This is a genomic window from Croceitalea sp. MTPC5 (assembly GCF_036985505.1).
Lineage (GTDB): Bacteria > Bacteroidota > Bacteroidia > Flavobacteriales > Flavobacteriaceae > Croceitalea.
Genome location: NZ_BTGQ01000002.1, coordinates 980,415 through 1,038,085, shown reverse-complemented (window position 1 = coordinate 1,038,085; position 57,671 = coordinate 980,415). Strand labels below are relative to the sequence as shown.

The 57,671-nt window shown below is 41.1% G+C and carries 51 protein-coding genes (2 of these 51 cut by a window edge); 24 read left to right on the top strand and 27 right to left on the bottom strand.

The window, feature by feature from the left end:
* The 3 genes from AACM45_RS09875 to AACM45_RS09865 form a co-directional block, all read right to left on the bottom strand.
* A protein-coding gene (locus AACM45_RS09875) for a Gfo/Idh/MocA family protein (protein ID WP_339142373.1) crosses the window boundary here: on the bottom strand, window positions 1–262 show its start. The gene continues 1,163 nt to the left of window position 1, outside the view; the window shows 262 of its 1,425 coding nt (coding positions 1–262); it begins with the start codon at window positions 260–262; its stop codon lies off the left edge, out of view.
* Between the two features lie 80 nt (window positions 263–342).
* Window positions 343–1,002: an HD domain-containing protein gene (locus AACM45_RS09870; RefSeq protein ID WP_339142372.1), complete on the bottom strand. Its 660-nt coding sequence runs from the start codon at window positions 1,000–1,002 to the stop codon at window positions 343–345.
* 5 nt (window positions 1,003–1,007) lie between these two features.
* Complete coding sequence (locus AACM45_RS09865; RefSeq protein ID WP_339142371.1) at window positions 1,008–1,733, bottom strand: lysophospholipid acyltransferase family protein; 726 nt, start codon at window positions 1,731–1,733, stop codon at window positions 1,008–1,010.
* A gap of 142 nt (window positions 1,734–1,875) precedes the next feature.
* Here AACM45_RS09865 and AACM45_RS09860 point away from each other — a divergent pair, with 142 nt between their 5' ends.
* Window positions 1,876–4,143, top strand: coding sequence for a GH92 family glycosyl hydrolase (locus AACM45_RS09860; protein ID WP_339142370.1), 2,268 nt, complete (start codon window positions 1,876–1,878; stop codon window positions 4,141–4,143).
* A gap of 52 nt (window positions 4,144–4,195) precedes the next feature.
* Here AACM45_RS09860 and AACM45_RS09855 read toward each other — a convergent pair whose 3' ends face one another.
* Complete coding sequence (locus AACM45_RS09855; protein WP_339142369.1) at window positions 4,196–4,606, bottom strand: BrxA/BrxB family bacilliredoxin; 411 nt, start codon at window positions 4,604–4,606, stop codon at window positions 4,196–4,198.
* A gap of 124 nt (window positions 4,607–4,730) precedes the next feature.
* On the opposite strand from AACM45_RS09855, the gene AACM45_RS09850 reads away from it, so the two are divergent.
* From AACM45_RS09850 to AACM45_RS09835, 4 genes are all read left to right on the top strand, one after another.
* On the top strand, window positions 4,731–5,471 hold the full coding sequence (locus AACM45_RS09850) for a TerB family tellurite resistance protein (RefSeq protein ID WP_339142368.1): 741 nt from the start codon (window positions 4,731–4,733) through the stop codon (window positions 5,469–5,471).
* Between the two features lie 116 nt (window positions 5,472–5,587).
* Entirely contained in the window at window positions 5,588–6,172 is a 585-nt protein-coding gene (locus tag AACM45_RS09845) for a HupE/UreJ family protein (RefSeq protein ID WP_339142367.1), read from the top strand.
* An 80-nt stretch (window positions 6,173–6,252) separates the two neighbouring features.
* Complete coding sequence (locus tag AACM45_RS09840; protein WP_339142366.1) at window positions 6,253–6,690, top strand: deoxycytidylate deaminase; 438 nt, start codon at window positions 6,253–6,255, stop codon at window positions 6,688–6,690.
* Window positions 6,691–6,706: 16 nt separating this feature from the next.
* The gene (locus tag AACM45_RS09835; protein WP_339142365.1) at window positions 6,707–8,332 is read left to right on the top strand and encodes a S41 family peptidase; all 1,626 of its coding nucleotides are present in this window, start codon (window positions 6,707–6,709) and stop codon (window positions 8,330–8,332) included.
* Here the strand turns inward: AACM45_RS09835 and AACM45_RS09830 are convergent, their stop codons facing one another.
* Both AACM45_RS09830 and AACM45_RS09825 read right to left on the bottom strand, forming a co-directional pair.
* Window positions 8,333–8,536 (bottom strand): hypothetical protein, encoded by a 204-nt coding sequence (locus tag AACM45_RS09830; RefSeq protein WP_339142364.1) that lies wholly within the window; start codon window positions 8,534–8,536, stop codon window positions 8,333–8,335.
* An 18-nt stretch (window positions 8,537–8,554) separates the two neighbouring features.
* Window positions 8,555–9,127 (bottom strand): MarC family protein, encoded by a 573-nt coding sequence (locus AACM45_RS09825; protein ID WP_339142362.1) that lies wholly within the window; start codon window positions 9,125–9,127, stop codon window positions 8,555–8,557.
* Between the two features lie 97 nt (window positions 9,128–9,224).
* Between AACM45_RS09825 and AACM45_RS09820 the strand changes: the two genes are divergently transcribed.
* Window positions 9,225–9,797 carry a DUF3109 family protein gene (locus tag AACM45_RS09820; RefSeq protein WP_339142361.1) on the top strand — a complete coding sequence of 191 codons (573 nt, stop codon included), beginning with the start codon at window positions 9,225–9,227 and terminating at the stop codon, window positions 9,795–9,797.
* On the opposite strand, the gene AACM45_RS09815 is transcribed toward AACM45_RS09820, so the two are convergent.
* Window positions 9,790–11,760, bottom strand: coding sequence for a tetratricopeptide repeat-containing sensor histidine kinase (locus AACM45_RS09815; protein ID WP_339142360.1), 1,971 nt, complete (start codon window positions 11,758–11,760; stop codon window positions 9,790–9,792). The genes AACM45_RS09820 and AACM45_RS09815 overlap by 8 nt on opposite strands.
* 9 nt (window positions 11,761–11,769) lie before the next feature.
* Window positions 11,770–12,504: a LytR/AlgR family response regulator transcription factor gene (locus AACM45_RS09810; protein WP_339142359.1), complete on the bottom strand. Its 735-nt coding sequence runs from the start codon at window positions 12,502–12,504 to the stop codon at window positions 11,770–11,772.
* Window positions 12,505–13,338: 834 nt separating this feature from the next.
* Between AACM45_RS09810 and AACM45_RS09805 the strand changes: the two genes are divergently transcribed.
* Together AACM45_RS09805 and AACM45_RS09800 are read left to right on the top strand one after the other, a co-directional pair.
* Window positions 13,339–14,325: a ribonucleotide-diphosphate reductase subunit beta gene (locus AACM45_RS09805; RefSeq protein ID WP_339142358.1), complete on the top strand. Its 987-nt coding sequence runs from the start codon at window positions 13,339–13,341 to the stop codon at window positions 14,323–14,325.
* A gap of 159 nt (window positions 14,326–14,484) precedes the next feature.
* A complete protein-coding gene (locus AACM45_RS09800) occupies window positions 14,485–16,962 on the top strand; it encodes a ribonucleoside-diphosphate reductase subunit alpha (RefSeq protein WP_339142357.1) in 2,478 nt (825 codons plus the stop codon).
* 199 nt (window positions 16,963–17,161) lie between these two features.
* Here AACM45_RS09800 and AACM45_RS09795 read toward each other — a convergent pair whose 3' ends face one another.
* Together AACM45_RS09795 and AACM45_RS09790 are read right to left on the bottom strand one after the other, a co-directional pair.
* A complete protein-coding gene (locus AACM45_RS09795; RefSeq protein WP_339142356.1) occupies window positions 17,162–18,604 on the bottom strand; it encodes a sensor histidine kinase in 1,443 nt (480 codons plus the stop codon).
* Between the two features lie 183 nt (window positions 18,605–18,787).
* Complete coding sequence (locus AACM45_RS09790) at window positions 18,788–19,183, bottom strand: response regulator (RefSeq protein ID WP_339142355.1); 396 nt, start codon at window positions 19,181–19,183, stop codon at window positions 18,788–18,790.
* Window positions 19,184–19,691: 508 nt separating this feature from the next.
* Between AACM45_RS09790 and AACM45_RS09785 the strand changes: the two genes are divergently transcribed.
* On the top strand, window positions 19,692–20,771 hold the full coding sequence (locus tag AACM45_RS09785) for a methyltransferase domain-containing protein (RefSeq protein ID WP_339142354.1): 1,080 nt from the start codon (window positions 19,692–19,694) through the stop codon (window positions 20,769–20,771).
* A 167-nt stretch (window positions 20,772–20,938) separates the two neighbouring features.
* On the opposite strand, the gene AACM45_RS09780 is transcribed toward AACM45_RS09785, so the two are convergent.
* Both AACM45_RS09780 and AACM45_RS09775 read right to left on the bottom strand, forming a co-directional pair.
* Complete coding sequence (locus AACM45_RS09780; RefSeq protein ID WP_339142353.1) at window positions 20,939–21,592, bottom strand: gluconate 2-dehydrogenase subunit 3 family protein; 654 nt, start codon at window positions 21,590–21,592, stop codon at window positions 20,939–20,941.
* A complete protein-coding gene (locus AACM45_RS09775) occupies window positions 21,592–23,310 on the bottom strand; it encodes a GMC family oxidoreductase (protein ID WP_339142352.1) in 1,719 nt (572 codons plus the stop codon). The genes AACM45_RS09780 and AACM45_RS09775 overlap by 1 nt, the downstream gene beginning before the upstream one ends.
* Window positions 23,311–23,454: 144 nt before the next feature.
* Between AACM45_RS09775 and AACM45_RS09770 the strand changes: the two genes are divergently transcribed.
* From AACM45_RS09770 to AACM45_RS09750, 5 genes are read left to right on the top strand one after another with little or no spacing between them, the layout of a single operon-like run.
* Window positions 23,455–24,453, top strand: a complete 999-nt coding sequence (locus AACM45_RS09770; protein WP_339142351.1) for a sugar phosphate isomerase/epimerase family protein — start codon at window positions 23,455–23,457, stop codon at window positions 24,451–24,453.
* A 24-nt stretch (window positions 24,454–24,477) separates the two neighbouring features.
* A complete protein-coding gene (locus tag AACM45_RS09765) occupies window positions 24,478–24,921 on the top strand; it encodes a DinB family protein (protein ID WP_339142350.1) in 444 nt (147 codons plus the stop codon).
* 14 nt (window positions 24,922–24,935) lie between these two features.
* On the top strand, window positions 24,936–26,192 hold the full coding sequence (locus AACM45_RS09760) for an MFS transporter (protein ID WP_339142349.1): 1,257 nt from the start codon (window positions 24,936–24,938) through the stop codon (window positions 26,190–26,192).
* A gap of 28 nt (window positions 26,193–26,220) precedes the next feature.
* On the top strand, window positions 26,221–27,444 hold the full coding sequence (locus AACM45_RS09755; RefSeq protein ID WP_339142347.1) for an MFS transporter: 1,224 nt from the start codon (window positions 26,221–26,223) through the stop codon (window positions 27,442–27,444).
* A 39-nt stretch (window positions 27,445–27,483) separates the two neighbouring features.
* Window positions 27,484–28,620, top strand: a complete 1,137-nt coding sequence (locus tag AACM45_RS09750) for a Gfo/Idh/MocA family protein (protein ID WP_339142346.1) — start codon at window positions 27,484–27,486, stop codon at window positions 28,618–28,620.
* A gap of 59 nt (window positions 28,621–28,679) precedes the next feature.
* Here AACM45_RS09750 and AACM45_RS09745 read toward each other — a convergent pair whose 3' ends face one another.
* Both AACM45_RS09745 and AACM45_RS09740 read right to left on the bottom strand, forming a co-directional pair.
* Window positions 28,680–29,138, bottom strand: coding sequence for an ASCH domain-containing protein (locus tag AACM45_RS09745; RefSeq protein ID WP_339142344.1), 459 nt, complete (start codon window positions 29,136–29,138; stop codon window positions 28,680–28,682).
* A gap of 15 nt (window positions 29,139–29,153) precedes the next feature.
* Window positions 29,154–30,857: a GMC family oxidoreductase gene (locus AACM45_RS09740; protein ID WP_339142343.1), complete on the bottom strand. Its 1,704-nt coding sequence runs from the start codon at window positions 30,855–30,857 to the stop codon at window positions 29,154–29,156.
* A gap of 140 nt (window positions 30,858–30,997) precedes the next feature.
* On the opposite strand from AACM45_RS09740, the gene AACM45_RS09735 reads away from it, so the two are divergent.
* The 6 genes from AACM45_RS09735 (at window position 30,998) to nadD (ending at window position 35,886) form a co-directional block, all read left to right on the top strand.
* Window positions 30,998–32,050, top strand: a complete 1,053-nt coding sequence (locus AACM45_RS09735; RefSeq protein WP_339142342.1) for a sugar phosphate isomerase/epimerase family protein — start codon at window positions 30,998–31,000, stop codon at window positions 32,048–32,050.
* Window positions 32,047–32,790 carry a 3-keto-disaccharide hydrolase gene (locus tag AACM45_RS09730; RefSeq protein ID WP_339142340.1) on the top strand — a complete coding sequence of 248 codons (744 nt, stop codon included), beginning with the start codon at window positions 32,047–32,049 and terminating at the stop codon, window positions 32,788–32,790. The genes AACM45_RS09735 and AACM45_RS09730 overlap by 4 nt, the downstream gene beginning before the upstream one ends.
* Window positions 32,791–32,902: 112 nt before the next feature.
* Window positions 32,903–33,709, top strand: coding sequence for a 3-keto-disaccharide hydrolase (locus AACM45_RS09725; RefSeq protein ID WP_339142338.1), 807 nt, complete (start codon window positions 32,903–32,905; stop codon window positions 33,707–33,709).
* Between the two features lie 51 nt (window positions 33,710–33,760).
* Window positions 33,761–34,618 (top strand): YicC/YloC family endoribonuclease, encoded by an 858-nt coding sequence (locus AACM45_RS09720; RefSeq protein ID WP_339142337.1) that lies wholly within the window; start codon window positions 33,761–33,763, stop codon window positions 34,616–34,618.
* Window positions 34,619–34,702: 84 nt separating this feature from the next.
* On the top strand, window positions 34,703–35,296 hold the full coding sequence (gene gmk, locus AACM45_RS09715; protein ID WP_339142336.1) for a guanylate kinase: 594 nt from the start codon (window positions 34,703–34,705) through the stop codon (window positions 35,294–35,296).
* A 5-nt stretch (window positions 35,297–35,301) separates the two neighbouring features.
* A complete protein-coding gene (gene nadD / locus AACM45_RS09710; protein WP_339142335.1) occupies window positions 35,302–35,886 on the top strand; it encodes a nicotinate (nicotinamide) nucleotide adenylyltransferase in 585 nt (194 codons plus the stop codon).
* A gap of 15 nt (window positions 35,887–35,901) precedes the next feature.
* Here the strand turns inward: nadD and AACM45_RS09705 are convergent, their stop codons facing one another.
* From AACM45_RS09705 to yiaA, 3 genes are all read right to left on the bottom strand, one after another.
* Window positions 35,902–36,462: a GDYXXLXY domain-containing protein gene (locus AACM45_RS09705; RefSeq protein ID WP_339142334.1), complete on the bottom strand. Its 561-nt coding sequence runs from the start codon at window positions 36,460–36,462 to the stop codon at window positions 35,902–35,904.
* Window positions 36,455–37,753, bottom strand: coding sequence for a DUF2157 domain-containing protein (locus tag AACM45_RS09700; protein WP_339142333.1), 1,299 nt, complete (start codon window positions 37,751–37,753; stop codon window positions 36,455–36,457). Before AACM45_RS09700 ends, AACM45_RS09705 begins: the two co-directional genes overlap by 8 nt.
* A gap of 107 nt (window positions 37,754–37,860) precedes the next feature.
* Window positions 37,861–38,334 carry an inner membrane protein YiaA gene (gene yiaA / locus AACM45_RS09695; RefSeq protein ID WP_339142332.1) on the bottom strand — a complete coding sequence of 158 codons (474 nt, stop codon included), beginning with the start codon at window positions 38,332–38,334 and terminating at the stop codon, window positions 37,861–37,863.
* A gap of 154 nt (window positions 38,335–38,488) precedes the next feature.
* Between yiaA and AACM45_RS09690 the strand changes: the two genes are divergently transcribed.
* Window positions 38,489–39,955 (top strand): hypothetical protein, encoded by a 1,467-nt coding sequence (locus AACM45_RS09690; protein ID WP_339142331.1) that lies wholly within the window; start codon window positions 38,489–38,491, stop codon window positions 39,953–39,955.
* On the opposite strand, the gene AACM45_RS09685 is transcribed toward AACM45_RS09690, so the two are convergent.
* Window positions 39,952–40,662 (bottom strand): DUF6503 family protein, encoded by a 711-nt coding sequence (locus AACM45_RS09685; RefSeq protein ID WP_339142330.1) that lies wholly within the window; start codon window positions 40,660–40,662, stop codon window positions 39,952–39,954. The genes AACM45_RS09690 and AACM45_RS09685 overlap by 4 nt on opposite strands.
* 6 nt (window positions 40,663–40,668) lie before the next feature.
* Window positions 40,669–42,945, bottom strand: a complete 2,277-nt coding sequence (locus AACM45_RS09680; protein ID WP_339142397.1) for an inorganic phosphate transporter — start codon at window positions 42,943–42,945, stop codon at window positions 40,669–40,671.
* A 143-nt stretch (window positions 42,946–43,088) separates the two neighbouring features.
* Between AACM45_RS09680 and dgt the strand changes: the two genes are divergently transcribed.
* Complete coding sequence (dgt, locus tag AACM45_RS09675; protein ID WP_339142329.1) at window positions 43,089–44,447, top strand: dGTP triphosphohydrolase; 1,359 nt, start codon at window positions 43,089–43,091, stop codon at window positions 44,445–44,447.
* Here the strand turns inward: dgt and AACM45_RS09670 are convergent.
* Both AACM45_RS09670 and AACM45_RS09665 read right to left on the bottom strand, forming a co-directional pair.
* The gene (locus AACM45_RS09670) at window positions 44,444–45,517 is read right to left on the bottom strand and encodes a DUF3078 domain-containing protein (RefSeq protein ID WP_339142328.1); all 1,074 of its coding nucleotides are present in this window, start codon (window positions 45,515–45,517) and stop codon (window positions 44,444–44,446) included. The genes dgt and AACM45_RS09670 overlap by 4 nt on opposite strands.
* Entirely contained in the window at window positions 45,501–47,261 is a 1,761-nt protein-coding gene (locus AACM45_RS09665) for a 1-deoxy-D-xylulose-5-phosphate synthase (protein ID WP_339142327.1), read from the bottom strand. Before AACM45_RS09665 ends, AACM45_RS09670 begins: the two co-directional genes overlap by 17 nt.
* Before the next feature lie 85 nt (window positions 47,262–47,346).
* On the opposite strand from AACM45_RS09665, the gene AACM45_RS09660 reads away from it, so the two are divergent.
* Window positions 47,347–47,796: a nucleoside deaminase gene (locus AACM45_RS09660; RefSeq protein ID WP_339142326.1), complete on the top strand. Its 450-nt coding sequence runs from the start codon at window positions 47,347–47,349 to the stop codon at window positions 47,794–47,796.
* 207 nt (window positions 47,797–48,003) lie between these two features.
* On the opposite strand, the gene AACM45_RS09655 is transcribed toward AACM45_RS09660, so the two are convergent.
* The 4 genes from AACM45_RS09655 to aspS form a co-directional block, all read right to left on the bottom strand.
* On the bottom strand, window positions 48,004–48,198 hold the full coding sequence (locus AACM45_RS09655) for a cold-shock protein (protein ID WP_339142325.1): 195 nt from the start codon (window positions 48,196–48,198) through the stop codon (window positions 48,004–48,006).
* Window positions 48,199–48,267: 69 nt separating this feature from the next.
* Window positions 48,268–48,525 (bottom strand): hypothetical protein, encoded by a 258-nt coding sequence (locus AACM45_RS09650; protein WP_339142324.1) that lies wholly within the window; start codon window positions 48,523–48,525, stop codon window positions 48,268–48,270.
* Between the two features lie 2 nt (window positions 48,526–48,527).
* Window positions 48,528–50,309, bottom strand: a complete 1,782-nt coding sequence (locus tag AACM45_RS09645; RefSeq protein ID WP_339142396.1) for a chloride channel protein — start codon at window positions 50,307–50,309, stop codon at window positions 48,528–48,530.
* A gap of 197 nt (window positions 50,310–50,506) precedes the next feature.
* A complete protein-coding gene (gene aspS, locus AACM45_RS09640) occupies window positions 50,507–52,255 on the bottom strand; it encodes an aspartate--tRNA ligase (protein WP_339142323.1) in 1,749 nt (582 codons plus the stop codon).
* A gap of 293 nt (window positions 52,256–52,548) precedes the next feature.
* Here aspS and AACM45_RS09635 point away from each other — a divergent pair, with 293 nt between their 5' ends.
* Complete coding sequence (locus AACM45_RS09635) at window positions 52,549–52,899, top strand: toxin-antitoxin system YwqK family antitoxin (RefSeq protein WP_339142322.1); 351 nt, start codon at window positions 52,549–52,551, stop codon at window positions 52,897–52,899.
* 72 nt (window positions 52,900–52,971) lie between these two features.
* On the opposite strand, the gene AACM45_RS09630 is transcribed toward AACM45_RS09635, so the two are convergent.
* Window positions 52,972–56,478 (bottom strand): efflux RND transporter permease subunit, encoded by a 3,507-nt coding sequence (locus tag AACM45_RS09630; RefSeq protein WP_339142321.1) that lies wholly within the window; start codon window positions 56,476–56,478, stop codon window positions 52,972–52,974.
* A 4-nt stretch (window positions 56,479–56,482) separates the two neighbouring features.
* Window positions 56,483–57,671 carry the 3' portion of an efflux RND transporter periplasmic adaptor subunit gene (locus tag AACM45_RS09625; RefSeq protein WP_339142320.1) on the bottom strand. The gene runs 2 nt beyond the window's last position, so 1,189 of the gene's 1,191 nt are visible here — the last part of the coding sequence; the start codon is cut by the window's right edge — 1 of its three bases falls inside, at window position 57,671; the stop codon is at window positions 56,483–56,485.

Here is a 57,671-nt window from a genome sequence, read left to right as displayed (position 1 = left end):
CTTTAAAACGCTTGACGTCAGGGTATGTATCGTAGGAATCTTTTGCCCTGCGATCATCTACATCACAGAATGCCACAAACTTGACTTTTCCAGTTGCGGCCAGACCTCGAATGACACCACTTCCCCTTCCACCGACACCAAAAGCGCCGACGTAGAGCGTATCGCTTGGGGGGGTGTGGTTTTTTCCTAAAACAAAACTGGGTACGATACTAAAGGCAGCAGTGGAAGCAGCCGCATTTTTAATGAATTTTCTTCTTTGCATTCCAATGGTATTTTGTTGATGCCTTGAAGATAGCGAACTTGATTCAACTTTTCAAGCCTGCCCCAGCCTTTTAAACCGCATCAGCGATTGCCCTGCCATTCCCCATAGAACTGCGCTAAAAAATCGAGCATATACTGGTGTCGCTGGGTTGCTATCTTTTTTCCGGTAATGGTATTCATCTGGTCTTTGAGCAGCAGCAATTTTTCATAAAAATGGTTGATGGTCGGTGCCGAGGAATTTTTATATGCTTCTTTCGTCATGTTTGGTACAGGGGGTATTTCAGGGTTATACAAGGGCCTATTTTTAAATCCCCCATAATTGAAGGCCCGGGCAATACCAATGGCTCCAATGGCATCGAGCCTGTCTGCATCTTGAACTACCCGAAGTTCTTTTGAGTCAAATCTTCTGGTCTTTCCCTCCAATGAATTTTTGAAAGATAGGTTTTCGATGATTCGTACGACATGCGTAACTGTCTTTTTGGCAACTTTGGCACCTGTAAGATAATCCCTTGCGATTTTAGGGCCAACGGTCTCATCGCCATTATGAAACTTAGGATCCGCAATATCATGTAATAGTGCCGCCAAACTGACCACCAATACATCTACCGATTCTTCTTTGGCGATCAACAATGAATTATTGAAAACACGTTCAATATGAAACCAATCGTGACCACCCTCTGCATTGGCTAAACCTTCTTTTACAAAGGCAACGGTTGTTTCAATTAATTTTGAAGTATCCATAAGGCTTATAAAATAGCTTTGGTTATGGTTTTTTCAACTAGCTTGATAACTTCGTCAGGGTTGCCCGTATTTTCGATGGGGGCATGCACTTTAAATTTTACATAGGCACCGAGACCCATAGGAAACTGCCCAAAGCGCAATAACTTCCACGAATTGTTAATGGTTATAGGAACCAGTAATGCCGAGGGCGCCTTTTTCATGAGCATTTTGAGGCCCATTGGTTTGAAGGGCTTTGGTTTTCCGGTCCTGCTCCGTGTCCCTTCCGGAAAAATAACGGCACTTCTTGTATGTTTTTCGATGTAGCTCCCTAGTTTCCCTATCTCCATAATTGCCTGTTTACCATCTTTTCTATCGATCAAGGCAGAACCCCCATGTCGCAGGTTGTACGATACACTCGGTATCCCCTTACCCAATTCTTTTTTGGCCACAAACTTCGGATGGTATTTTCGCATATACCAAATAATGGGTGGAATATCATACATGCTTTGATGATTGGTCACAATGATCAAAGGTCTGTCCGTTGGTATTTGCTGTGTATTTTCAAATCGGTATCGCGTGCCTAAGATATTGGTACAGCGCATTAGAAACCAATTAAGCACGAAAACACTGGTATGATGTGCATTATAACCAAAAACATGAAGACAGACCCATTGTATCGGGTGAAAAATGACCAAGGTCAATCCGAAGCAAGCAAAGAAAATCAATGTAATGGGATATGACAGTAATTTCATGGAATAGGAATCATTTATAGAACAAGTTGGTAATTTTTTCAAAAGTATGACAATAATGTGCCATTTTTTTGATTGGGTTGAGGTCGTATTGGCCAACAAGATTTTGTACTTTTCCAATCACTAGTTCTAAAGAAAGACGGCAATGCATAAGTATTTTGTTTTATGGGCCTTAGGGCTTTTAATGTTGTTCTCGGCCAGTGCACAGGATTTTGTGGATTATGCCAATCCCTTAGTAGGTTCGGATTCTTCATTTGACCTATCAAACGGAAACACGTATCCCGCAATTGCAGTGCCTTGGGGAATGAATTTTTGGACACCACAAACGGCCCTGAACAAAGATGGATGGACCTATGCCTACGATTCCCCTACGTTCAATGCCATTAAGCAGACGCATCAGGCATCACCATGGTTGAACGATTACGGTACATTTTCACTTATGCCCAGAACAGGTGCCGTTGAGACCACTGAAATTAAGCGCAAGTCACACTTTAGCCATAAGGTTGAAGTTTCGAGACCTTATTATTATAAAGTATATGCGGCCGATTATGATATTTGGGCAGAGGTAAGCCCCACGGAACGCGCGGCTATGTTCAGGTTCAACTACCCAGAATCGAATGATTCACATATTGTAATCGACGCTTTCCCTATGGGTTCCCACATCAAGGTCGAAGGAAATACCATTACAGGGTATAGTCGGTACAATAATGGAGGGGTACCCGATAATTTCAAAAATTATTTTGTAATCGAGTTGGATAAAACCATTGAGAAAGTACAATTCTACGAAAACCATCAATTGTTGGATGCAAAAGAAAGCGCTACAGGCGAACACATTGTAGCGGTCATACATTTTAAAACGGGGAGAAATGAAAAAGTAGCGCTAAGAACGGCGTCCTCTTTTATAAGTTTGGAACAGGCAAAAACGAATTTAAAAAGGGAATTGAAACAAGACTCTTTTGAAGAGGTCAAACAAAAGGCAAAAGACAATTGGAATTTGTGGATGGGCAGACTGCAAGTCGAAGGGGGCTCATTGAAAGAGCGACAAAATTTTTATACCGCATTGTACAGGTGCCTTCTTTTTCCTAGAAAATTCTACGAGTACGATGCAAATGGTGACATGGTGCATTATAGCCCCTACAATGGAAAAATTGAGAAAGGCTATCTTTTCACTGATAACGGATTCTGGGATACGTTTAGGGCGGTTTTTCCGCTTTTTACCTTGGTTTATCCTGATATGAACGCAAAAATGATGCAGGGCTTGGTCAATGCCTACAAAGAGAGCGGTTGGTTACCAGAGTGGGCCAGCCCTGGGCACCGTTCTGCCATGATAGGGTCTAATTCTGCCACTATCATTGCTGATGCCTACCTCAAGGGGATTCGCGGTTACGATATTGATATGCTCTACGAGGCCATCTTAAAGAACAGTGAAAATGAAGGTCCGATTGCCTCTGTTGGGCGTTTGGGGGTAGGGCACTACAATGATTTAGGCTACGTGCCCTATGATGTCGGCATTAATGAAAATGCGGCACGCACCTTGGAATATGCCGCTGCCGACTATTCGATTTACCGTTTGGCAAGGGAACTGGGGCGTCCAAAATCAGAAATGGATAAATTCTTAAAGCGGGCCTATAACTACAAAAGGCTTTTTGATCCCCTAACTGGTTTTATGCGGGGCAAAAACAAAGATGGTAGTTTTCAGGCGCCATTTGACCCGGTAAAATGGGGTGATGCCTTTACGGAAGGAAATGCTTGGCATTACACTTGGTCCGTTTTTCAAGATATCGATGGCCTGATCCAGTTGATGGGTGGCCGAAAGAACTTCAACGATAGATTGGATGCCGTTTTTACCAGCCCTCCAGATTTTGACTTTAGCTATTATGGTTTTCAAATACATGAGATTACCGAGATGTTGATTGCGGGCATGGGGCAATACGCCCACGGCAACCAGCCTATTCAACATGGCATTTACCTGTACAATTATTCCGGTGAACCATGGAAGGCACAGCAACGGGTGAGAGAGGTGATGGACAAGTTGTACTTGCCGACACCTGACGGACTTTGTGGTGATGAGGATAACGGGCAAACGTCGGCATGGTACGTATTTTCCGCTATGGGGTTTTATCCCGTAAGTTCAGCCACCAATCAATACGTTCTTGGATCTCCGTTATTTGATAAGACCATCATGAATTTTGACAACGGGCAGTCGTTTACCATTACCAATCTAAATAACAGTGCCGAAAACGTGTATATTAAAGAGGCCGAACTGAATGGTTCGCCCTACGCTAAGAATTACATTGCCCATGAGGTATTCAAAAATGGGGGTGAGCTCCGTTTCATACTTGATAACGAACCTAATGCCCACAGGGGAATTCGACAAGATGAAGCTCCGTATTCACTGAGTAAATCCCAATAAAAAACCACTCTATTTAGAGTGGTTCAATGCTGTTTTTCAAATAACGGATTTCTTAACAATGCTCATTGTAAGCCTCCATTAGATTTTCTGCTATCATTTCAGCAGGGCGGCCTTCAATATGGTGTCTTTCGATCATATGCACCAATTCACCATCTTTGAATAACGCCATGCTTGGCGACGACGGTGGAAAAGGGACCATTGCAGCACGGGCCGTATTGACCGCTTCAGTATCAACGCCCGCAAAAACCGTCACCAAATGATTCGGGTTTTTTGCATTTTGTAAGCTTAACTTGGCCGCAGGTCTCGCATTGGCGGCAGCACAACCACAAACGGAATTTACGACAACCAAGGTCGTTCCTTCTTTTTTAAGGGCATTCTCAACGGCATCGCTTGTATATAATTCTTCAAACCCAGCACTTGCCAGATCGTTTCTCATTGGTTTCACCAATTCTTCAGGATACATAGTCTAATTTTTTTAATAAAGTCAAAGATAAGGTTTTTGTGGTTTTTTTTAAAGGACTTAACACGGCATTCACAATCCTTTTCTAACACAAACCGCTATATTTGAATTTCAAAGATTTTGAGGTATGATAAAATGGTTGGGAGCCATTATCGGGTTTTCTTTTAGAGGATTTATAGGAGGCATACTCGGATTTTTAGCGGGTAGTTTTTTAGATAATCTCATGGGGGGTGATTCTCGTGGACCGAGGTCGGTTTTTGATGATCTGACGCGTCAAAGTGTTTCCCCTGCCGATTTTGAATTGAACCTACTTTCATTATGCTCTATCGTTATCAAAGCGGATGGTCAAGTAAGCCAGCGTGAGTTGGATTATGTGCGCCAGTATTTTTTAAGCACTTATGGTAAAGAAAAGGCGAATGCTATTTTTAGGACTTTTAATGATGTTATTAAAAAACGTGAAGTATCCGCCCAACGAATTTGTCAGTACCTCAACCAAAGAACACGTTATGAGGTGCGCTTGCAATTGGTTCATTTTTTGTTTGGAATCGCACAGGCCGATGGTCAGGTAAGTGCTGCAGAAATAGCGAAACTTAAAGAATTGGCTGGTTTTTTGCGCATTGGAAAGGTAGATTTTGAAAGCATCATGGCCATGTTCGTTAAATCTGCCGATAAGGCCTACAAAATATTGGAAATTCAAAAAACGGCAACTGATGATGAAGTCAAAAAAGCATACCGTAATATGGCAAAAAAATACCATCCTGATAAGGTGATTACCGAGAACGAGGCTATCAAGAAAGGAGCTGAAGAAAAGTTCAAAGAGGTACAAAAGGCCTATGAAACAATCCAGCAAGAACGCGGAATGGGTTAATTTAGGTGTTAGGTGTTAGGTGTCAGGTGTTTGTGCAGTGGAGCGTAAATAGTGAACAGCATTGGGTTACAGTTGGTATTCAAATTATATTTTTGCATAAACCATAAACTTAAATAATGCAAGACTTTTGGTTTTACATACAATTGGGTTTGACGCACGTATTGGATTTGGGCGCATATGACCATATTTTGTTTTTGGCGGCATTGGCCGTGCCATTTACCTTTAAACAATGGAAACAAGTAGTCATTTTGGCTTCGATCTTTACAATTGCACATTGTGCTTCTTTGGCATTTTCAGTGTATGGTATTTTCACTGTTGATGTAGGGTTGATTGAATTTTTGATTCCAGTGACCATTGCCTTGACGGCCTTGTTCAATTTTCTACGCGGCTTTAAAAAGGAACACGTCACCGGTATTTATTTTCAGGCATTGGCTACTGCTTTTTTCGGGTTGATCCATGGCTTTGGTTTTTCCAATTACTTTAACATGTTAATGGCCGAAGAAGAAAACAAACTGGTGCCTTTGCTGGGTTTTGCCACGGGCATTGAGCTTTCTCAGGTAACAATCATTCTCTTAGCCTTGGTAATTGCCTATGTTGTGCAAAACCTATTCAAGGTCAAACAAAGTATTTTTATTCGTGTTACATCGATTTTAATCTTATTGGTCACAATACCAATGTTGATTGAAACGTTCCCTAATTGATATAATCGTTAAATTTTATCGAATTCAGTTGTAAGCCTCTTTCAAAGCAGGTATATTTAAATATTGTCCTAAAGAATTTCATGGAAGCAGGCAAACAAGAAAAATACGATAAGGCTTACTTGCGAATGGCAAAAGAATGGGGAAAGCTCTCGTATTGCAAACGCAAACAGGTCGGGGCGATAATCGTGAAGAATCGTATGATCATTTCAGATGGATATAACGGAACCCCCACCGGCTTTGAGAACTTTTGCGAAGATGAGGAAGGATATACGAAATGGTATGTGTTACACGCTGAGGCAAATGCGATATTGAAAGTCGCCTCATCAACCCAATCCTGTGAGGGAGCTACATTGTACATCACCTTGTCGCCATGTCGCGAATGTAGCAAGTTGATCCATCAATCAGGTATAAAACGTGTAGTATACCAAAAGGCCTATAAAGATGATTCAGGGTTACGATTTCTAGAAAGGGCAGGCGTAGAAACGATGCATTTACCAATAGTAGAAGAAATGGTGTAATCCATTAGCCACGTGTATGAGTAAAAAGAACAATTATTTATTACCTACTTTGCTGGCACTGGCCGTGGCCATCGGTATTTTCATTGGAGGCAAACTCCATTTTAACGATACCCCTGAAAAGCTATTTTCAACCAACTCTAAAAAAGACAAACTCAATCGATTGATCGATTATATAGACTATGAATATGTCGATGAGGTAGATACCGACAGTATTGTGGATGTCACTGTCAATAATATATTGGGCAAGCTTGACCCCCACTCCGTATACATACCCCGCAGTGAGATAGATGCGATTACCGAGAACATGAAAGGGGACTTTGTTGGTATTGGTATTCGATTCAACATGTACCGAGACACGCTAACCGTTGTGCGAACCATAAAAGAAGGTCCCAGCTACAGAAAAGGCTTGAAAGCAGGGGATAAGATACTACTTGCAGATAAGGATACATTGTTCGGTAAAAGAATACCGAACACGGTTTTGGTCGATAAACTTAAAGGGAAGAGTGGTACCAAGGTCAATTTAAAAATCTATAGAAAGTCAGAAAATAGGATTTTTGATGTCACTGTTACAAGGGATGTGGTGCCGATAAAAAGTGTGGAAGCGAACTTCATGATGGCCAATGGTATCGGGTATATAAAGATCAATCGATTTGCAGAATCAACTTTTAAAGAATTCAAGAGGGCATTGTCGAACCTTCAGCGACAAGGCGCCAATAAATTAGTGCTTGATTTGAGGGATAATCCGGGAGGTTATTTAGGTGTTGCCGAAAAAATGGCCGATGAGTTTTTAGAGGATGGTAAACTGATTTTATTCACCAAAAATAAAAAGGGTAAGGTAAACAAGGTCTACGCCACTGACCGCGGAACATTTGAGGATAAGCCCGTGTATGTATTGATCAATGAACGCTCGGCTTCAGCAAGTGAGATCATAGCAGGGGCATTACAAGATAATGACATCGGTACCATAGTGGGTAGGCGTTCTTTCGGTAAGGGCTTGGTGCAGCGCGAAATGGACCTTGGTGATGGCTCCGCCGTTCGGCTGACCGTATCTAGGTATTATACCCCAACGGGCCGTTCCATTCAAAAATCATATGAAAAGGGACATAAAGACTATTATCAAAAGTATATGGATAGATACAATAGTGGCGAGTTGGTATCCGTAGATAGTATAAAGGTCGCTGATTCGTTGAAGTTCACAACACCAAAAGGTAAGGTGGTCTACGGAGGTGGCGGAATCATACCTGACATTTTCGTTCCCATAGGAAGCTTAGATGACGAACGCATTAAAAGCTTGGATGCCTCTGGCTATTTTTCAGATTTTATTTTCAAATTTTTGGAAAAGGATAGAACCCGTTTTGCCAATTACCCCAAAAACGAGTTTATTGAAGAATATAGGGTCGACGACATCATCTTTGAGCGGTTTATCGACTACTTGCTAAATGGGGGGATAAAGCTTGATTTCTATGGAAATGAAAGTCGTATAAAAACATTTTTAAAGGCCAATATCGCCGAGCAATTATATTCAGTGGACCTCGCTTCAAAAATTAAATCAAAGCAAGACAAAATGCTTAAAAAAGTGGTTGACCTAGATGCTGAGGTAATGGAGCTTATGGATGGTAGCCATATGAAGCCCTTAAATTAATTAATCGTCCTTTAGTTTTTTGGATATTTTTTTGGACGTATTGAAAATCAACAGTATCAATATGGCACAAAAAGATGCCAGTATCCCAATACAGGCAATTAGGCTATCACCTTTAAAAAGATGATCGAAATCCAATAATGTGATATTATAAATAGCAAGGGCCAAAGCTATTGCTACCAATATAATCGTGAAAGTCTTACTCATAATCAGGGGCTCTTGGTACTAAAATAATTCATTGATATTGGCCGCGAACAATTTCACGGCTATCGCCAGTAAAATTACGCCAAAAACCTTTCTTATCACACTAAGCCCGTTCTTACTCAGTATTTTTTCGATTTTCTTTGAAGACTTCAATACAACGTAAACGAAAATGATATTGATGATGATGGCCACAATGATATTTTCAACATAATACTCGGCACGTAATGCTAAAATCGAGGTCAGTGTTCCAGCACCTGCAATCAATGGAAAAGCAATAGGGACTACAGAGGCACTTTCGGGTTCTTCGTCTTTAAATAGCGTAATGCCCAGTACCATCTCTAGGGCCAGAAAGAAGATTACGAAAGCACCGGCGACGGCAAAAGAGTTCACATCAATCCCAATCAAGTTCAAAATGCGCTCCCCTACGAATAAAAATGCGATCATGAGGCAAGCTGCGACGACGGATGCTTTTTCAGATTGTATATGACCAACTTTGTTTCTTAGTGAAATGATGATGGGGATACTTCCTAAAATATCGATTACGGCAAAAAGTACCATACTTGCGGTTGCAATCTCCTTAAGGTTAAAGTTCATGGAACAATAATTGAAAATAAGACCAATTTACGTTTAAAAAGAGCGAATTGGATTATAAAGAGCGGTATTATTAAATTTGTTACAATTTTATTAGCATATGTTCCAGATTGACAACACCCTTATTTCAGAAGAGATCATAGAAAGTGATTTTGTGTGTAATTTAAATGCCTGTAAGGGTGCATGTTGCATTGATGGTGAGTCTGGTGCCCCTTTGGAAGAAAATGAAACTGAAATATTGGTCGATATCTTCAAAGATGTTAAACCCTTTTTGAGGCCCGAGGGTATAGCGGCGATTGAAGCACAGGGGGCTTTCGTGAAAGGGGAAGACGGCGAATGGGAAACCCCATTGGTCAACAATAGTGAATGTGCGTATGTCATCTTTTCTGAAACCGGTATCGCCAAGTGCGGTTTGGAGGAAGCCTATAATCAAGGGGCCACGGTATGGAAGAAGCCTATTTCATGTCATTTATATCCCATCAGGATAAGGGAGTATACTGAATTCACCGCTGTTAACTACCATAAATGGGAAATTTGTGACCCTGCATGCAGCTTGGGAAACGAGTTAAAGGTACCCATCTACAAATTTGTAAAAAACGCTTTGATACGGAAGTTTGGCAAAACATGGTATTCGGAATTGGAAGAGGTGGCCAAAGCGCATAAAATTAGATAGTAGGCACTTCCAGCAATATTTTAGTGCCTTTAGAATTGCCTTCATCATCAAATAAATCTATAATTTCTACACTAAAGTCGTTTTGATAATCCTTGGCGAAATTGGCCAGACGTTCTTTGGTGATATCGATACCCACTGATTTTCTTTTCAGTACGCGGTTTTCCTTTATTTCTTGAGACACTTTGCGACCTACACCATTATCCACGATACTAATTTGGATATGGTTCCCATCTTTTTTGACGATGCTGATCCACAGGTTTTTCTGACCCTCTTTTGAAGAAAGGCCATGCCAAATTGCATTTTCGAGAAAAGGCTGTAATACCAATGAAGGTATTTTTATTTGATCGGTATTGATGTCTTCAGCAACGGTGATATCGTAATCGATTTCATTGGAAAAACGTATATTTTCGATATTTAGGTAAAGTGCGACGGTTTCCAGTTCCTCTGACAGTGGTGTTTCTTTTAAAGACGAACCTTCTAAAATTCTACGTACCAGTTTTGAGAATTTATTCAAATAATGAACGGCGTTCTTTTTGTCATTGTTTATGATATAAAGTTTTATGGAATTCAATGAGTTGAACAAAAAGTGTGGGTTCATCTGGCTCCTTAGCATATGTTGCTCCATACCAAGAACCCGTTTTTCATAGTTTGATTGGTATTGGCGGTACATTATGAACAAGATGGTGGCTATTAGGCCGATGACTAGGGTACTGACTAAAATAGTGGTCTGATTTTTTCTCAGACGTAACTTTACCAGCTCATTTTCTTTGGCAAGAACCGATATTTGACTGTTTTTCTTTTCACTTTCATACCTTAAGATAAGGTCATTGATATATCTTAGATTTCGGTCGTTTGTAATTTCTTTGTTAAACCTGTCGGCTTCTTTGTGGTACATTAAGGCCTTTTTGTAATTGCCCCTTTTGGTCTCTAGATCCGATAGGTGTCTATTGGCATACATGATGAGGCTGGGCATATTGCTTTCATTTGCCATTTTACGTCCTCTAAGAATGTTTTTTTCAGCATCTGAATAACCCCCTACTTCCATTTGGGCCCAACCGGTATTTATTAAAATGGAGGAGGTGATGAACTTGTCACCCATTTTCTCGGCGGGTTCTTTCAGCTGTTGCAAAAGAACAAGGGCGGCATTGGGCATGTTTTGTTTTAGATAGATTTGTGAAATACTATTTTTACAAAGTATGCGTCCAAAATCATTATTGATTTCCTCATTGAGGGCCAATGATTTTCTGTAATAGTCCAAGGCTTCATCCAACTGTCCTTTCTGTTCGAGACAATCGCCGATATTCTGATTGTTTATTGCTACCCCCAGTTTGTTGTTCAACTCGCCTTCAAGTTTAAGGGCCCTTTGAAATTGTGAGATGGCAAGGTCACACTGCCCAAGGGTTTGATACAGGTTTCCAATACTGTTCAATGAGATATTGATATGCCTTTTGATATGTTCTGAAGGGTCGCTAACGGCCTCGGCAAGCTCAAGTGCCCGTTGATGGTAATCAAGTGCCGTTTTAACGGCATCAGTTCTTCTGAACACCACCCCTAACATATTAAGACTTAATACCCGAAACTCTTTGTTTTCGATTTCTTCGGCAATCTTTAGGGCTTTTTGATGTAGTAAAATCGATTTTTTGAATTCTGAGAGGTTTCTATAGGTAGTGCCCATTTGATTTAGGGCATAGGATAGCCCCTCTTGGTAATTATTCCCTGTTGCGATTTTAATGAACCGCGCCAGTGAAACGGTATCCCTACGATGGGGTTTTAAGACCTGATCGATTTCAAGATAGGTTTTGGGCTTAACGACGATAAGCCTTTCGATATTTTCTTGCACTTGCACGCTATCCGTCTGTGCGCAGCACCAACTACCGAACAAAACCAAAAAAACAAGGATTATAAAGCTTCTTGTTTTTTGATAAGGGGTCTTATTGAAATGTGTGGCAATTGATCTTAACATTCAGGGGAGCTATAGCAAATCCAGAAAATCTGATTTCTTTTGTCTTGAAACGGGAATCTTATGATTGGTCTTAAGTATTACGTATCCATCTGTCTTTAAAAACTCCTTGATTTTACTTAGGTTGACCACGTAGGAATTGTGTATCCTAAAAAAAGATTCTGAAGGGAGTAACTGGTTAACCTCCTTTAATTTTTTGGTGAGTAGTATTTTTTGCCCATCCTCGAGATAAAGTGTACTGTAGTTACCATCAGATTCGGCGTATAAGATTTCTTCACTGTCCAAAAACAAAAGTTTGCCATCAGTATTAAGGGTAATCTTTTTTTTCAGCGACTGCGAATTGAAGCTTATCAGAATTTGTTCTAAACGTTCTGCAGTATAGTTTTTATCGTTGAATTTTCTGATTTTGGTAATAGTCTCACTCAAATCATCACTGTCTATTGGTTTGAGAAGGTAGTCTATCGCTTCATTTTTCAAGGCTTTGAGTGCGTATTGGTTGTACGCGGTAGTAATGACCACCGGAAAATTCTTGTTTTTTAGATTCTTGATGAACTGAAAACCATCCATAACGGGCATTTCTATATCTAGAAAAAGACAATCCGGAGTGTTCTTTTCTAGATAATCAAGGGCTTTATGGGCATCGGTAAAAGTTGCGACAACGGTTACTTCATCACTCAAATTACTCAACTCCCAACTTAGGCTTTCCAAAGCTTTTGATTCATCATCAACAAGTACGGCTTCCAACATAGTGAATAAAGGTGTTTCAATTTATAAAATTAGCATTAATATGTAGTGCTTGATGCCGATTATGTATTAATGGGTGATTATAGCTTATAAATTGCGCTAAAACCCCCTAAACCCTACCTGTAAGCTTTCGCCTACAAAAACGTTTTATGTTCGGTAATTGAGCATAACACGGTTTTGAACAGGTTCCGTTTATACAAGATTTTGTACCAGTTATACATACGAAATGATTTTGCTATCGATGCTAAAGTATCTTCGATGTTGTTATGTTGGTTCAAACATCAGTTTAAAATGAAGAAAAGCATTATTCTGTTCATCGTACTGTTAATGACTTTACTGTTGTCAGTGCTGACCGATACTAAAGATACTGTTGACCGGAAAGAAAAGTTTTCTTCGGTTGCCAGTAGATAAATACCAACTAACGTACGGCCAACCAACATGCTTAAAAGTATGTGAATTTGCAAAATAGTCTGGTTGCTACAAGTTTGATTTTATGATTTGGGTTTCGGGGGAACTACCTGAACATGAATGAAGATAAGTAGGGCCAAGGCCGTACGGTTTGGTGGTACACATAAAGACCAAAAGGTATGCGTAAACATACTTTTTGGTCTTTTTTTTTGAAGCTGTTTTTTGTTTAATACCTGCAGGATCATACTCTTTTATGAAACCCATAATAAACATCACTGGCCAACGTACATTTCAACGATCCGTGTTAAAAACTTTGTAATGGATTAACTCAAACACGCTTTATCTTCTGATTACATTTTTCAATATTTGTTGGTCCGTACCGAAGGGTAACTTTTCAATCTAAATTATTCAATTTTAATACCGAACACTATGTCTGCTTCCAACGAGCCTATATTACAAGAAAATGAGGACCGATTTGTGATTTTTCCAATCAAGCATAATGATTTATGGGAATGGTATAAGAAGTGTGAAGCTTGTTTTTGGACTGCTGAGGAAATTGATTTAGGTGAGGACCTTACGGATTGGAACGAGAAATTAAATGAGGACGAACGTTACTTTATCAAGCACATCTTAGCATTTTTTGCCGCCTCTGACGGTATTGTAAACGAAAACCTGGCCGAGAATTTTGTCAGCGAAGTACAATATGCAGAAGCGAAGTTTTTCTACGGGTTCCAGATTATGATGGAAAATATTCATTCGGAAACCTATTCCCTTTTGATAGATACTTATGTGAAGGACGAAAAAGAGAAGAATATTCTATTTAAGGCCATCGAAAATTTTCCGGCCATCAAGAAGAAGGCCGACTGGGCCTTGAATTGGATAGAATCCCCAAGTTTTGCCGAGCGCTTAATCGCATTTGCGGCAGTTGAGGGTATTTTCTTTTCAGGGGCATTCTGCTCTATTTTCTGGTTGAAGAAAAGGGGTTTGATGCCCGGGCTTACATTTTCAAATGAGTTGATTTCAAGGGATGAGGGAATGCACTGTGATTATGCCGTACACTTACACAACAAACATTTGATAAATAAGGTTCCAAAAGAGCGTATTACCCAGATTTTGACCGATGCACTTAATATTGAACGGGAGTTTATCACTGAGTCGCTACCAGCGAGCCTTATCGGAATGAACTCCAAACTAATGACCCAGTATCTGGAATTCGTTACAGACAGATTATTGGTTGAATTAGAGTGTGATAAGGTTTATAATGCCACGAATCCTTTTGATTTTATGGATATGATTTCCCTTCAAGGGAAAACGAACTTCTTCGAGAAAAGGGTTTCAGAATATCAAAAAGCGGGCGTGTTGAATAAGGATAAGGATGAAGATGCCCAGAAAATCAGTTTCGATGCTGACTTTTAGATAAAGACAAGCCAGTAAGGCATTTTTTGAATTTCTGTGATGTCTTGCGCTTTTTTGCCCCAAACAAAACCATAACGATACCTACCGCTATTTTCTATAAGTTCTTGCTTGTAGAAGTGAAACAGCATATTTTATAAATAAGAAAAACAAAGTAGCCACATGTATGTAGTAAAAAGAGACGGAAGAAAAGAGTTGATAATGTTCGATAAGATTACAGCTCGGGTCAGAAAACTGTGTTATGGTCTTAATGACCTAGTAGATCCCTTAAAAGTTGCCATGCGCGTTATTGAAGGGCTATATGACGGGGTTACCACTTCAGAACTGGATAATCTGGCTGCCGAAATCGCGGCGACCATGACCACTACGCATCCTGACTATGCGAAGCTTGCTGCCCGTATATCCGTTTCTAATTTGCATAAGAATACAAAAAAGTCTTTTTCAGAGACAATGAAGGATTTATATGAATATGTAAATCCCAGAACAGGTAAAAAAGCACCCTTGCTTTCAGATGAGGTTTTTAAAGTGATTTCTGAAAATGCGGAACGTTTGGACTCCACTATTATTTATAACCGTGATTTTGGCTACGATTACTTCGGTTTTAAAACATTGGAACGTTCTTATTTGTTAAAGGTCAATGGTCAGATAGCAGAACGGCCCCAACATATGCTAATGCGCGTATCAGTGGGTATTCACGTAGATGATCTCGATGCTGCTATCGAGACCTATGAGTTGATGTCAAAAAAGTATTTTACGCATGCAACGCCGACACTATTTAATTCAGGTACCCCAAAACCGCAAATGTCTTCTTGTTTCTTACTGGCAATGAAGGAAGATAGTATCGACGGAATCTACGATACCTTAAAACAAACGGCTAAAATCTCACAATCTGCAGGGGGAATAGGGTTATCCATTCATAACGTACGGGCTCGGGGATCCTACATTGGTGGCACGAACGGTACTTCAAACGGAATCGTACCCATGTTGAAGGTTTTTAATGATACCGCCCGTTATGTCGATCAAGGCGGTGGAAAGCGTAAAGGAAGTTTTGCCATCTATATGGAGCCTTGGCACGCCGATATCTATGATTTTTTAGATTTAAAGAAAAACCACGGTAAAGAAGAAATGCGTGCCCGTGACCTCTTCTATGCCATGTGGATTTCAGATTTGTTCATGAAACGGGTCGAAGCTAACGAAGATTGGACATTGATGTGCCCTAATGAGTGCCCTGGCCTATTTACAAACCATAGTGAGGAATTTGAAAAGCTCTACACCAAATATGAAGCGGAAGGTAAAGGACGAAAAACGGTAAAGGCTCGAGATTTGTGGGAGAAGATTTTAGAATCGCAAATTGAGACTGGAACACCCTACATGTTGTATAAAGATGCTGCGAATAGAAAGAGCAACCAGAAGAATTTGGGTACTATCCGTTCTTCAAATCTTTGCACCGAGATCTTGGAATATACTTCCCCTGATGAGATAGCGGTCTGTAATTTGGCATCAATTGCCTTACCCATGTTCGTAAAAGACGGTAAGTTCAATCACAAAGAACTTTTTAAGGTAACCAAAAGGGTCACTAAAAACTTGAACAAGGTCATTGACCGCAATTATTATCCTGTCAAAGAGGCAGAGAACTCCAACATGAGGCACCGCCCAATCGGATTGGGGGTACAGGGGCTTGCTGATGCCTTTATTATGTTACGATTACCGTTTACAAGCGACGAGGCAAAAAAATTGAACCAAGAGATTTTTGAAACGTTATACTTTGCCGCGGTAACCGCATCAATGGAAGAGGCCAAGATTGACGGGCCATATTCTTCATACGAAGGTTCTCCGATTGCGCAAGGAGAGTTTCAGCATAATCTATGGGGTATTAAAGATGAAGAACTTTCAGGTCGCTGGGACTGGGCCAAACTTCGTAAGGAAGTAAAGAAAAATGGTGTGCGTAATTCCCTTTTGGTCGCACCTATGCCCACAGCATCCACTTCACAAATTCTGGGGAACAATGAATGTTTTGAACCCTACACCTCGAACATCTATACGAGAAGGGTGCTTTCTGGGGAATTTATCGTGGTCAACAAGCACCTTTTAGAGGATTTGGTCAATCTAGGCCTCTGGAATGAAAATATGAAACAAGAATTGATGCGTGCCAATGGATCGATCCAACATATACAAACGATTCCACAAGACATTAGGGATTTATACAAAACAGTTTGGGAATTGAGCATGAAAGACATTATAGATATGTCTAGACATAGGGGGTATTTTATCGACCAAAGTCAGTCTTTAAATCTTTTTATGGAGAACGCCAACTATTCGAAATTGACATCCATGCATTTTTATGCATGGAAGAGCGGCTTAAAAACAGGGATGTATTATCTGAGGACCAAAGCTGCCGTAGATGCCATTAAGTTCACTCTAGACAATACAAAAAAGAAAGAAGTACCAGTAAGTGTTGCCGCAGAGGCTGAGGTTATAGCGGCTTCCCCAAAAGCGGCAGAGAACTTAACGGTGAACCCAACACCCGTTGCTCCTCAAGATACGGACATCCAGCCTATGACGGAACAAGAAATGAAAGAGATGATCGCACGCGCAAAAGAGGGCCAGGCCGATGATGATTGTCTAATGTGCGGATCATAGTTTTGTTCGGCAGGTGATAGTGTTTATTGATTAAAATACCCCAAACGTGATTTTAGAATCGTTGGGGTATTTTTTATTAGAACCGTTCTGCGGTTTTTTAATGTTGTTGGGGCTGATTATTTTAGATTGATCAATTAGAAACATTCGATCAAAACACATTTGATGACCATTGTCCACAATTCTATTGGAGGTCAGAACATTAAACTTCGAATTTTAATACGAACGTGCTTCCCACACCTTTTTTACTTTCGACGGTAATACTGCCGTTCATGGCTTCTACCTGGGTCTTTACCAAATATAGCCCAAGTCCCTTGCCTTTGGTCTGACCGCTTAGTCTGCCATACATATCAAAAATTTTCTTTCTACGCTCAGGAGTAAGGTTCATGCCGATACCATTATCAGAGACGGTCAAAATTAGTGTTGATGTCTCTAAAACGGTCGAAATTTTAACCAGTGGCTCCCGGTTCTTGTCACGGTATGAAATTGCGTTTAATATTAAATTGTACAGCATGTTGACCACGTAGCTCTTAATACCCTTTACCGTTGGTGCCTTTGAAAAGTCAATAAGAAGCTTTGCATTTGACCTTTCGATTTCTTCAGCAAGCAAACCAAGAACATCATCCATGGCTTTTTCAAAGAATATATCCCTGAACTCTACCGAATCTACTTCTTTGAGGGAGAGTGATAAGCTCAGGTCTTTCATGGTCTGGTCAAGTGCTTTGGTCGTTATTTCGAACTTTTTGAGTAAAGTATCATTTTCGACATCACGTCCCCATTCGTAAATACTCAACAACATCAAAAGGTTAGAGATCGGTCCTTTGAGATTATGTGATATGACATGAACGAAGTGGCCCAGTTCTAAGTTCTGTTCAACGATTTTTTGATTGGCAAGAATTTCCGTGGTTACATCTTGGGTTGTTCCTGCCATACGCACCGGCTTTCCTGAAACATCATAAAATGCCCTTCCTTTTTGGTGTACGTACCTTATCTCATCACCTTTGATCCTTATCCTGTGTACGATATCATGGAGTACTTTTTCATTGAGGGCCCTTTCGACATCGGCATTGAAGGCGGCCCTATCCTCACTGTGAATTATTTCCATCAAGGCTTCATAGGTGGCCTCAAAAGTACCTGGCTCTTGCCCAAAGACCCTGAAAAGCTGATCGGACCAACGAATTTCGTTTTTTAGGATATCCCAGTTCCAATGGCCAACATTCGCAATTTGTTGCGCTTCATTATATTTCTGGTCGCGATCCTCAAGCAGCGATATTGCTTTCGATTCTTCAGTAATATCTTTCTGCCAAGCAGAACATCCGATTACGGTACCAGAAATATCGCAAAAGGGAAGAAAGGAGAACTCAAAGATTTTTTCATTCCCAGCTTGGCCCACTGTAGATTGGTAGACTATGGATTGACCTTCAAATGCAGCAGCATAACCCATTCGGCATGCCTTAAAGAAGACGTTGTGCTCGTCAACTTTGCTGAGGTCCATTCCGAGGGTAGGGGTTATTTTAAAATCATCGATAAACTGCCGCTCAAAGGGCGCATTGAAAAAGGTAAGCTGATACGCTACATTGACGGCCCATGCTATATCACTTCTATCTTTTCGAACGAGTGCCGTGCCGTCTTTCGTGAGTTCCATAGTACACTGACGATTGGTTTTTAGGTAGATTTTACATAAATAGCACTTGAACGATAATCTTTAAAATATGGATTACGATCAATGTAGCTAAGTGCCCAGGGAAGGTTAGGGTACAATACAAGAACTATAATTCTTTTCATTTGAGGTCGCTCAGGATAGACGACTGATAAAAGTGATGAGATTCTATGGATTTGGGTACGAACTCTGAAGATAATCTTCTAAATGTTTGATTTGTAAAGGTTTGGTTATGAACCTTTTGACGTACTTGTCGTATTTTTTGGCCTCTTTTTTGTCGACATCTGAATCTGACGAGGTAACGAGCAGAACCTCATTATTTTCAGGAAAATCCTCTAGGGTCATAAATTCCAAAAATTCAAAACCACTCATTTCTGGCATATTGATGTCTAAGAGTATCAAGGTTCTATCCCCATTGTTTTTACGAAAACGAAGGTCATCAAGGGCAAGTTCTGGATTTGTGAAGCTTTTGACCTGCTCTTCCATTCCCATCTTTCTAAATTGTATGGTATTGATAGTATTTACCAAGTCTTCGTCATCGACCAAATAAATTTCTTTATACATTTTAAAATCAGTTAATAGTTGTTATACAGTTTTTTCGTTTGATTCAAATTTCCATAAAAAAATGGACATTTTACTTGTCAATAACTATATTTATTAAGAATTATTATGTGAAGGCTGTAGGAAATTTGGCAATATAAACCAAATTATTGGGTTTTTTTAAGGAAAAATCCTCTTAATATCTTAGAAATCGTTTCTTTTGGCCTCGTCTCAAAGCAGTGCTAAAATGTAGAAATGCAAATGTTGAAGGTTTAGCTGTCGTAGGGTGATTGTCTAATGTGCGGATTATAGTTTTGTTCGGTAGGTGATAGTGTTTATTGGTTAAAATACCCCAAACGTAATTTTAGAATCGTTGGGATATTTTTTTGAAATACGTTTTTAGTTTGGTCTCTATAACAGATTGAGGTATTAGACTTCAAAATATTCTCATCGAAAGTATTAGTTTTTTTCATATTTGTAGTGATTCATTTCCGGATGTGGTATCGTAATTTGCCCTAAAAAGCATTGGCAAATGAGTTTTATCGAAATTAAACATTTGAAACTTATAGACACCATCGAGAAGGTAGGCACGCTCAAGAAAGCAGCAGATAAACTGTATTTGACCCAATCTGCCCTTAGCCATCAATTGAAGGAACTAGAGATGCGTCTTGAAACACGGATTTTCCATCGCGTAAAGAATAAACTGGTCTTTACCCCCTCGGGAAAAGAATTACGGGACGCAAGCAAAGAAATTTTGGAAAGAATTGAGATGCTGGAGCATAAAATCCATGAAATCAATGAAGACAATATCAAAGATTATATACATGGATATTCAGATGAGGAAACGATTCGTTTGAACGATCAAGCCAGTTCTATTTCGGAAATACTTCATTGGGATTCGAAATGGGAGGAAGGTTCTTTGGTTCTGGAAGCTGGTTGCGGTGTCGGATCACAAACGAAGATCATTGCCGCTATGAATTCTGGGACGTCATTCGTCAGTGTTGATTTTTCTTCTTCTTCCATTGAAAAAGCAAAAATAGCCATCAAGAAAGAAAATATAGGAAACGTTCGTTTTCATTGTGCCGACATCTTTGAACTCCCTTTTGAAGATGGTTATTTTGACCATATTTTTGTTTGTTTCGTTCTAGAGCATCTTACCCGTCCTACGGACGCCTTGAAAGAATTAAAACGGGTTCTGAGAACTAACGGAACAATAACCATAATTGAGGGTGACCATGGTTCAACCTATTTTTATCCAGATAGTAAAAACGCTAGAAAAGCTGTTCAAGCGCAAGTAATACTTCAAGAGAAAAAGGGCGGTAACGCGAACATAGGAAGGGAGTTATATCCTATACTCGATAACGCAGGATTCACTGGTATTAAAGTTTCTCCGCGTCAAGTATATGTTGATGACTCAAAACCCGAACTACTTGAGGGTTTTATAAAGAACACTTTCACGGCTATGATAAGAGGTATTTCTGAAGAGGTCTTAGCACATGGTATTATTGAAAGAAATGAGCTCGATTCTGGTATCGAGGACTTGTATGGTACTTCCAATGGTGGAGGAACATTTTGTTACACTTTTTTTAAGGCTAAAGCAAATAAAGCCTGAGTTCCATAATACAAGATGATTTTTAAAACCATATATCCTGTGCTGTTTACTGGATAATTTATTATACTTCATTAAAGAAGTAATATGAATTTAAAGCTTGGTAAGCCTATACTGAAAAGCCCTTTCTAAAAAAGAAAGGGCTTTTGGTCGTTAGTTGTTATTTCAAGCTATAAAGACCATGCTTTGCCCTGTGTCAACTCATCGACATCGCCACAACCGATATATTCCCCAGGAATGGGTAGATAAGCCAAGACTTCTTCACCGACATATTCTGATGATTTATAGGCCCAGGTCGCCATATCACGCACATTGGTAGCGAATGCAAAGCAGGCCACATCTTCATCTAAATCTGAGGTGTTTCCTGCAGCCCTTGCCTCCATATAAGCCCCAATGGCCTCTTCTTGAGAAGCTTCATCTTCATCAGACCGCTTTTTTAAATAGGTTGTTAGGGCGGGTTCAAAATCAACCCCCTCAATATCCATAAGGGATTCCTTACCTGAATCACCGAGTACCTTGCCCATAAATTTGTCCATAAGCACCTTCATAAATGCCTGTTGCTCTTCTGGTAGTACGCTTTTTGCAAATTCATCGATAAATACGTGAACGTTGACTTCAGTGGCAGATGGAGTGTCGGTTTTCGGCAATATGACATCGACCATTTGTGCTAGGGCGTATCCTTTGTCCTTCTCAAAGTAACTGGGTACCCAGGTGGCATAATGGGCTTTCTCCTTACAACTTTGTACTAATCCTAGTAGTGTCGGGGTGGCGGCGGCATATCCAAACACCATCCCCATATTTTTGAGTGCAGTTCTTCTTTTCATTAGATGTTTCCTTTTTTAAGTTCTTGGGCCGCATGGTTGGCCGCCCTAGCCGTAAAGGCCATATAAGTTAATGAGGGGTTTACACATGCCGCTGATGTCATGAAGGCTCCATCGGTAACATAAACATTTTTACAGGCATGTACTTGATTGTATCCATTCAATACCGATGTTTTCGGATCAAGTCCCATACGTGCTGTACCCATTTCATGAATACCTAGACCCAATGCGCCAGGTCGATCAAACTGCTCTACATCGCGAAGACCTGCTTTTTCAAGCATTTCCGCGGCCTGATCTTTCATATCCTTACGCATGTTCCATTCGTTCTCCCTAAATTCAGCATCAAAGGTCACCGTTGGCAGTCCCCATTCATCCAGTTTGTCATAATCGAGGGTCATACGGTTATCTTCATAGGGCAGTACCTCCCCAAATCCGCCCATACCGAAGGTCCATCCACCAGGTTTCAGAACGGCGTCTTTATAGTTTTTACCGAATGAGGTCTCGGCGACAATGTCTTCCCAATTGCCACGTCCTGCACCGCCTTGATAGCCGTAACCCCTAATAAAATCTTTACGATTCGAGTCTCCTCCCAAGTTTCTGAAGCGTGGTACATAAATTCCATTGGGCTTTCTGCCTTTGAAATATTTGTCTTCAAAACCATCAAATTTACCTGAGGCACCTACACCAAGGTGGTGGTCCATAATGTTCCTGCCCAGTTGATCGGAACCGTTGCCCAACCCATTTTCAAAACTATCGGATTTCGATTGCATCAAAATTGCGGTAGAGGCAATGGCAGAGGCACACAAGAAAACCACTTTGGCCTTAAATTCAAACTCTTCTTTGGTCTCTCGGTCTATGACCTTGACACCGGTAGCTTTTTTCGTGTCTGGGTCATACATGATCTGATGTACGATGGAGTCTGGCCTTAATGTCATGTTGCCGGTACGTTCTGCCGCAGGTAGCGTCGATGATACACTACTAAAGTAAGCCCCAAAAGGACACCCACGAATACAACGATTTCTATATTGACAACGCACACGACCGTCACCTTCAAACTTTTTATCACTATTGATATGGGCAACACGACCAGCCGTTATTACCCTTCCATCAAAATGTTCGGCCACTTTGCCCCTGACATGGTCTTCGAGGCAGTTAAGTTCCATCATCGGCTCGAATTTACCATCAGGCAATTGTGGTAACCCCAATAGTTCACCTGATACGCCAATGTAAGACTCTACTTTGTCATACCATGGTGCAATATCTTTATACCGAACCGGCCAGTCTACGGCAATTCCATCATTTTTATTGGCCTCGAAATCAATATCGCTCCATCGATAACTGTGCCTACCCCACATAATGGAACGGCCACCGACATGATAGCCACGCATCCAATCAAAACGCTTGGTCTCGTTATAAGGGTGTTTGAGGTCGTTTACAAACCAATGTTTCGATGCTGCTTTGGTGGTATACCCCGTTCTACTTTGTTTTTGTTGCTTAGCAAGATCCTCCCTGGTTGGTTCCCCCGAATGCGGAAAATCCCATGGGTCCATATTGGCCGTAGGATAGTCTTCTCGGTGCTTTACCATTGGGCCTCGTTCGAGTACCAAGGTCTTGAGTCCATTCTCACAAAGCTCTTTAGCGGCCCAACCTCCACTAATACCAGTTCCTACAACAATCGCGTCATACGATTCTTGTTCTTCGTTGTAATAAAATTTACCCATGTATTCACGAATTGTTTATTCACTAAATGTATTAAATATTAAATTAATTTTCTACATTTAATCCCCATGTTTATTGAGAATTTGACACTATAACGTTGTAGTAAATCGCATATATCCTAACCATTGAACCACAAAACCATCATGATGAATCGAAGAAAATTTGTTCAAAATAGCGCAAAAGCCGGGGTGGCATTTTCCGTTTTTGGCGCTTATTCTTGTAAGCAAGTAAAGAAAGAAGCCGAAGCGGAGTCGGTTGATACTACATCTCAAACAAGTACTGAAACGCTTCCATTTTTCAAATTATCCCTGGCACAATGGTCCATCAACAAAATGATAAGGGAAGGTGGTGTAGACCCTTATACGTTTGCGGAGAAAGCTAAAAATTGGGGTTTTTCAGGTTTGGAATACGTTAGTCAACTGTATAAAGATGAATTGGAAGCAGCGGAATATTCTGAAGAAGCAATGCAAAATTTTGTTGCTAAATGTAACGCTGAGGCCGAAAAATATGATTTGGAGAATGTACTGATCATGATCGATCGTCAAGGCGATTTGGCGGCAGCCGATGCAGCCGAACGAAAAGCTGCGGTCGCGAATCATCATAAATGGGTCGATGCGGCAGCAGCAATGGGATGCCATTCAATCAGGGTTAACCTGAACGGTGTTCAAGAACCAGAGGCTTGGACGACGGCTTCCGTTGACGGACTGACACAATTGGCCACTTATGCAAAGGATAAAAATATCAATATCATTGTCGAGAATCATGGAGGGCTTTCATCAAATGCAGCCATGTTGGCAAACGTGATGACCCAGGTCGGTATGGAAAATTGTGGCACCCTGCCAGACTTTGGTAATTTCTGTATCAAAAGGGAGTCGGGGGATTATTATGAGTCAAAATGCATTGAGGAATATGATAAATATCAAGGTGTTGCCGAATTAATGCCGCATGCCAAGGCCGTAAGTGCCAAAGCCTATGACTTTGATGAAGATGGAAACGAAACCAAGATCGATTTTGCCAGAATCCTTGAAATAGTAAAAGATGCAGGGTATACCGGTTATATCGGTGTTGAGTATGAGGGGAATGTTTTAAGCGAGGAAGCGGGGATATTGGCTACGAAAAATTTACTTTTAAAAGCTGCCAAGTAGCTCAAGTATCAAGTCTACAAGCGTATGAAAGTGTTTTTTAATCAACTTTTTGACTATAATTTTTTTTGCAATAAAAAGCTCATTGAGCAAGCCCATGCGCTTAAGGATATTCCTAAAGATAGTACTAGACTTTTCAGTCATCTCTTAAACGCCCATCATATTTGGAATAGAAGAGTACAAGGCGTTAAGCATGAATATGATGTCTGGCATATTCATGATATCAAACATTGGGAAGATATTCATTACGAAAATCAAAGAACGACTTTTGAGATTATCAGAAATACCGATGATTTTAATAAGCGTATTGATTATGAAACTACGGAGGGGCGTGTTTTTGCCAATGATTTGAAAGATATTCTATTCCATATCATCAATCATTCCACACATCATAGAGGTCAGATACTGGCAGGTTACAGGACAAATGGCATCGCACCTGAAAAACTGGATTACATTTTTTATAAAAGATAATACAAGCCTTCATCATGAATACAAAAACCAAGTTTCAATTATCTTTTATGATGTTTTTGGAATTCTTCATTTGGGGAGGATGGTTCGTGACTTTAGGAATTTACCTGCCAACTACTTTAGGGGCAAGTGGTGCCGATATTGCATTTGCCTATTCAAGTCAATCTTGGGGTGCTATAGTAGCACCTTTTATCATCGGACTTATTGCTGACCGTTATTTCAATGCGGAAAGAATTTTGGGGATTTTGCATTTAATAGGCGCCATTTTGATGTACCAAATGGCCAATGCAGCTGACATAGCAACATTCGTTCCATACGTTTTTGGGTATATGATTGCTTATATGCCCACTTTGGCACTGGTCAATTCAGTGTCGTTCAACCAAATGAAAGACCCGTCAAAAGAGTTTGCCTTCATAAGGGTATTCGGTACTATTGGGTGGATCGTGGCGGGGTTGTTGTTTATCAGCATCCTTTTCAAGTGGGATTCTCCTGAAAGTATTCAAAATGGTGCACTGAAGAACACCTTTTTCATGACGGCTATTGCGTCTGCCATTTTGGGGGTCTTTAGTTTTTCACTTCCGAAAACGCCGCCAAGGGTATCAAAAGAAGATAAGGTATCCATATCCTCGATTTTAGGGTTGGACGCGCTAAAATTATTAAAGGACAGTAATTATTTGGTATTCTTTATCACCTCTGTGCTGATTTGCATTCCCCTTGCTTTTTATTACCAACATGCGGGGCAGTTTTTAGGCGAGATCGGAGCTTCCATAGGACTGCTTGGCTCAGAAATTGGCCCTGCGGGAATGATGACCATAGGTCAGATTTCAGAAGTATTGTTTATGCTGCTGCTACCGCTCTTTTTTACCAAATACGGATTTAAAAAGACCATTCTGGCCGGAATGTTCGCATGGACGGTACGGTATTTGTTGTTCGCCTATGGCAATCCTGATGAACTCACGTTTATGTTGTTGATCGGTATTGCATTGCATGGAATATGCTATGATTTCTTTTTTGTCTCGGGACAGATTTATACCGATACAAAAGCAGGTGTAAAATACAAAAGCGCAGCGCAGGGACTGATTACCCTAGCTACTTATGGGGTAGGTATGCTGATCGGTTTTTGGATTGCAGGAAAGATTACGGATTTATATCTTTTAAAGGAAGGAGCGCATTATTGGCAGACCATTTGGATGTATCCCGCAGGGTTTGCATTTCTCGTCTTCTTGATTTTTGCCTTTACCTTTAAAAACGAAAAAATTGAATACAAACAATGACCAACTTTGCTAATTAAATAAATGATAGATGGAGAATATTAACAAAAACAAACTTTTTTTTGCAGCCTGTATCTCACTCGTTGTAACTTCAATGACATTCGCAATTAGGGCCGGTATATTGACACAGCTCGGTATTGATTTTGAAATTAACAATACAGAGCTTGGCTACATCAATAGTATGGCCTTTTTAGGCTTTCCGTTGGCGATGCTCATCGGGGGATTGTTATACAATGCCCTTGGGCCCAAAAAACTATTGATCACCGCTTTTGTCTGCCATCTTTTAGGATTGGTATTGACCATTTATGCCGGTGGATTTTGGACCTTGATCATTTCGACCTTTTTTATCGGTTTTGCGAATGGATCTGTTGAGGCAGCCTGTAACCCGATGATAGCCGATATGTATACCAATAATAGAACCGCCATGCTGAATAAGTTCCATGTTTGGTTTCCGGGTGGGTTGGTGATAGGTTCTTTGGTATCAAAATTTATGACCGATGCCGGTCTTGGGTGGCAATTGCAGATTGCGACCATGTTGATTCCGACCTTGATCTACGGTTTTTTGGTATTCACCCAGAAGTTTCCTGAAAGCGAGAATATCGAATCCAATACCTCTTCTAATATCAAGGCGCTGGGCAATCCGCTCTTTATCTTTATGTTGGTCTGTATGACCTTAACGGCGACCTCTGAATTTATCCCACAGCAGTGGGTAGAGACCATTTTAGGTAAATCAGGGGCTAGCCCAATGTTGGTTTTGGCTTTGGTCACCGGTATCATGGCCTTAGGGCGTTTTTTTGCCGGCCCGATCGTACATCGATTAAATCCGATAGGAGTGCTGTTCATGTCTGCGATCATTACGGCAACCGCTATTTATTTTATGAGCATCTCTGAGGGGGGAATGATATATGTGGCCGCTGCACTCTTTGCGTTGGGGGTCTGTTATTTCTGGCCTACTATGATCGGGTTTACTTCAGAATATACCTCTAAGACGGGTGCTTTAGGAATGTCTTTGATGGGTGGGGCAGGAATGTTCGCCACCTCAATTTGGAACCCCATTATTGGCTCTCGGCTAGATGCTGAGAAAGCAAATGCCCTCAATACGGGCCTTGTCGGTGAACTGGCAGATATCGAGGCCGGTAGGGCCGTACTGGGTTTTATGGTCTATTTTCCATTAACTTTGGTAGTCTTATTCGGAATCTTATTCGTGTTACGAAAGCGAATCGAAAAAAGCAGGATCCATCAAGAACCTGCATAGAGTAACCCTTAATTGAATTATCATCAGAAAATCAAAATAATGCCAAAAAAAATAAAACTAGGAATTTTAGGGGGCGGAGGTGATTCCCTAATCGGAGTACTGCATCGCGTTGCGGCACACATCAATGACAATTATGAAATCGTGGGCGCCGTATTCAGTCCAGAACTTCAAGAAAGTATTGACTTTGCAAAAGAGATCGATATACCGACCAACAGAATTTACAAAGACTTTGATACGCTTATCGAAGAAGAACTAAAACTTTCAGAAGACGAACGTATTCAGGTCTGTTCGGTACAGACCCCGAACTTCCTGCACTTTCCGATGGCGAAAAAACTATTGGATAACGGGTTTCATGTAATCTGCGAGAAACCGATGACCATGAACTATGCAGAAGCGAAGGAATTGGAGGCGGCACATCAAAAATCAGGAAAAGTCTTTGCGTTGACACACACGTATACCGGTTACCCTATGGTACGTCAAATGCGTGAAATGATAAAGGCCGGTGCACTGGGAAGGATCCATAAAGTGGATGCGAGATATTATCAGGGCTGGATCAATCCGATCATACATGACAAAGAAAAGCGTTCATCTGTTTGGCGATTGGATCCCACAAAGGCAGGTATCAGTTCATGTATGGGCGATATTGGGGTACACGCCTTCAACCTTTTGGAGTACACCACAGGGCTACAAGTAAAATCGTTGCTTTGTGATTTCAATTATTTGTACGAAGACAATCAAATGGACGTAGATGGCACCGTTTTGGTGAGAATGGATACCCATGTAAAGGGGGTAATCCGTTCTAGCCAGGTCGCAACAGGGGAAGAGAATGGCTTGGCCATAGCGATATATGGCGAAAAGGGAGCTTTCAGATGGGAACAAGAGCGCCCTAATTTTCTGTATAAGATGAGCGATACGGAACCTACGCAAATCTATAAGCCCGGTCATGCCTACAATTCGGCATTGTCATTGGCAGGTACAAAGTTGCCTCCTGGCCATCCTGAGGGTATCTTTGATTCCATGGCCAATATTTATTTAGGTGCGGCCAAGGCCATACGTGGCGAAAAGTACAATGATGGGGAGTTCCCTACGATGACCGACGGTGTGCGCGGAATGAACTTTATTGAAAGCACCGTGGCATCACATAAACAAGGAAACGTTTGGATAACGTTGGATTAGCGGTTATCCTGAACCTGCCTCAAATATAGGATGGCCGCTTTTAAGCGGCCATTTTCTTTTTAAAAGACTTTTTCAAACTGCACAAAAACAACGATCATACTTTCAAGTGGTCTACGATTGAATTCCGCTAGTTCACGCGTGTAATATTCCCAATGAACCTTTTTCCAGTATTCAAGGCTTTTATCGCCTTCCCCTTCTAGTCGTGCGTGTTCCGCATGGACTGAAAAATAGGGCATCATTTTTACAGAAGTGATTTTGACAATGCATTTTGCTGTACCTTCCCAATCGGTAACGATAAAAAAATCATCGATTTTTGGCAGGGGCTCTTCTCGAAGCTGTATACCCAATAAAGAGGGCGAGGTGGCCCTTTTTATTTCTTTTACCGCCAGTTCTGCAAGGGTGTTGGCATCGTTTTCATTGTCGCCAAAATACCCTACTTCAGGGGCTTTTGCAAAAGCAAATTCAGTGTGTTTGTCTAAAAAGTCCCCCCAGAGGTTCCTGGCCGAAGCGTTATCCATTTAAGTACTGATTGATTAAGCGAATTTTCCTAATTTGAACTGCTCTGCGGCATGGTTGGCTGCACGGGCGGTGAATGCCATATAGGTCAATGATGGGTTGACACATGCCGCAGAGGTCATAAATGCACCATCGGTCACATAAATATTCGGTACATCATGAACTTGATTGTGTTTGTTCACTACCGAAGTCCGCGGATTCCACCCCATACGTGCACCACCCATTTCATGAATACCAAGTCCTGGGCCGGTTTCCTTATCATAGGGTTCTATATTTTCGAAATTGGCTGCCTTTAACATCGCTACGGCCTCTTCTTTGATGGCCTCCCGCATTTTATATTCGTTTTCTTTGAACTCCACATCAAAGTCAAGCTGTGGCAGACCCCATTGGTCTTTTTTATCGCGACTTAAGGTCACCCGGTTATCGTGATAGGGCAGCATCTCACCAAAGCCATATACCCCTATCTGCCAATTACCCGGCTTGAGTATTGCAGCTTTTAAGTTATTGCCATAACCGGCCTCTGCTATGGATTCTGACCAATCGCTTCTACTTGAATTGCCTTGATAGCCGAACCCCCTTAAAAAGTCTTTGCGTTTGGTTTTTTCGTCAAGGTTTACGAACCGTGGAATGTAAAAGCCATTGGGCCTTCGTCCTTTATGGTACCTATTACTATGTTCCCCAGTGCTTGCATTGGCACCCAGGGCATAATGATGGTCCATTATATTTCGGCCCAACTCATCATAATTGTTGCCTATTCCGTTCGGGAAGCTTTTTGATTTTGACTGGAATAGAATACCTACAGAGGCCATGGCCGAAGCACATAGAAAAACAATTTTCCCCTTGAATTCCAATTTTTCATGGGTTTCAGCATCAATAATTTTGACCCCGGTTGCCTTTTTCGTCGTTTCGTCATATACTACTTCATGTACGATTGAATTTGGCCGTAAGGTCATATTTCCGGTTCGTTCGGCAGCAGGCAAGGTTGATGAGTTGCTGCTGAAATATCCTCCAAAGGGACATCCCCTCCAGCATCGATCTCGATATTGACAAGGTCCCCTGCCTTTAAATTCGGTAGTATTCTCAGTGATATGGGCGACCCTGCCTATGGTAAGTAGTCGATCGTCTTCGAATTTATCGTCGATTGCCTTTTGCAGATCCTGTTCGACACAGCTGAGTTGCATGGGAGGTAGAAATTTACCATCAGGCAACTGTCTCAATCCTAGATTTTGGCCACTGACCCCAATATAACGTTCCACTTTATCATACCATGGTGAAATATCCTTGTAACGAACGGGCCAATCGACACCCATACCATCTTTTAGATTGGCTTCAAAATCGATATCACTCCATCGGTAACTTTGCCGCCCCCAAGTAAGTGAACGTCCCCCGACTTGGTACCCACGTATCCAATCAAATCGTTTGGTCTCTTGATACGGATGTTCAAGGTCATTGACGAAAAAGTGTTTAGAATCTTCGGTAGGTGCCCATCCTACCCGAAGCTGTTTATGGTATTTTTTCTTATCATCCCTTGACAATTCCCCTCGAAATTTATAATCCCAAGGATCGTCATGCATGGTTTTATAGTCCTCAATGTGTCTGACCATTGGGCCTCGTTCCAAGACCAGTGTTTTTAATCCATTTTCACAAAGCTCCTTGGCTGCCCAGCCACCCGTGATTCCGGTTCCGACCACAATGGCATCATAAACAGTATTTTGATTCACAATAGAGTTATTTAGTTCTTATCTAATCGCTATATTTATGGCTATGTAAAGCGAAAATTCAGATAAATTAATTTATTTCTTAAATATAGTTGATTATTCCTAAAATTTGTAGGGATGTATCGTATCAAAAACCAATTTAAATGAAGACAATTAAGGGACCAGCTGTTTTTCTGGCGCAGTTTGTAGATAGTAAGGCACCATTCAATTCTTTGGACGGCATGTGCAAGTGGGCCGCTGATTTGGGGTATAAAGGAATTCAGATTCCTACTTGGGAATCGTTTTTAATCGACCTCGACAAAGCCGCAGAGAGTCAAGATTACTGTGATGAATTGAAGGGAAAGGTAAATTCTTATGGTCTTGAGATTACCGAGCTATCAACCCATCTTCAGGGGCAACTGGTCGCGGTGCACCCTGCCTATGATTTGATGTTCGACAATTTTGCACCTGATGAACTGAAGGGAAAACCCAAAGAACGTACCGCCTGGGCCGTTGAAACCGTAAAAAAGGCAGCCACTGCCAGTCGTAGATTGGGTATCAACGCCCATGCCACATTTTCAGGGGCACTGCTTTGGCATACGATGCATCCGTGGCCACAACGGCCAGCAGGTTTGGTCGAAATGGGTTTTGAGGAATTGGCGAAGCGTTGGATGCCCATTTTAAACCACTTTGATAAAGAAGGGGTCGATGTCTGCTATGAAATCCATCCTGGTGAAGACTTGCATGATGGGGATACTTTTGAGCGTTTTTTAGCGGCAACCGGAAACCATAAACGTGTAAACATACTTTATGACCCAAGCCATTTTGTACTACAACAGCTAGATTATATCAGTTATATCGATCATTATCATGAATTTATAAAATCATTCCACGTTAAAGATTCTGAATTCAATCCCACAGGAAAAAAAGGGGCTTTTGGGGGATATAATGACTGGGGTGATCGTGCCGGTCGGTACCGTTCTTTAGGAGATGGCCAAATCGATTTTAAAACGATTTTTTCTAAACTAACACAATACGGTTGTGATGTTTGGGCGGTAATGGAATGGGAGTGTTGTATAAAAAGCCCTGAACAAGGGGCAAGGGAAGGGGCCAAGTTTATTCAAGACCACATAATTGAGGCAACACAGAAAACATTCGATGATTTTGCAGGCGCAGAGATTGACAAAGACGAACTCAGAAAAATATTAGGATTATGAAACAGTTGACCGTAATTGCACTGGCGTTATCATTTTTCGCTTGCAAACAAACTAAAAAACAAGAGGTGGTTCAAGAAGAACTCGCCGTTGAAGAAAACGTTGAAAAGGTGTCAAATGACTGGCAAGTCCTTTTTGATGGAAGTTCATTTGACGGTTGGCATGGATACTTAAGTGATGAAGTATCCAATGTTTGGAAATTGGAAGATGGCGCCATGGTATTCTACCCACCAAAAGGGCGAAATGGTGAGAGTTATAATATTGTTACGGATAAGGAATACACCAATTTCGTATTGTCATTGGAGTGGAAGGTAAATGAAGGAAGCAATAGTGGAATATTCTGGGGGGTTTATGAGGATGCGAAATATGGCCAACCGTACGAAACTGGACCAGAAATACAGGTTTTGGATAATATCGCCCACCCCGATGCAAAAAATGGCACTACGCATCAAGCAGGAGCCTTATATGACATGATCGCTCCAAGTAAAGATGTGGTGAAACCCGTAGGAGAATGGAATACTTGTGTAATAACGATTGACCATGACACCAATGCGGGGAGCGTAGTACTCAATGGGGAGAAAATCGTGGAATTCCCTGTACATGGTGAAGCCTGGGATGCCATGGTAGCCAAGTCAAAATTTGCCGATTGGGAAGGATTTGGAAACTATACCACCGGTAAAATTGGTCTGCAGGATCACGGCGATATCGTGGCCTATCGAAATATTAAAGTAAAAGAACTCTAACAAAGTATAAAGTTTGCAATACGAAGGCTGCTCATGTAGTAGTTATTAAGCCTTGTTGTCATCTTATGCACGTATTGAATTAACCGAATAGTATTATTTCGAAAACCATTTCATGAAAAAAATCTTTTTCATCCTTATTGCTGCTTTGACCGTATCAAATGCCTGTAAACAGGTTAAAACCAAAAGTGCAGAAGATACTGAACAAACTGTGGCCGCTGAAAAATATGTTGGTGAAGAACCCACCAAGCCCGAGGCCACTGAAGTTTATGAGCCCGTTCCACCGAAGGTAACGGTCAATGGGAACGGGGTGCCGAGTGATGCCATCATTCTTTTTGACGGCAGTGGTTTTGATGAATGGGTACATGTAGCCGATAGCACGGCGGTGCAATGGCATCTCAATAAAGATGGTAGCATGACTGTAAAGGACCAAGCAGGGTTTATTCAAACCAAAAGAAATTTCGGTAGTGTACAATTGCACTTGGAATGGAAATCCCCCGCCGAAGTAAAAGCTGATGGCCAGAATAGGGCGAATAGTGGTGTATTTCTGCAAAGCAGGTATGAGGTGCAGATTTTAGATAATAACGACAATGATACCTATGTGAACGGTCAGGTAGGGGCTATTTATAAACAGTCAGTTCCTCTGGCAATGGCCTCAAGACCCACAGGAGAGTGGAATACTTATGACATCATTTTTCATGCCCCCGAGTTCGGAATGAGCGGTAAAAAAATGAAATCAGGTACGATTACGGTGATACACAATGGGGTCTTGATCCAAGACCATTATGAATTGGAAGGGACCACCGAATATATTGGTTGGCCAAAAAATATACCTCACGGTAAAGCGCCCATACAGTTGCAGGATCATCGCGACAACAGTCGTGTCAGTTACAGAAACATTTGGGTGAGGGAATTGGATTGATAAAAAGGAAAACCCCGTTTTGCCTACCTTTGCCAAAACTTCGAAATATTTATGATTCAGTCCATGACCGGCTATGGTAAGCATGTGGTACAGCTGCCATCAAAAAAGATTACCGTAGAACTAAAATCACTCAATAGCAAGAATCTTGATATCAATGCCCGAATTCCACAAGCATTTAGGGACAAAGAGCTGAACTTGCGTAAAAGCATCGCAGACGTTTTGATTCGAGGAAAGGTTGATTTTGGTCTTTATGTCGAAATTACAGGTGAGGATACCAGTGCGGAAATCAATTCGGGTGTGGTAAGGAATTATATGGAACAATTGCGTGAAATTGCTGATGGCGATTCGGTAAAGTTGCTCGAATTGGCACTTAGAATGCCCGATACGCTAAAAACGGACAAAAACGATATAGATCCAAAAGAATACAAGGCTATTGAAGAGGCTTTGAACGAGGCCTTGAATGCTATCAATACATTTAGGACCGAAGAGGGAAAAGTGCTTGAGAATGATTTCCGCAATCGCCTTAAAACATTAGGTGATCTCTTAGACCAAGTGAAGGCAATGGACCAAGAACGCCTGGGGACCATTCGGGAACGGTTAGAAAAAGCAGTTGCCGATTTGAAAGTAGAGTTGGATGCCAATCGCTTCGAACAAGAATTGATTTATTATTTAGAAAAATACGATATCACAGAAGAAAAGGTACGATTGGCCAATCATCTAGAATACTTTGAGGGAACTTTAAGTTCAAATGATTCCAACGGAAAAAAACTGGGGTTCATCTCTCAAGAAATTGGCCGCGAGATAAATACAATCGGTTCTAAGGCCAATTACGCGCCAATGCAGCAATTAGTGGTACAAATGAAAGACGAACTAGAAAAAATAAAAGAACAGATGCTCAACGTGCTTTAAAACTATCTTGCAAACGAAGTAGTTTTTATGTTAAATCAATACCAATGCTTTTGAACTTGATACTTGAACTTGAATTTGTTTCTTATGAAAGGAGGAGGTAAGCTTATCATATTCTCAGCACCATCGGGTAGCGGAAAGACCACCATAGTGCGCCATCTTTTAAAACAGCCGGAATTGAATTTGGCCTTTTCGGTCTCTGCAACGTCACGTCTACCTAGGGGAGAGGAAAAAGATGGGGAGAATTACTATTTCATTAGTGTTTCAGACTTTAAAAAACACATTAAGCAAGATGATTTTTTAGAGTGGGAAGAAGTCTATCGAGATAGTTTCTACGGCACTTTAAAAAGCGAGGTAGAGCGTTTATGGGCCGAGGGTAAAAATGTGATTTTTGATATTGATGTCGTTGGGGGCCTACGGATAAAAAAGAAGTTTCCTGAGCAGACGCTTGCAGTCTTTGTAAAGCCCCCTAGTGTCGATGAATTGAAGATCAGACTCAAAAAGCGCAGCACTGAAAGCGACGATAAGATCAATATGCGCGTGGCCAAGGCTTCAGTCGAATTGGCCACGGCCCCGCAATTCGATAGAGTCATCAAAAACTATGATCTGCATACGGCATTGGAGGAAGCCCATCAGATGGTAGCGGATTATGTTGGTGCTTCAAGACCTATGAAGGAGTAAGACCGATGAAAAAAGTAGGACTTTATTTTGGTACGTTCAACCCGATACACATTGGGCATTTGGCCATTGCGAACCATATGGTCGAGTTCTCTGACCTTGATGAGGTTTGGTTCGTGATTACCCCTCAAAGCCCATTTAAACAGAAAAAGTCATTGCTCGATAATCACCATCGCTATCAAATGGTCTTAGAGGCAACAACAGACTGCCCCAAACTCAAACCTAGTAAAATCGAGTTTGATTTGCCGCAACCTAATTATACGATAAACACCTTGATTCACCTTGAAGAAAAATATCCTGAGGGATATAATTTTTCCCTTATCATGGGTGAAGATAACCTGAAGGGCTTCCACAAGTGGAAGAATTATGAGGTTATTTTAGAAAATTATGCTTTATACATCTATCCTAGAATCTCGACGGGAACGGTTTCCCATCAATTTGAAGGGCACCCTAAAATCAATAAAGTTGATGCCCCGATCATGGAAATTTCTTCCACTTTCATTCGAAAGCAACATGCCAAAGGCAAGAATATCAAACCTTTACTGCCTTTTAGGGTCTGGAAATACCTTGACGAGATGAATTTTTATCGGTAAGCAAATGGTTTACGATCAATTAAGGTCTTGAAACTCGTTCACAAATTTTTGGATGGGAATATCATCGATGAAAACATTATCTAAAACCGCAGTTCCATCTTTAACATACACAAGCCCGTAGCAGATTTTAGTAGTATCCCTTTGTGCCGTGCGAACCGAAATTTCGGCGTCATATGCTTTGTATTCGTTCATGTAAAAACGGTTGAAAGGCAAATTGAACTGTACGGTCTTACCATAGTTATAATTACTTTTTGCGATGATATAGTCTTCATCAAAATCCAAGGGGGTTTTACTTACCCTTTTCACCATTGCAAACCCCTCTGCGTCGGTGGTAAGATACACAAAAACATTGCCTGAGTAGTTACTCCAGTCCTCATCGGTTTGAAATGAGTTCAGTTCATAGTTCAAGGTGATATATTTTCCACGAAATGGATCTGTCGGATCGATCGGTCGTGTCTTGAACTTATAAGAAGTGCCCGTAATTAGGGTATTTTCTTGTTGGTGAATCATTTGTGCCGGCACCAATAGTTGTGCCGCAAATACTATAAATAGCGCTATTGTAAGTAGTTTACGCATGGTCTTCTGTTTTTGGGTTGTCTTGCAAAGCAGTGCCGCGTTGTTTTTTGAGCAGTAGGTAATTGGTGAAAAAGAAACCAAGACCTACCAAAATAAATACTATACCACGGAATATAAAATCTAAATTGGAATCAAAAAATCGACATGCAATAAGCACCGTGATAATAAGTAAGCCATAATTCAAAATGGTATAACTTGATTTGTGAATACCGATTCTAATTGTAAATAATCCTAGTGTTGCGACCAAGATATTGGTTAAAACGACACTGTGTACGTAACCAAAATAATGAGTGGAGTATAGTGCACCTACGATTATAAACGCATATTGAAAGAGATTGAAGCCTTTTGTATGTTTTTTTAGGTGTAAGTATACCAAGGTCATTAGCGCCATCAAAAAAGGGACACTTGTAATGCTGACTTCTACTGATGTATAAGAATCTTGAATGGCATCTATCCAAAACCATTCAAAGGTCAATAGCATTAGCATGAAGCTAGTGCCCAATGAGCCTAAAACGGTATATCCATTTCTTCGTAGCTTTTGATTCTTGAATAGCTGAAGTTCACCTAGGTTGTATAGTAGTCCGAATAAACCGAGATACATCAAGAAAGATAAGTTGCCCCCAGTTGTAAAAGTGCCTAAGACAATAATGGGGCTTAAGGGCAAAAGCCAGTTGAGTATACCGACAATATTGCTTTTTGTTTCCTGTTTTTGTAACCTGATATAATACGGAATCACCCAGGCAAATAGTAAAAGGTACCACCAAGGCATAGCACCCCTGTAGGTATAGCCAAGGTCACAGGCATACCAGGTAATTAGCATAAGGTGAAGCATAACGGTACTATTTGAACGAAGCAAGTAAATAAGTGGTGCGGTTATCGCAATCCATATCAAAAGAAATTCGCTTAAGTCGCCTGGAATGTGGTATATCTGACTTATCAATGAGATGGTCGCTCCGACAGCTAACACCAAAAAGGTTGCTGAAGACTCTATCCAAGCCATGCCTTTCTTTTTAATAAAGCTATAAGTACTGGCAATTTGCCCAATGATCAAAGGGAAGAAGGCAAAAACCGTTTTCAGGTTCCTGGGCATTCCATCCCAATTGTGTGCAATGATAAGAATGATTCCTAGGCCACTTAAGAGTGCTCCCAAAACCCCAAAAATGGTAAACAGGCGATTTGGCTTGGCTTCTTCTTTGGCGAGATAGTACGCCGTGATTTTTTGAGCGGTATCTGAGGTGATTACCTGAGCTTCTATAAGTTCAGGGAGCGCTCTTTCTAATTTTGGGTTCATTGGGTCGTTCTAAATGGGTACCTACATTGCGGTCTATGGTATGGTATTTTATAATGGTTCAATAAAAATTACCTTGCCCTTATAGAGGGCAAGGCTTACCATAATTATTAGAGTTCACTTTCCTTAGTTTCTAAAAACTTGATGTCCCTAGTATTCTTTTGTACGGCTACTGCGGCAAATAAGCTTAATAAATAAGACATTCCGTAAAAGCCTTTTTCGCTTAACTCCATATCGGCGTTCCAAAGGCCAATGACCAACAATAGGATCGAGGCTATGGTCGTGAACCAGCTAATGCCATAATAGGCATCGGTTACAGGCAGCCCCTCTTGGCGGTCACGCACACTTTTCTGCACTGAGACCACAGAAAATAGCCCGAAAAGCAGTAATGTAAAATAATATCCTTTTTCGTTAAGCCACATATTGGCGTTCCAAAGACCGATACAATATGACACCATTCCGATAAATAATGCGGACCAAGAGGCTGAAATAAAAGCGGATGTTGGTCGTAGATCAAACTTTTCTTTATGCTCTTTTTTTTGAAAGATCGGCTTTTCCTTTTCTGAAAATGATTGATTGTCCATAATTACTTTTTTAATTGAATTATGGGGCAAATATGCAGCGTATCGCAAGGTCAAATCAACACAATATTTATTGAAATATTATGATTTAATACTATATTTATAATATTAAAGTATTGATAAACAATTGTATATATTCAAAAGTAATGATGATTAAATGAGTGATTTTTATGATGTCTACAGTGTATTCTCAGTTACGGAAAAAAAGGAATTTGCGTCATTTTTAAGAAAAAGAAACCGTCGTGGAGATACTAAAAACTTAGAATTGCTACGTCTTTTAGGAAGTGGTCAGACCAAGGACTTGGACATCGCGCTTTATGGAAAACCCTCAAAAGGAGCCCTTCATGCCCTTAGCAAACGACTTATGGATACCTTGGTTGATTTTGTGGCCAGCAATAGCTTTGCAGATGAAACTTCTTTAGAATTGGAAGCCATGAAATTCTTATTGGCAAGCCGTATATTTTTTGAACAAAAATTGTATCGTATCGCATTTAAAACAATACGAAAAGCAGAGGCGAAAGCTTTAGAGACCGATAACTACGCTATTTTAAATGAGATACATCACACCAAGATACAGTATGCCCATTTAAATCAAGAATGGGTTTTAACAAAACTGATTGCGGCTTCTGAACGTAATCATCAGCTTTTGGTTCAAGATATGCAATTGAACATGGTATATGCCAAGATCAAATTGGAACTCAGACAAAACCCTACGGCTTCGGTAAGTGCCATTATTTCTGACGCATTTTCTGAATTTCAATTGGAAATCACCGAAGGGTTGACCTATAAGTCGCTCTATCAACTCATGGAGATCACTGCCACTTCAGCGAAGTTGCAACGGGACTTTTACACGGTTTCACCTTTTATGCGAACACTGTTCGCCAAGGTCAAACAAAAGGGTGAAGTGACCGAAAAGTATATGTATTATTACTTGAACATTGCCTACCTCATGGCGGCAACCGATTTTCGGAACAAGGCCTTTGAGACCTCAAAAGTACAGGTTGGCTATATCGAGGAGGTTTTGGGCGATAGTAAAAAACACCTTCAAAATGTATTTAGTGGAAGGGTAGCACGGTTAAAGGCCTTGAATGAGGCCTACACGGGAAATATTCAAAAGGCCATTGATCTATTATGCAATACGACGGATACCTCTTTGAACAACAAGCTATTGTTGGTCATGTGTTTCTTCTTAAACGAAGAATACCAAAAAGCTTATCGGTTGTTGAACACCTTAAAGCATACTGATGACTGGTACCTCAAAAAAATGGATTGGCCTTGGGTACTGAAAAAGAACAGCATTGAGATCTTACTACTGATAGAATTGGACAAACTCGATTTGGTATTAAATCGTATGCAACGATTTTCAAGGCGATTCGGTAAATTACTAAAAGATGTTGGTGAACAACGGGTACTTATTTTCATGGGTTTGGTAAAAGAATACTATGATAGGCCGATGGCGGTAACCTCAGAAGTTTTTATGGAAAAGGTAGAGCACTCATTTGATTGGATCGGTAGGGAACAAGAAGATATTTTCGTAATGAGCTTCTTTGCATGGTTAAAAGCAAAAATGGAAAAAAGAAAACTGTACGAGGTAACCCTCGAGTTGGTTTCCTTACCTACTTAGTTTGGGGTCAAAATATCAGTACCCAAGTAGTTGTCATCTTTATTGTAGTACCAAGCCCTTGTTTTTGGCATTTTGATCCCGCCAATTTCCTCAAGGCCACTCAAAAGAATATACTCGCCATCATTTTTAGATTCATCATGGTAAAATTGATAAACCTTCATGGCGTAGGTTTGTGGATCAAAGTAAAAATACCACCTGTCTTCACCAACTCTCGCATCATAGTCCACTTGAAGGACCAAGTATTTTTTTCCCTTGAACTCCTTTGTTTTCACTATAGGGTCTATTAAAGTGCCTGCATCTTTCAACTTCATTGGCAACCCATAGAGGTACGTATAATAATCTCGATACATAAACCCCCTTTCTTCGTTCAATCTATGTTTCGCTTTCTGGTCTTCGGTCAGCTCTGTTTTTCCGTTAAGTGATACTTTGCAAGAGTCCCCTTCTACTATGAATGCATAAGAATCGTCATCTTTTGAGACCTCAAGAACAAATGACTGTCGGGGTATATCCAACCTGATGATACTAAGTCGTTCTGACGAGTTTGGTGTTTGCATCGTAACTTTAAAAGCACTGCTGAACGTACTCCATTTCTCGTTCGGGTCATGAAAATCAATGGCTTTTTCAAGTAACTCAGAACCTGAAATCGATTGGCTGTTAGCTACCGAGGTAAGTAAAAGAAACACGATACACGGTAAAGAGGTCTTCATTAAGATCTAGCTTTTGCTGATTTTTGCAGGTGCGACCGAACTATCGTGTTCGGTATAATACAGTTCCAGTACATTCATAAGCACCTTTATAATATCCTTGCTTTCTGTTAAGATGGAAAAATACAAGGTAGTGTTTTTCGGACTTGATTCTTCTGTTCTTGTTCGGGCGACCTGTTTTTTGATTTTTTCATCAACCAATTCAAAATAGGTGTTTTGGGTTGCCAAAATTGTACCGATATGTTCAAAAGAACGATCATGGAAGACATCCATGGTTTTATTGAACAACGCTTCAAGGTTTTGGTCGAGGTCTTTCAGTTCTTTTATTTGGTTGTATTTAAGCTTTCTATGGTTATTGTTCACATGCGTAAGGCCAATCTTTGAAATGAATTCTTGAGATTGCACCAGATCTTGTAAATACCCTAAGAGTTTTATATAAAAATCACTTGCCCCACCTACGCTTGAATCATCTAAATTTTTAATAAAATAGAAGATGTTATTCTGAAGGCCCTCGATTTCTTTTGACATTTTAGAAACCCCTTTGGTATTTTTCTTCAATGCTTCAAGGTCATGTTTGGCCAAGCCGTTTATCGCGCCAGTGTAAATTTTGTTGCTACGCTTGATCATATTCGCGATATTATCGGCACTCTCTTCTATTACACCTTGAATCGAGCTGCTTTCGGCCCTTCTCAAACTGTCTTCGGCTTTTATTTCCTTGGTTTTTTTGTTGTGAGCCATATAATTGCGCAATAGTAGACTCGCTGCTATTATCAAAAGAACGACTAGGGCCACAAAACCCCCAAGATGTAAGATGTAGGCTATGATAGCTGCCGCGGTAAATGCGCTGAATGCGGTAAAAAACCATCCACCTATTACATTCAAGACCCCCGCAACCCGATATACGGCACTTTCAGCACCCCAAGCTCGATCTGCAAGCGAAGTACCCATGGCAACCATAAAGGTCACATAAGTTGTTGAAAGTGGTAATTTCATTGAAGTGGCTATCGATATCAAAACACTGGCTACCATTAGATTTACGGCTGCCCTGACCATGTCAAAAGCAGGCATATCCTGTACTTTGCTTTTGGGGACATAGTTGTAGGGTACTTCAAATTGCCTGTCGATTTTACCCTTTAACGACGGAGGAACGATTTTAGAAAAGCTTTCAAACGCGCCTATGCTGAGCTTCACCACTTGCCTTGATAAAAAGTTGGGTTGAAAACGTTCTTCCCCTTCGTCTTGCCTCGCCAAATCGACACTTGTCTTTACGACGCTCTTGGCTTTTGATGAAAACCATAGCGTTACGACCATGATACCACCTGATAGCAGTAATAAAGTAGTCGGGGTACGCACTGCAGTGGTCAACCCCCTCATATTAAAGTTAGCGGCCGCAATACCCGATTCTTGCCAATCTTGAAAAGACTGCAAGGCCGCAATAGGGACCCCGATAAAGTTTACCAAATCATTACCGGCAAAAGCCATCGCCAAGGCGAAAGTGCCCAGTACTATGATTACCCGATAGATGCTCCATTTGAAAAATACTGCAAATGCCCAAGATATGAAGATCCAAAAAATAAGATTTCCCAAAAGGAAGAGTTCGGCGGAATTGCTGACGAAATCTGTTACGGCCGGGCTAAAAATATCGGCACTTTTAAGGCCCTTCACCAAAATAAAATAGATAATGGCGGTAATGGCCAGTCCGCCAAAAACAGCCTCAATCCACTTGGGCCTTTTCTTAAAGTCGAACGAAATCAATACCCTGGAAATAAATTGTACAATCGCACCTATGGTAAATGCAATGAATACCGAAAGCAAAATACCGATTATGATTTCGGTAGCTTTTTCGGTATTGATATAATTGCCTAAATCAGAGAGGTTACCTTCCACACCAATTATTTTCACCAATGATATAGCCACCGCCGCCCCTAAAAGTTCAAAAACGATGGATACCGTCGTAGAGGTAGGCATACCCAAAGTATTGAAAAAATCGAGTAATAAAATATCGGTTATCATGACGGCCATGAAAATGACCATGATTTCGGCAAAGACAAATTCGGTGGGATTAAAAATACCTTTTCGGGCCACTTCCATCATTCCGCTAGAAGAAATTGCCCCGAAAGCGATACCCAGACTGGCGACGATCATGATGGTACGAAATGAGATGGCCTTTGACCCTATGGCGGAGTTTAAGAAGTTTACAGCGTCATTGCTGACACCTACTACCAAGTCGGTAATTGCCAATACGGCCAATGCAATTACCATAATAATATAAATCTGTTCTCCCATATAACGGTTGAAAATAAGCAAAAATGCCATTATAATTCCGCTTACAGGTTAATTAAACGTTACCAAATTCAGTGGTCAAATCACGGTGGTACCTAAGAAAAAGCATAGCTTTACCGCTTGAACATTTTCTAAATTATGATTTGATGAATTGGGAACGGTTGTTATCGCTAAGGCGCCAAGGTGATACCGAGAAGAGGGTTCGACGACTGCAAGATGAGACCCGCTTGGGTTTTGAGGTAGATTATGATCGTATCATATTTTCTTCAGCTTTTAGGAGTTTGCAAGATAAGACCCAAGTAGTACCTATGCCGATTGATGTTGGTTCTAGAAAAGAATTTGTGCACACCAGGCTTACCCATAGTTTGGAAGTTTCCGTGGTAGGTAGGAGCTTAGGTAGGATAGCAGGAAGAAACCTGTTGCGAAAACATCCTCATTTGAAAGAGCAATTGGGCTATCGTTTCAATGATTTTGGCGCCATCGTGGCAGCAGCTTCTTTGGCCCATGATATTGGAAATCCCCCATTTGGCCATAGTGGCGAAAAGGCTATAGGGGCCTTTTTTCAATCTGGGGCGGGAAAACGCTACCAAGCGGAATTAAATGCCGAGGAGTATCAAGATTTAATTGATTTTGAGGGTAATGCAAATGGTTTTAAACTGTTGACGGAATCCCGCAACGGGGTGCCAGGGGGGCTGCGTTTAAGCTATGCCACGTTAGGGGCTTTTATGAAGTACCCTAAGGCATCATTACCCAAAAAACCTACAAACCATATATCGGATAAGAAATTCGGATTCTTTCAATCGGAGAAAGGGACCTTTGGCACTATTGCCGAAGAGCTTGGTTTGAAAAAGAAAGACGGTAACGAACCCGCCTCATGGTACAGACATCCACTTACCTACTTGGTCGAGGCCGCCGATGATATTTGTTATACCATTATTGATTTTGAAGACGGCATCAACTTAGGGTTCATCTCAGAAGATTATGCTTTGGAATACTTTATCAAGCTCGTAAAAGATACCATCAATACCAAAAAATACAATCAAATGACAAATACCAGCGATAGGCTAAGTTATTTGAGGGCCTTGGCCATAAATACGTTGATCCATGATGCCATACGTATTTTCGAAGAAAACGAAACCGCCATTTTGCAAGGGGATTTTGATGTCGCCCTTTTAGACAAGAGCCATTACAAAGCACAAATAGGCGATATTATTAATGTCAGTATTTCCAATATTTATCAGTCTCAAGAGGTCATTGAGAAAGAATTGGCCGGGTATAAGATCATTGCCGACATTCTTGAAATATATACAACGGCTTTATTACGTAAGAAAAAAGGTGATGCCACCAATTACGACAACCTTTTGATAAAAACCTTGCCTACGCAATATCAAGACCATTCGAAAACCACGTATGAACTGCTGTTGAGCGCTTCCTGTTTTGTGGCCAGTCTTTCTGATAGCGCTGCTGTGAACATCCATAATAAATTAATGGGAAGACAGCTTTAGAATATATATCCAAACCCAATGCCTAAAAGCTGTTTGAATTGAATTCTGGGCTCCCCGGCATTTAATACCGTACCGTCGGCATCAACTTCTTCATCAAAAAGAATATCATCGTCGTAAATGATCTGTATGCCGATGTTCGCATTTACGTTTTTGTTGACTTGAAGCACGAAATCCAACTCCCAATCAATATCAACATTACCAAAACTTCTGATATAATCGGTATAGAGGTTCAACCGATGGCTCATTGTTACATTTTTTAGCACCTCGTATTCCCAAGTATTGGTTACTAAAAAACCAACCTCCATAAATACATGTTCCCCTTCATCTACCCCAAAAGCCCCTTGCTGTGATAAAGCTTCATCAAGCACAAAAGTCGCTTTAAGTGTGAAGGGGGACGTGTAGAGATTGAATTTGCCACCTTCGGATATGTAAGAGGTACCCGCACCTAGAAACAAATACCCCGGGGCCAAAAACCTGGAAATCGGACTTTCCCTATCCGGATACTTGAAACCGTTTGTAAACTGGGTGTTGAAGTTGCCCTTGACGGAATAATACCAATTGGAAAGGGTATCTCGACGATACGCAAATGTCGAGGCCAATCTGATGAAATCATCGGTTTTTCGAAGTTTTCTGCCTTCTTGTGCATTAAGGCCGTATCGAAGACGCAACTCACTATCCCAATTGATATACCTGAATTTATACTTTCTTGAAAAACGCATATTGCCTAATGCCGTGATGGAATTGTCGCCGCCAGCATTCCAATTTACAAAGGCAACTTCGTTGATATTGAGTCCGAACTCATTTTCTTTGGTCCAAAAAGAAGTCGGTATGAACTTCTTTGGTTTTTCAGATAAGGGCTTGGTACCGACGAACGAAACCCTTGGGCTTTGTAGTCTTATGCCCCGACGTATATTTTTTATCTTCTTCTGTTCCCACCGAATTACAATGGTATCGGTTATACTGCTGTCTGCAGGTATGGAATCTAGAACAGGGTCTTGGGCAGCACAAAAGAACAAACCATAAAACGGTGCTATCAAAAGAAGTAAAGGATATTTAAGATAAGGTCTCAAGGTACTGTTTAATTGATTTCGAATCCAAGCCACAAATACGATATAATTCTTCAACGGTTCCCTGTTCGATGAATTCATCTTTTATAGCGAAGGTTTTTATGGATCCCACGTAGTTGACTTTTTGGGCATATTCGATGATAGCACTTGCAAATCCCCCTTTTTCACAACCATCCTCAAGGGTGATCAGATGTTCATAATTGCTGAACACCGTTTTCAAGAGTGCGGTATCCAAAGGTTTTACAAAGCGCATGTCAAAATGCCCATAGAACTCTGGATGATCTATATCTTCAAGCAGTTCAGTGATTTGGTTTCCGATAGGCCCAATCGTTAAAAATGCGATTTTTTCACCATCTTTAAGTTTACGGCCCTTACCTATTTCAATGGTATTAAATGGCCGTTGCCACTTTTTAGTGACCCCATAACCTCTCGGATAGCGTATGGCAATGGGCCCATTCAAATCATTCACCTGACACGTATACATCATGTCGCGTAGCTGCATTTCGTTGAATGGCGAGAAAATGGTCATATTCGGAATACACCGCAAATAGGCAAAATCAAAAACACCATGATGCGTAGGGCCATCTTGACCGACCAAGCCTGCCCTATCCAAACAAAAAACTACCGGTAGGTTTTGTAAGGCCACATCATGGATTACCTGGTCATAGGCACGTTGTAAAAAAGTGGAATAAATGGTACAGAAAGGAATCAACCCTTGTGTTGCCATACCTGCCGCTAGGGTAACGGCATGTTGTTCTGCAATACCTACGTCAAAGGCGCGTTCCGGAATTTCCTCCATCATATATTTTAAAGAACTGCCCGTCGGCATTGCTGGGGTGATACCAACTATTCGTTGGTTTTTCTTTGCCAATTCTACGATGGTATGGCCAAATACATCTTGATACTTTGGGGCCGTCCCCACTGTTGGATTTTTATAAAGTTCCCCTGTTTGCCTATCAAATTTACCCGGGGCATGGTAGACGACCTGATTCTGCTCGGCCTTTAGTAATCCTTTTCCTTTTGTGGTGATAATATGTAGTAACCTTGGGCCTTTTATATTGCGTAAGCGTCTTAAGGTGGTAAGCAATTCTTGCATGTCGTGCCCGTCGATAGGCCCCGTATAATTAAGGTTCAGGCACTCAAAAATATTCTCATCTTTTGCGGTACCTTTCTTGACATTGGTAAGGTATTTTTTTAGGGCTCCAACACTGGGGTCTATTCCAATGGCATTATCATTTAGAATGACCAGTACATTGGCATCTGTAACCCCTAGGTGATTTAGGCCCTCGAAGGCCATTCCGCTTGCAATGGAGGCATCCCCTATTACCGCGATATGTTGTTTTTTATGGTCCCCCTTAAGTTTAGCGGCAATAGCCATTCCCAAGATGGCCGAGATGGACGTTGAGCTATGTCCGGTACCAAAGTCATCATACTTGCTCTCTTCCCGTTTTGGGAATCCGCTGATACCGTTCAGTTGTCGATTGGTATGGAAGTTTTCCTTTCTGCCAGTAAGGATTTTGTGGCCATAGGCCTGGTGGCCCACATCCCAGATAAGCTTGTCGTCAGGTGTATTGAAAACATAGTGTAGGGCAATGGTCAATTCGACAACGCCCAGACTAGCACCCAGGTGTCCTTCTTTGGTAGCTACGATGTCGATGATGTAACTCCGTAACTCCCTCGCAATTTGTCCTAAATCGGTATGGGCGATTCGGCGTAGGTCATCCGGATTTTTAATTTGTGCTAACAAGACATGAAATTGAACTCCAAAAATACCGATTCTATACTATTTTTTATTGCCGTACGATTTGTAGTTTTGCCCATTGAATCAAAACATGGAAAACCCGTTCGACGATACCTATTTTATGAGAAAGGCCCTAGAAGAGGCGCAAATTGCCTTTGATAAGGGTGAAGTACCGGTCGGAGCGGTAGTTATCACCCAAAATAGAATTATAGGAAGGGCCCATAACCTTACCGAACGATTGATCGATGTTACTGCCCATGCTGAAATGCAGGCCATTACCGCTGCTGCTAATTTTTTAGGGGGAAAGTATTTAAAGGGATGTACCCTTTATGTAACCTTAGAGCCTTGTCAGATGTGTGCTGGGGCACTTTACTGGAGTCAAATTTCAAAAATCGTCTACGGGGCGGCCGATTTGGAACGGGGCTATAACGTAATGGGAACTTCATTGCATCCTAAAACCGATGTTATTGGTGGGGTGTTGGCGAATGAAGCTTCCGATTTGTTAAAGCGCTTTTTTATACAAAGACGTAATCTAAATTAATACAGATCCCATTTGTGGAAGTGGCCTTTAGAATCCAGATTATGGCAAGATTCCCAACCACTTGCTGTCTGATTTAAATACCTGACGGCTTGAGACTTTTGAGGAGCCCAACTTGGATCGGTTTGATACTGTTCATTTGAGCAATGGGTGAATACTAAAACCCTTGACGATTGGGCTATATTCTAAATTATCCCAAATAAAATAGGTTTAGCTGATTACCTGTACTTGTGCAGCAACTGTTCCTTTTCGGCCTTCTTCCTCGATGTATTCCACTTTATCCCCTTCCCTTAATTCTACGCCGTTCAATGAAGTTACGTGTACAAAAATGTCTTTTCCGGTGTCATCATTGGTAATAAACCCATAGCCTTTGGATTCATTGAAAAATTTTACGATTCCAGTCATGGTAAAAATAATTAGTGTCTTACTAAATTATGATTTTTTCAATATCGCGAGATAAAAAAGAAATGAAATTTATTGACTATCAGTCTTTTCACGTTCTTTGGCCTGCATTTTTTCGATATTTTCCTTGGTAAGCATATAATCGTTCATTTTCTTTCCTTTACTTTCTTTGATCAGAAATAATGGCATGGCAAGTAAGAACAATCCAATGGTTCCAAAGCCAATAAAGCGATTTGCCGTTACACTATCGGCTTCTTTGATGGTGAATCCGTAGATGATTGCCACAAATGAAGCGATTACGATTAAAACGATGACATATTTCATTTTCATAGCTAAGGGGTATAGTCGATTAATTTTCTTCGATACGCGGTCAATAATTTTGATTTTGAGACAAAACCCATATAGGTGCCGTCGTGGATTACCGGTAAGTTCCAAGCCCCACTCTCTTGAAATTTTTTCATCACCTGCTTCATTGAATCTTCTTTATAAAAGATATACTCAGGCGCAGCGTGCATGACATCTTTGACGAATAGGGTCTTATACAGGTCAGTTTTGAACATGAATTCGCGAATATCATCCAATAAAACGATACCGACCATTTTTTCGTCCTTGTCTAAAACGGGAAAAATGTTACGGGTCGATTTAGCTACGGATTTTGTCAGCATTTCCCCTAAGGTCATTTCGGCGTTCACGGGTTTAAAATTGGTTTCTATGACGTCGTCTAGCTGCATTAAGGTCAACACCGCCTGATCTTTGTTGTGGGTCAACAGTGCATCTTTCTGTGCAAGTTCTTTGGTATATATGTTATAATCCAAAGCGTTCTTGGTTATTAAAAAGGATATGGAAGCGGTGATCATAAGTGGCACAAAAAGCGCATAACCACCCGTAATCTCAGCAATCAAGAAGATAGCCGTTAAAGGTGCGTGAATAACACCGGCTATGAGTCCGGCCATTCCGATCAGCGTGAAATTACTTTCAGAGACTTCAAAACCAAGTCCGACATTGTTGATGACCTTGGCAACGACATTGCCCAATGCACTACCCATAACCATTGTGGGAATAAAGATGCCACCTGCACCGCCGGCGGCAAATGTCGTAGTCATTGCTATGGCCTTAAAAATGGTTATGCCAAATAAAAGGGCGATAACCACCCAAATATTATCGATAAAAGCATCAAAGGGTGTTTTGCCCAAGGCCTTAACGTGATTGCCATCTAAAAGTTCATTGATAAACCCGAAACCCTCACCGTATAATGGCGGAATAAAATAAAGCATTATCCCTATTAGAATACCGCCGACCAGAAGCTTGTATTTCGGACTCTTAAAACGTTTGAAGATTTTAAGGATGCCGAAGTACATTTTGGTAAAATAGATGGATGCAATAGCGGTTCCGATACCAAGTATAATATAAAAGGGAACATCGCCAAGCTCAAATCCCTTATTTATGGCATGGTTAAAAAGTACTTCATTGCCCAAAAAGAAGTATGAGGTGAGTACCCCAGATATCGATGCCAATAATAGTGGTAGTACCGACAACATGGTCAGGTCTAAACTGAATACTTCGACGGCAAAAATGATTGCGGCTATCGGTGATTGAAAAATGGATGCAATGGCCCCGGTAGAGGCACAGGCAATAAGCAAGGTTCGCGTCTTTGCATCAATATGCAAAAGGCGGCTTAAATTCGAGCTTAGGGCCGCACCCGATTTTACGGCGGGCCCCAATAAACCTACCGAACCCCCAAAACCAACGGTGAGTGGTGCCGCAATTAACGGGGTATATATTTTTTTGACGGATAGCAGGCCTTTTTGTTTGGATAGCGAGTATAGAATGGAAGATACGGCATGTTCTATGGGGTGCTTATTGACGAATTTCACATAAAGATAGACCAAGGTCAACCCAACTATCGGCAATATAAAATACAATTGGTTCCCTGAACTAACGATGCCATTCTCTAGAAGGGATTCTATGAAATAGGTACTATTTTTAAGGGTGACCGCGACCAAACCCGCCAGAAACCCAATCAATAAGCTTACCAATTGAATAAAGGTCTTGTTAGAGATGTGCTTATACCTCCATTTCAGGAATTTTCTTATGTACACTTTGGTATTGGCCATATTGGGAGTGCCAAGTTTATCCAAAATTAGGGCATTATTTCTGATTTTGATTTTTCTGAATCGGATAAATGGATCGGTCAAGAAGTTTCGAATGAAAGCCCTTGGTCATAGGATGCCATTAGTCAAGCTATTCTTTTTTCCTCCGTTATTGAATGGCTTTGTCTTTTCTTTATACCGACTAATGGTCAGGACGGCGATTACAAATCCAATTTCAAATGAAGTTCTTTCAATTGTTCGCTGTCAATAGTTGCCGGGGCGTCGATCATAACATCGCGACCACTGTTGTTCTTAGGGAAGGCAATAAAGTCACGTATCGTCTCTTGACCACCAAGAATGGCCACCAACCGATCTAGACCAAAGGCGATACCACCATGCGGTGGGGCGCCATATTGAAAGGCATCCATTAAAAAGCCGAATTGATTTTTGGCCTCTTCTTCGGTAAACCCTAAATGCTTGAACATAATGGCCTGGGTCTCTTTATCATGTATTCGAATGGAACCTCCGCCGATTTCATTACCGTTTAAAACAAGGTCGTAGGCATTCGCCTTAACGGCCCCGGGATCGGTATCCAGTAATTCTAATTGGCCTGGTTTTGGTGAGGTAAAAGGGTGGTGCATGGCATGGTAATGTCCGGTTTCCTCATCGTGTTCCAATAATGGAAAATCAATGACCCAAAGCGGCGCGAACTCATCGGGATTACGCAAGCCAAGTCGTTCAGCAAGTTCCATACGTAGAGCGCTTAACTGCGCCCTGGTTTTATTGACCTCCCCAGAAAGTACACAAATAAGGTCACCAGCTTTTGCCCCGGTTTCTTTTGCCCAATTGGCGAGGTCTTCTTGGGCGTAAAATTTATCTACTGAAGATTTGAACGAACCATCTTCATTACACTTTACGTATACCATTCCCTTCGCGCCAACCTGAGGCCGTTTGACCCAATCGATCAAGGCATCAATCTCTTTTCGCGTATAAGTCGCCGCACCAGGTACCGCAATACCGACTACAAGCTCCGCTGAATTGAAAACATTGAACCCTTTATGTTGGGCTACTTTGTTAAGCTCACCGAACTCCATCCCAAATCGAATGTCGGGTTTGTCATTACCATACCGCTTCATGGCATCGTCAAACGTTATTCTTGGAAATGTGTCGACTTCGACACCTTTGATTTCTTTCAACAAGTGTCGTGTAAGTCCTTCAAACGTATTCAAGATATCCTCTTGTTCTACAAAGGCCATCTCGCAATCAATCTGGGTAAATTCAGGTTGTCTATCGGCCCGCAGGTCTTCATCGCGAAAACACTTTACAATCTGAAAATACTTATCCATTCCGCCAACCATCAACAATTGTTTGAAGGTTTGTGGTGACTGTGGCAGGGCGTAAAATTGGCCCTCGTTCATACGGCTTGGCACTAAAAAATCACGGGCACCCTCAGGTGTGGACTTTATCAAATAGGGCGTTTCAACATCTATAAAACCTTGATTTGAAAGGTATTTTCGTACTTCCATGGAAACCTTATGCCTAAAGACAAGGTTTTCTTTAACAGGGTTTCTTCTGATATCGAGATAACGATATTTCATTCGAATATCCTCACCTCCGTCCGTTTCATCTTCAATGGTAAAGGGGGGAAGCAGCGATTCATTCAATAGGGTCAATTCAGAAACCAAGACCTCGATTTCACCCGTGGGAATATTGGGGTTTTTAGAGGCCCGCTCAATGACCTGACCTTTAACCCGTATTACGGATTCCCTTCCTAAGCTTCTGGCCTTTTCCAATAATTGTGCTGAAGTTCGTTCTTGGTCAAAGACAAGTTGTGTGATCCCATAGCGATCCCGTAAATCTACCCAGACCACAAAACCCTTATCACGTGATTTATGCACCCAACCACTTAACACAACCTCTTTATTGCTATCTGTAATGCGCAAAGCACCACAAGTATTGTTTCTGTACATGACTTTAAAATAAGTTGCAAAGGTAGTTAGTTCAGATGGTATGAAAAACAATAAACAAGCGCTGTTTAGGGCAATTTTAAATGATATTTCATACGATGGTCCGTAATTTTTTTCAAATGGTTATGTTGCTGTCACCTAAAAATCAATATGTTAACTATTTGAAGTACAACAAATTATGTATTTAATGTAAATTTAATGTTATTTAAATGTTACTTGAAAGTGTATTTAATGTAAAATAAATTATATATTTGTATCGTTAATGTAAAGGATTCAATGATTTAAAGCTTCATGTTATGAAAAAAGTGATTTTACTTACAGCGGTATTATTTTCCATAGGCCTATCTGCCCAAGATATAAAACCAACATTCGAAAAAGAGGGAAAAATGGTAAAGGCCACCTATTATCACGATAATGGCGAGATTGCCCAGACCGGAACCTTGTTGAACGATAAGCTACATGGGCAGTGGTATATGTATAATACCAATGGCAAAAAGATAGCTACCGGGAAGTATGTGAACGGTAAAAGATCGGGTAAATGGTTCTTTTGGAAAGATGATATCTTAAAAGAGGTTGATTTTGAGGATAACCGAATTGCTTATGTCAAAAACTGGAATCAATCTGAAGTAGTTTCCGTGAACAAATAATAACTCAAAACGATATAAAAAAAGCCTGACCAATACTGGTCAGGCTTTTTTTTTAAGATAACCCCCTCTAGCTTATGCCGCCAGGTTGATTTCTTGGTTTTCTTCTTTCTTATTTGAAGTATGACTGCCTTTTATCCTAATCTTTATCCTATAAATAATATTGAACAAGACCGGTACGATTATCAATGTCAAGAATGTGGCGACTATTAAGCCAAAAATAACGGTCCAGGCCAAGGGTCCCCAGAAAATCACATTATCCCCACCAACATAGATTTGGGGATCGAACTCACCAAAAAGTTTTACGAAGTTTATATTCAGACCAGTTGCCAAGGGAATCAAACCCAAAACAGTAGTGATGGCGGTCAGTATAACAGGACGTAGTCTTGCCTTTCCTCCTTTGATGATCGTCTCGGTTACCTCTTCTCGATTCAATAGCTCATCGTCTGAAATACCTAATGCCACCTTTTTGCGATCGATTAATATTTGGGTGTAATCCAGTAGTACGACACCATTGTTAACTACGATTCCTGCCAATGAAATGATTCCCATCATGGTCATCATGATTACAAAGGGCCATCCAGTCGCAACCAGTCCACCAAAAACCCCGATGAAACTTAGAAAAATGGCCATCATTATAATGGCGGGTTTTGAGATACCACCAAATTGAAAGATCAAAATGAGCATGATAAGGCCCAAGCCTGAGAAGAAGGCACCCATTAAAAATGCCTGCTGCTTTGCCTGTTCCTCCAATTCCCCCGTATAATCAATTTTTACACCATCGGGCATGCCTTTAAAGTTTTCCATTTCCTTTTTTATCTGGTCGACTATGATATTGGCGTTACCACCTGGTTTCAAGCCTGAATAGACGGTCACTACGCGTTGTCCGTTGATGTGTTTTATGGCATTGAAAGAAGATGTGTTCTTGCGAGACGCCACTGCAGAAATGGGTACTTCCTTAATTTGCCCCGACGCCTGGTCCCTGAAAATAATATTTTGGTTGAACAGCGCACTGGTGTTATACCTCAAATCTTCATTGAACCGCACATTGATATCATAATCTTCACCATCTTTCTTGTAGACACTCGCTTTGTCACCGAATAACGACCTTCGTAATTGTTGCCCTACTTGACCCACTGATATGCCCAGTTCACCGGCTTTTTGTCTATCTACGATTACCTGCATCCCTGGGCTTCCTTTATTCACATCGACCTTAAGGCCCTCCATACCGTCAATGCTTTTAGCGTTAAGGAAGCCTTTCATACGCTCTGCCACATTGATTAGGGTATCATAGTTTTGACCGATCAATTCTACATTTACCGGATAACCCGCTGGTGGGCCTACCGCGTCTTTTTCAACGGAAATTGTAACCCCGGGATACACATCGGCCAGCTCATTTTGTATGCGCAGCCTCAGCTTTTCGGTATCCATTCCCTCCCGAAATCGAAACTCTTGCATGGATAGGGTTATTTTTCCCCGGTGGGGCATATCTGCTGCAGATCCAGCTTCGGTAAACGGATTTTCAGCGCCCTTGCCTACCTGTGATACACCGGTATCCACTAAAAGGTTCTCACCGGATTGATCATAGTATTTTTCGTCTTTGATGATACCATAGACTTTTTCTTCAATTGCCTTCGTTAGCATATTGGTTTTATCGATATCCGTTCCCTGTGGATATTCAATATAGATATAGACTTCTTTAGGGGTATTGTCGGGAAAGAACTCCAATTTGGTCCGTTCACTACCTACTGAGGCGCCAAAGGAAACAAAGGCCGCGATCAGTAAAATGATGGTTACCCCAAAATACCAATACACATTTTTACCGCGAAGGGCATGCATCAATCTTCTTTCATACCAATTTTCAAGCTTAACCAAGCTATTTTTTTGAAAACGGTTCGCCCATGGTTTTAAGAAATATTTGTAAAGCCAGAATAGGGCCGCAATGACGACCATCAGGGTTCCCAGGCCACGAACTTGACCACCTACTATATAAATGAAGGCGCCAAAACCGCCAAGTATCAAACTTATACGGATCAGTTGTTTTCTAGTCAGGGTTTTCTCCCCTATTTCCATAAATCTGGAAACCAACATAGAATTCATGAATATGGCCACGAATAGTGATGAGCCCAAAACCACTGACAGCGTGATAGGGAAGTATATCATGAATTCGCCCATAATGCCCGGCCACATACCTAGAGGAATAAAAGCTGCAATTGTTGTTGCCGTTGAAATGATAATCGGAATGGCAATTTCACCAATACCCTTTTTCGCTGCTTCTTTGCGTGACATACCCTCTTGCTCCATTAAACGATACACGTTTTCAACCACAACGACCCCATTATCCACCAGCATACCCAAGCCCATAATCAAACCAAACAAGATCATGGTATTCAACGTGTAGCCCAATGCCGATAAGATCATGAATGACATGAACATGGACATCGGAATGGCAAAACCAACGAAAAGGGCGTTTCTAAACCCTAAGAAGAACATCAATACGGTAACCACCAAAATGATTCCGAAAATAATGTTGTTCACTAAATCGTCTACTTGATTGAGTGTTGCACTGCTGCTGTCGTTGGCAAAACTAACATCCAAATCTTCGGGCAAATAGTCTTTTTGCGCCTTGGCTACTAGGGCCTTTATTTTTTTGGTGGCCTCGACCTCATTTTTGCCAGATCTCTTCTTAATGTCCAACATTACCACGCTTTCACCCATTTCTCGGGCGTAGGTAGTTTTATCTTCTTCAGAAAAAGATACTTGGGCAATATCCCTTAAATACACGACCCCATTTTCAGATTTCACCACAAAGTCGTTAAGCTCAGCGGGTTTTTCGATCTCACCCGTGATTCGAATCGTTCTGCGTTGCCCACTTGTGATCAGGTTTCCGGCAGACATGGTCATATTGCCATTGGCGATTGCCTGAATAACATTGTCGAAGTTCACTTTGGCCGCCATCATCTTATTGATATCCACGGCTACTTGTACCTCTTTGTCTTGGGCCCCGCGAATATCCACCTGTTTGATTTCCTCAAGATTCTCAATTTCATCTTCAAGGTACTCTGCAAATTCCTTGAGTTTTTCTACCGGATAATCCCCAGTAAGGTTCACATTGAGAATAGGAAAAGATTCCGCTAGGTTTAAGTCGAACACATTGGGCTCCACTTTTGCGCCGTTGAATACGGGCCAATCTTCACTTGCTTTTTCGCCGTCGACCTCGTCCTTTACTTTTTGTTTGGCCGACTCTACGGCGATACCCTCATCAAATTCGACTACGACCATGGAATAGTCTTCTTGTGATGTTGAGGTCATCTCTACAAAATTGCTGACGTTCTTCAACCGTTCTTCGAGCGGATCGGTAATCAAGCGTTCCATATCTTCTGCCGTGTTGCCAGGATAGACCGTACTTACATAGATTTTGGTCTCTACCGCTTCAGGAAATTCTTCCCTGGGCATCGCGAAATATGAAGAAATACCAATGAACAAGAAAATTGCGATCATTACATAGATGACCGAAGGATTGTCAATGGCCCATGAAGAAAGGCGAAATTCTTTATTTGCGTTCTTTTTGGCTTTTTCCATGATTTTAGTTATTGACGGTTTTCATTTCATTACGAACTTTCACTTGTTGGTTGTCACGAACGCTTCGTGCACCTTCGACAATAATATTATTGCCCGCTACCAATCCAGAAACCACTTCCACATTATCACCTTGTGTCTTGCCTGTTTCTATAATCACCCTTTTGGCAATGCCTTGTGTATCTGAACCATTATTTTCAGCTAGGTAAACGTACTGTTCTCCAGCAGCATTTTCAGATACGACACTTTGGGGAATCAAGATGGCGTCTTCTTTCGTGTAGTCGTTGATTTTGGCAATGGCCGTTAGGTTGGGTTTTATGGTTCCTTTATCGTTCGGCACGGGAATTTCAACCGTGAAAGACCGGTTTGAAGGGTTGATGAAGTTGCCTGTTTGACGTATTTGAGTTTCTACGGTCTCGCCCAACACAGGAAACGATACCTGTGCCGTTTTACCGGGTACAACGTTGGTCAGATGTGATTCGGGTACCTCGACCTCAACATACATATTGGACAGGTTCACAATTCTAAAAACTTCTGAACCTGGACCCGGACTTACCACGGTACCTTGATCTTTTATGATATCATCAATAACCCCTGAAAAAGGAGCGCGGATCGAAGATTTGGCCAATTGACTTTCCAACTGTTTTACCGTATTCGTCTGTGCTTCATATTGTGTTTTGGCCTGAAGGTATTGAATTTCAGAACCGATGTTCTGTTCCCACAATCTCTTTTGACGATCAAAGGTAGTTTTTGCCAAATCGGCTTGGGTCTTGAGTTGTGCCAACTGACTTGAAAGTCCGCCATCATCGATAGAAGCCAAAATCTGGCCTTTTTTGACTTTTTGGCCCTTTTTTACATAGACCCTATAAAGTGTACCTGCCATTTCAGGGTAGATCAGTACATTTTGTTTGGTCATGACATCACCTTGCAATTCTAGATAGTGGATAAACTTTTCCGCTTTGGTCTTAAACGTGGTTACCAAGGGAAGTTTGGCATTGTCGTCAAGTTCGGCAATGGCAGAGTCTAACTGCTTAACCTCATTATCCAGTGCTTTTTGTTGTTCTGCAATTGCACTTCTTTTTGCCCGAATCGCGTCAATGTCCTTGCTTTCGATAACCGCTGAAACTGAGGCGTCTGAGCCACCACCACATGAGGCAACCAGTATTGCCATTATTAAGATTGATAGTACGTTTTTC

What these genes read in the sequence shown, in the direction of transcription:
- AACM45_RS09870 (WP_339142372.1), bottom strand. Translation starts at nt 1,002, where the DNA reads ATGGATACTTCAAAATTAATTGAAACAACCGTTGCCTTTGTAAAAGAA.
- AACM45_RS09865 (WP_339142371.1), bottom strand. Translation starts at nt 1,733, where the DNA reads ATGAAATTACTGTCATATCCCATTACATTGATTTTCTTTGCTTGCTTC.
- AACM45_RS09860 (WP_339142370.1), top strand. Translation starts at nt 1,876, where the DNA reads ATGCATAAGTATTTTGTTTTATGGGCCTTAGGGCTTTTAATGTTGTTC.
- AACM45_RS09855 (WP_339142369.1), bottom strand. Translation starts at nt 4,606, where the DNA reads ATGTATCCTGAAGAATTGGTGAAACCAATGAGAAACGATCTGGCAAGT.
- AACM45_RS09850 (WP_339142368.1), top strand. Translation starts at nt 4,731, where the DNA reads ATGATAAAATGGTTGGGAGCCATTATCGGGTTTTCTTTTAGAGGATTT.
- AACM45_RS09845 (WP_339142367.1), top strand. Translation starts at nt 5,588, where the DNA reads ATGCAAGACTTTTGGTTTTACATACAATTGGGTTTGACGCACGTATTG.
- AACM45_RS09840 (WP_339142366.1), top strand. Translation starts at nt 6,253, where the DNA reads ATGGAAGCAGGCAAACAAGAAAAATACGATAAGGCTTACTTGCGAATG.
- AACM45_RS09835 (WP_339142365.1), top strand. Translation starts at nt 6,707, where the DNA reads ATGAGTAAAAAGAACAATTATTTATTACCTACTTTGCTGGCACTGGCC.
- AACM45_RS09830 (WP_339142364.1), bottom strand. Translation starts at nt 8,536, where the DNA reads ATGAGTAAGACTTTCACGATTATATTGGTAGCAATAGCTTTGGCCCTT.
- AACM45_RS09825 (WP_339142362.1), bottom strand. Translation starts at nt 9,127, where the DNA reads ATGAACTTTAACCTTAAGGAGATTGCAACCGCAAGTATGGTACTTTTT.
- AACM45_RS09820 (WP_339142361.1), top strand. Translation starts at nt 9,225, where the DNA reads ATGTTCCAGATTGACAACACCCTTATTTCAGAAGAGATCATAGAAAGT.
- AACM45_RS09815 (WP_339142360.1), bottom strand. Translation starts at nt 11,760, where the DNA reads ATGTTAAGATCAATTGCCACACATTTCAATAAGACCCCTTATCAAAAA.
- AACM45_RS09810 (WP_339142359.1), bottom strand. Translation starts at nt 12,504, where the DNA reads ATGTTGGAAGCCGTACTTGTTGATGATGAATCAAAAGCTTTGGAAAGC.
- AACM45_RS09805 (WP_339142358.1), top strand. Translation starts at nt 13,339, where the DNA reads ATGTCTGCTTCCAACGAGCCTATATTACAAGAAAATGAGGACCGATTT.
- AACM45_RS09800 (WP_339142357.1), top strand. Translation starts at nt 14,485, where the DNA reads ATGTATGTAGTAAAAAGAGACGGAAGAAAAGAGTTGATAATGTTCGAT.
- AACM45_RS09795 (WP_339142356.1), bottom strand. Translation starts at nt 18,604, where the DNA reads ATGGAACTCACGAAAGACGGCACGGCACTCGTTCGAAAAGATAGAAGT.
- AACM45_RS09790 (WP_339142355.1), bottom strand. Translation starts at nt 19,183, where the DNA reads ATGTATAAAGAAATTTATTTGGTCGATGACGAAGACTTGGTAAATACT.
- AACM45_RS09785 (WP_339142354.1), top strand. Translation starts at nt 19,692, where the DNA reads ATGAGTTTTATCGAAATTAAACATTTGAAACTTATAGACACCATCGAG.
- AACM45_RS09780 (WP_339142353.1), bottom strand. Translation starts at nt 21,592, where the DNA reads ATGAAAAGAAGAACTGCACTCAAAAATATGGGGATGGTGTTTGGATAT.
- AACM45_RS09775 (WP_339142352.1), bottom strand. Translation starts at nt 23,310, where the DNA reads ATGGGTAAATTTTATTACAACGAAGAACAAGAATCGTATGACGCGATT.
- AACM45_RS09770 (WP_339142351.1), top strand. Translation starts at nt 23,455, where the DNA reads ATGAATCGAAGAAAATTTGTTCAAAATAGCGCAAAAGCCGGGGTGGCA.
- AACM45_RS09765 (WP_339142350.1), top strand. Translation starts at nt 24,478, where the DNA reads ATGAAAGTGTTTTTTAATCAACTTTTTGACTATAATTTTTTTTGCAAT.
- AACM45_RS09760 (WP_339142349.1), top strand. Translation starts at nt 24,936, where the DNA reads ATGAATACAAAAACCAAGTTTCAATTATCTTTTATGATGTTTTTGGAA.
- AACM45_RS09755 (WP_339142347.1), top strand. Translation starts at nt 26,221, where the DNA reads ATGGAGAATATTAACAAAAACAAACTTTTTTTTGCAGCCTGTATCTCA.
- AACM45_RS09750 (WP_339142346.1), top strand. Translation starts at nt 27,484, where the DNA reads ATGCCAAAAAAAATAAAACTAGGAATTTTAGGGGGCGGAGGTGATTCC.
- AACM45_RS09745 (WP_339142344.1), bottom strand. Translation starts at nt 29,138, where the DNA reads ATGGATAACGCTTCGGCCAGGAACCTCTGGGGGGACTTTTTAGACAAA.
- AACM45_RS09735 (WP_339142342.1), top strand. Translation starts at nt 30,998, where the DNA reads ATGAAGACAATTAAGGGACCAGCTGTTTTTCTGGCGCAGTTTGTAGAT.
- AACM45_RS09730 (WP_339142340.1), top strand. Translation starts at nt 32,047, where the DNA reads ATGAAACAGTTGACCGTAATTGCACTGGCGTTATCATTTTTCGCTTGC.
- AACM45_RS09725 (WP_339142338.1), top strand. Translation starts at nt 32,903, where the DNA reads ATGAAAAAAATCTTTTTCATCCTTATTGCTGCTTTGACCGTATCAAAT.
- AACM45_RS09720 (WP_339142337.1), top strand. Translation starts at nt 33,761, where the DNA reads ATGATTCAGTCCATGACCGGCTATGGTAAGCATGTGGTACAGCTGCCA.
- gmk (WP_339142336.1), top strand. Translation starts at nt 34,703, where the DNA reads ATGAAAGGAGGAGGTAAGCTTATCATATTCTCAGCACCATCGGGTAGC.
- nadD (WP_339142335.1), top strand. Translation starts at nt 35,302, where the DNA reads ATGAAAAAAGTAGGACTTTATTTTGGTACGTTCAACCCGATACACATT.
- AACM45_RS09705 (WP_339142334.1), bottom strand. Translation starts at nt 36,462, where the DNA reads ATGCGTAAACTACTTACAATAGCGCTATTTATAGTATTTGCGGCACAA.
- AACM45_RS09700 (WP_339142333.1), bottom strand. Translation starts at nt 37,753, where the DNA reads ATGAACCCAAAATTAGAAAGAGCGCTCCCTGAACTTATAGAAGCTCAG.
- yiaA (WP_339142332.1), bottom strand. Translation starts at nt 38,334, where the DNA reads ATGGACAATCAATCATTTTCAGAAAAGGAAAAGCCGATCTTTCAAAAA.
- AACM45_RS09690 (WP_339142331.1), top strand. Translation starts at nt 38,489, where the DNA reads ATGAGTGATTTTTATGATGTCTACAGTGTATTCTCAGTTACGGAAAAA.
- AACM45_RS09685 (WP_339142330.1), bottom strand. Translation starts at nt 40,662, where the DNA reads ATGAAGACCTCTTTACCGTGTATCGTGTTTCTTTTACTTACCTCGGTA.
- AACM45_RS09680 (WP_339142397.1), bottom strand. Translation starts at nt 42,945, where the DNA reads ATGGGAGAACAGATTTATATTATTATGGTAATTGCATTGGCCGTATTG.
- dgt (WP_339142329.1), top strand. Translation starts at nt 43,089, where the DNA reads ATGAATTGGGAACGGTTGTTATCGCTAAGGCGCCAAGGTGATACCGAG.
- AACM45_RS09660 (WP_339142326.1), top strand. Translation starts at nt 47,347, where the DNA reads ATGGAAAACCCGTTCGACGATACCTATTTTATGAGAAAGGCCCTAGAA.
- AACM45_RS09655 (WP_339142325.1), bottom strand. Translation starts at nt 48,198, where the DNA reads ATGACTGGAATCGTAAAATTTTTCAATGAATCCAAAGGCTATGGGTTT.
- AACM45_RS09650 (WP_339142324.1), bottom strand. Translation starts at nt 48,525, where the DNA reads ATGAAAATGAAATATGTCATCGTTTTAATCGTAATCGCTTCATTTGTG.
- AACM45_RS09645 (WP_339142396.1), bottom strand. Translation starts at nt 50,309, where the DNA reads ATGGCCAATACCAAAGTGTACATAAGAAAATTCCTGAAATGGAGGTAT.
- aspS (WP_339142323.1), bottom strand. Translation starts at nt 52,255, where the DNA reads ATGTACAGAAACAATACTTGTGGTGCTTTGCGCATTACAGATAGCAAT.
- AACM45_RS09635 (WP_339142322.1), top strand. Translation starts at nt 52,549, where the DNA reads ATGAAAAAAGTGATTTTACTTACAGCGGTATTATTTTCCATAGGCCTA.
- AACM45_RS09630 (WP_339142321.1), bottom strand. Translation starts at nt 56,478, where the DNA reads ATGGAAAAAGCCAAAAAGAACGCAAATAAAGAATTTCGCCTTTCTTCA.